This is a genomic window from Chitinophaga sp. Cy-1792, assembly GCF_011752935.1.
GTDB lineage: Bacteria > Bacteroidota > Bacteroidia > Chitinophagales > Chitinophagaceae > Chitinophaga.
This window is the reverse complement of the sequence record NZ_VWWO01000002.1, coordinates 922743-980413: the sequence shown is the minus strand read 5'-3', so window position 1 is coordinate 980413 and position 57671 is coordinate 922743. Positions and strand designations below refer to the sequence as shown.

Sequence of the window (57671 nt, the reverse complement as noted above, 5' to 3'; positions counted from 1 at the left end):
TTTATGCGGAAACCATTCCCACCTGAAGTCGTAGCTGGTGGCCTGCTGGTTCACTAATTTAGGATTCCCTACTACCAGCGCCTGCTGAAACGGATCAAACTCAAATACATTGGTCATCTCCCTGATCTCAGGGCGTGCCAGCGATGTACCATAGGCCAGTCGCAGGTTCATGGTTTCCTGCAATGTCCAGGTGAGGTTGGCAGAATAGTAAGGTTTATACTCTGTAATATATTTAGATACCGGGTTGGTATTGACCAGGTTGATACCAGCGTCAGACAGCGATGGATCGATGTAAACGCCTGCAGTATCGATTTTGCTCTGGATATTTGTTTTCTCCAGTCTCACGCCGCCGGCTAAACGAAGATTGCTTTGGAGGTGCAGGTCCAGCATACCATAGAAGGCGCTGGTTTCGTAGAACCCGGTGTAGTTGTTGGGAGATTTCCTGATGTTATACAGAAAACCATTTGTCAGTGGCATACCTTCCGGAGAAGATGCGGTGGGCAGATGTATACCTATCTGATCATATCCCACCAGCCTGTCGAGGTTACCGTATACCTGGTATAGCGGATATTGTTTTAGTGTAGAGAAGTTGGAACCTGGCAGCGACAATACGTTCTCAGTAAAATTCCTTTCGCGGTACAGGTAGTTCACACCCGTCTTAAAAGCCTGGTCCAGTCCACTGATCCCGAAAGGAAAGGTCACATCTGCCTTGTAGTTATAGTTGGTTTCCGTCATATTACGGAAGCGGCGTCCGTTGGGGTCGGCCTGTATCTTGCCATAGGGGCCGAAACCATTCACATAGCCGGATACCAGCGCATAATAATCCGTGACGCCCTGGTAATGATACCCGGTTCCATCAGGAATGGGTGCCGTTACATATCCTCCGCCAGCGGGGCGGTAATCTGCCAGGTTGATAAACCTGTAATCGGGATCATCCTGCGTAGCCCGCGATGAAGCAGCGTTGTAACTCAGTCGTGGTGCGCGTTTACCATCGCTTAATTTATGTTCTCCCTGCAGGTTATAGGTACGGAAAGTACGATAGGTTTGTTTCAGCGAATATATGTTGCTGTATACCGGCCCTGTGAGTCCTGTTACATAGGCATACTGTCCGGTAAGGCTGGTGGCCTGTGTTTCGCCGCCCCAGTTACCCATATACTGACAGCTGATTTCGTTGTTGGGGTTAAAGCGGTAGGCCAGTCCTCCCAGGAGGCCATAGTTCAGTGTTTGCGTACCTGTATTTTCTTTATAACCCACATACTTTCCCAGATTGGGTGTATTGGGTGTAATGTAGGCAGGGATTACCCGTGATTCATCAATCGCCGGGTTGCCGGTCATTACGCCCTGGTAGATGCTATACTGGTTCAGCTGTCCGTTGTTAACATCTGTGGAGCGGCTGTAGTAGCTGCCGCTGAGGATCAGCCCCAGCTGGTGATGTTTAAACAGCGAGTAGGCGTTACCGAAAGTAATATTGTAGATGCCATTCAGTGGCGCCTTTTTATAGCGGGTGGTCAGCACCGGATCGAAGTGGTGCATGATACCGTTGATTCTATCTATTTCAGATAAGATGGCAGGATCATTTTTTGCACCTGAAGCCAGTTGTTGTATTTGCGAGAGTCCGCCAGGGTATTGCTTATCCAGACTCAGGTAATTCTGCTGGAGGTCATGCGTTTTGATTTTCTCCCCTAAAAAACCCATATCGCTGTTATAGAAGCTGTTTACTTTACCTCCCGGGCCGATATTGGAGTTGGTGCCTGCTTCTGCGGTAATGGCCAGCGTTTTCCTGGTGGGGATGGACAGCGTTTTCAGTTCCACGATACCACCGGAAGCATCAGCAGGTTTGTCTGGTGTCATGGTTTTGAACACCACGATATTATCGAGCAGGTTGGCCGGCACGAGGTCCAGCGGGATGGTGCTTCTGTCGGGGTCTGAAGAAGCCAGGCGAATGCCGTTCAGCTCACCGATAACGCTACGGTCGCCGAGGCCGCGCACAGCTACATACTTATCATCGGTGATCGTTACGCCGGATACACGTTGCAGGGCCTGTGCAGTGGTAATACTGGCTGTTTTCTCGATGTTCTCTGCAGAAATACCATCGGAAACAGTTGCTGCATTCTTTCTTTCATCCAATACAGCAGCTTCGTTATTCATGCGCTTCCTGGAAGAAACGGTTACCCCCAGCAGTGTTCTGTTATCAGGTACGAGCGACACCGCATGCAACGTTTGTACGTTGCCGTTAATCACCTGGCTGGCATACCCTGCTTTGGTAAAGATGAACAGGTCGTGTGCAGCAGGCAGCTGTAGCTCAAAGTCGCCATTGAAGTTGGTAGTGGTACTGGCATGACTTTCCTGCGCAAAAACTTCTACCAGTGCAACTGGTTTACCGGTTTTTGCGTCGGTAATTTTTCCTTTAAACAGATGTCTTTTCAGCGAATCTGTTTTCGTAGGGGCGGCAACGGTAGTCACCTGTACGGATATATTATTTCCATTGACTTTAAAGTCGAGCGGTGCCTGCAACTTCAGTTGCTGCAATGCATTGCCCAGCGTGCCGTTGGCCCGGAATGCCGCTACTTTGACAACACCGAGTTCAGCGGCAGTGTAGAAGAAGGAGCATCCCGACTGTTTACTGAGCACGGTGATAATCGCCAGTGCATTGGAATTGTCCATCCTGACATCCACCTTTTGATGAAGGCTGTTAAGCTGCGCCTGTGCTGCCATTCCCAGTTGCAGGAAAAGTAAGCTCAATAGCATAGCCTTTAGGAACCGGTGTTGTACCAGTTTCCTGTTAATCTTATGGTCCATTTTTTTAGTTTGTTAAATAAGGGATGTAATTACCGCTTGCTTATATATACAATGCCGTTTTTGGTGGTATACCTGAGTTTATGTATAAATAGAATGTCGTCCAGTACTGTCTGCCATTTATCCGGACTTATATCTCCTGTTACTCTTTTGTTGGCGACGAGCGCCCTGTCGTATTGTATGGATATGCCAAAACGATAGGCAATACGGTCCAGGACATCAGCCAGTGGCAGCTCTTCGAATATCATATGCCCGTGTACCCAGTCACCCATTTTATTCGAGAAACCGACTACCCCTGATTGTCCGCTGGCCCGCACATAGCGCAGCATTTCGTTGGGATGCAGCACCGTATAGCTGTTGCTATGTATATCTTTTACTGCAACGGAGCCCTGCACCAGCGCAATACGGATCTCTGTTTCGCCGGGATAGGTTTCTATATTGAATGCAGTACCTAATACCTGCGTTTCTATATGATCGGAGGATACGATAAAAGGGCGTTCCTTATCAGGTGCGATGGAGAAAAACCCTTCCCCGGTCAGCTTTACACAGCGTTTATCTTTATTAAACTGATCGGGTATATATTCCAGCCTGGAGCCTGCGTTTAGCCATACCTGTGAGCCATCCGGCAGTTCAATAAGCTTGATATTTCTTTGGGTAGCAGCGATGGTAGTATATACCGGCTCCTTTGAAGATTTACCTTTATTAAACAGGAACCAGGATGCCAGTGCCAGCACAAATACGGCAGCAGCGGCTTTCCAGGTGCGCATTGCTTTCAGGAAACCATTACTACGTATAGTCGGTGGCGTTACAGCAGGTTCCTCTGCAAGGATACGTTGGAGCATATCCTGTTTTGCGGCCTGCAGCAAATCGGCAGAAGTGGCCGTATCACTGATATCCATCCCGACCATCCAGTTGCGGATAATTTCCCGCTCCTGTTCGTTTGCCGTACCGTTGTAGATGCGATCAAGTAATATATTCAGCTGATGTTGATTTGGCTCCATACATATAGTTAGATCGGGGAGCGAAAAAAATCCCGGGTAGGTCAGGTTAACGAATTGTTACCAAATGTGATTAATCTTCCAGGAACAGTAAGATAAGCGGCAGCAGGGCAGTTGCGGGGTATGAGTCTGCAAAATCCTTCAGTCGGCGCATGGCATCGCTGAGTTGATTTCTAACGGTTTTAGGGGCGATTTCATACAATTCCGCTATTTCTTCAATAGATTTATTTTCATAGCGGCTGAGGATAAATATATGTTTCATGCGTTCCGGCATACGGTCCAGCTCCGCCATAATGGCGATGTTAACGGCTTCCAGTTCCGCTTCAATCTCTCCTGCGGTATAATGGGGATCGACACTTTGCTCATTTTCGAGGTAAGCCTGGAAATGCAACAGGTGTTTCTCATTTACACCTTTGGCGCGCAAATGATTGAATATCCGGTAGTAGAGACAGGTAATCAGGAAAGGCTTTGCCTTTGCCGTTTCCAGTTGTAACGATGGAAACTGTTGCCATACATAGGTGAAGGTATCCTGGACAATGTCCATGGCGTCCTGTGTGTAACCTATTTTCTTATTGGCTATCCCGAAAAGCGTATCCCAGTAGGTCAGATAAATCTCCTTAAATAAATCGTGTGTTGCTGGCGATTTCATGAGTTGATAGTAGAACAAATGTATAATAGTTGGCGTAATGGGGGTAGTAAGGGTATGTTATTAATTTATTAAGTAGGATGAATGAAAAATGCACTTATATTAAGAAGAGGGTTAGTATCTTCATATATAATAATCTTCCTATCCCTATGCGTTTACGTTATATCACCCTGATACTGCTGCTGGCTGCCTGCAACCCAGGCCCCACCGACTGGCAACCACTTTCCTGTGGCCCCTTTCAGATTAAAACACCTGTGGGCTGGCGGACTTTCGAATATTCTTTTCATCAGGAGGAAAGAAAAGGGATTACCAATGGGCAAGATTCACTATTCTATGATTATGGTCCTTATAATTTAAATATTGGTGGCTACGAGGAAGATCATGTTTTAAATGCCAGCGATACTGTCAACGGACTGCCAGGCGTATTGATGATACCGGATGATCCTGCAGAAAATTATGTAAGATTGCACATTCCACAGGCTTTCGGGAAAAACAATTTTAAGATCCGGGGATGGAATCTTTCCAATAAAGAGCAGATCTTACGAATGTTAAAAACAATTACGTTTCCTAATAGTGATACCACAAAAAACCCTCCGCTCTCAACTGAAAAATTTGTGAAGTCACCTGTGCTTAGCGGGAGGTCTCTACTCCAAATGAACTGCGCTTCCTGTCATGCTGTCCAAAAAACATTGGATGGCCCTCCGTTGTTGGATGTATTTAAAAAAAGAGACGATACATGGGTGCTGAAATTCCTTACCGACAGCACCTTTATGGCACAAAATTCTACGACCAGCAAATTTGGCTATCATACGCTATATCCCCGGTTTACCTTACTGGAAGTGATATTGCTGGATGAGTATATTCATGGGAATTAGGCATCAATCCCCTACTCCCCTTTCCTGAACTTCAGCGGACTCACACCTGCCTGTTTCGTGAAAAACCGAGTAAAGTGACTGGAATCTGTAAACCCGAATTCCTGCGCTATTTCCGTGAGGGTGGCATCACTGTTACGCATACGTTCCTTGATGGCTTCCAGTTTCAGGGAACTGACATATGCACCCAAAGACATGCCCATATTGTTTTTGAACAAGGCTTTCAGGCTCGATACGGATATACTGAACGCGTGACTCAGCTGTTCCATGGTCAGTTTCTCCGGAAAATAGATATTGGCGTGAATATAGTGTTGTATCCGCTCGATTTTCGTAATGCCATAGCCCGTATGCGCGCTTTGTGCAGTATCCATTCCTCTGTCGAGCGTGAGCAGCAATGCCCGTAATAAATGTGTGTGCACCTCTGTTGCCTGGTGGTTGTTATCCAGCCATTCTGCTACCATTAGCTTTATCATTTTCTTGGCGCGGTTCAGGTGGCTGGGTTCACAGGCCGCGGCGCCACCGGCTTTCCATTTCCTTACCAGGTCGTGGAGGAGGTGGTCCCAGTAGTCGGAGGAGGAAGTATTGATACCACCTTTCAGTATGCCTGGCAGGAACTTGATTACATTAAACTCCGTTTCCGTTTCGATGAAATAGTCGTGGCTATCTTCTGGCAGGAGGAAAAATATGGTCTCTCCTTCGTACCTCGTTTTCACGGAATTCAGCTCATGTATCCCGCTCCCATAGCGAATAAACATCAATTCATAATGATTGTGGTTATGCAATGGGAATGGCCAGGTTAACGTGCTGAAATGCCGTATAAACAGTGGCTCAAACTGAACAAGTTTCATATCAATCTGACTTAAAATACAAAATATATACCCAAATATACAATTCTCCCCATTACCGGCCAGCTAAGTTTGCAGTATCAAGCGAATCATGTTTTATGTCCGATAGTAGAAGTAAGTATGCCATTCCGGTGATGTCCTTTTCCGCCGGTACCATTGTGGCCAATGTGTATTACAGTCAGCCTATTCTCAAACAGATTGCCGGCAGCATAGGCGCCACGGAAACGACTGTAGGTAAAATCCCTATGCTGGCGCAGATAGGCTATGGTGCAGGGATGTTCTTCCTGCTGCCGCTGGGCGATAAAGTCAACAGGCGCAAGCTGATACTCACGCTCGCAACACTGCTGGCGGTATTCCTGGTATTATTTGCCAATGTAAGCAGCCCGGCACTTTTGTACAGCCTGGCGCTCCTGACAGGTATCTGCTCCTCTCCCGCGCAGATCATCCTGCCCATGGCAGCCACACTGGGCACCGAAAACAGGGGTAAAAACGTTGGTATTGTATTCAGCGGTATCCTCTGTGGTATTATCGGCTCAAGAATACTCAGCGGCCTGCTCACCGACCTCTGGGGCTGGCGTAGTGTATTCATTGCCTCCGCAGTATTAGTGATCATCAGTATTATTTTACTATATCTTTTTTTACCGGCAGTAGCACCGAAGTTCAGCGGCAGCTATACTAACCTGATCGCCTCTACGCTGCAACTGATCAAACGTTACAAAACATTGCGGCAGGCAGCACTCTTGGGGGCCTTCTGTTTCGGTATCTTCTGCTCCTTCTGGACCACCCTCACCTTCCACCTGAGCGGGGCGCCGTATAATTATTCGTCCAGCACCATCGGCTCCTTCGGTATCATCGCCATTGGCGGCGCATTGGTAGCGCCGTATTTCGGAAGGCTGGCAGACCGCGGCCAGGTATTTAAAAACCTCTACATCACGGTAGGACTCCTGATCGGAAGTATTGTGTGTATGCTAATATTTCCCTTATCAGTGCCGGTACTGGTAGGCGCTGTATTCTTCCTGGACATAGGCGTACAGGCCACACAGATCACCAACTTCACCAGGATATATGCCCTCGACGAGGAAGCCCATAGTCGCCTCAATACCGTGTACATGACCACCTATTTCATCGGAGCGGGCACGGGCACCTTCTTTGGCCTCCTCAGCTGGACCATCGGCGGCTGGCATGGCGCACTGCTACAGATGCTGCTATGGAGCGGCATCGCATTGATGATCGTATACCTTTCCAAAAAAGAGAAATTATAACCCATGATACAGATCGCCGTCATCAGCGATATACACGCCAACATTATAGCGCTGGAAGCCGTACTCCAGGACATCGCCGCCAGAAACATCACGCAGATCTATTGCCTAGGCGACCTCGTGGATTTTGCCCCCTGGGGCAATGAGGTAATCGCTTTAATCCGTGACAGGAATATTCCCTGCCTGCTTGGCAACCATGATGAGCGCATCGCTTTCGACAAACCCGTCATCCCGCTGCCACACCACGATGTACACGAAACCGCTTGCAGACATACCGCCATCGCCTATAGCAAGCATACAATCACCGCTGCCAATAAAAGATGGCTAGCGCAATGCCCCTACCACTTACAGCTTACTTTTAAAACCGGTAACCGCTACAGGAAAATATTGCTGGTGCATGGGAGTCCGCGTAGCAACGAAGAATATATTTATGCGCCGGAATACGCTACTGCCGCAGCTATGCTGGAAGATAAAAGCGTTGATGCGTTACTGATGGGCCATATCCATCAGTCGTATATACAACGACACGATCAGCTACTGGTAGTTAACTGCGGATCAGTAGGCAGAAGCCGGGAGCCAGACCGACTGGCCACCTATAGCGTGTTGCAGATCAGCGAAGCAGGTGTGGACGCGGAAATCATCAAGCTGTCTTATGATAATAAATATGTAGCGCAAGCAATTTATAATAGTGAGATACCAGATTTTTATGGAGATTTTTTATTAGGCAGATGATCGAATAATATATTCGAAGTAGCAGCTGATGTTATCAGGATTTTTTCGAATATCATCACATGATAAATTTATAAACCTGTATGTTGTTCATTTTAGGGTAAAATACACTGTTATCGAAAATTTTCCATAATTTTCAGTAACCGTTATGTGAATCAACCACCCTGAATAACCATGAGATATATTCCTGATCTGATCCCCAGGGACTTTAGCATTAAGCAGGATTACTTTAAAAAAGCTGTCAGTACTGTAACTCCCTTTAACAAAACGAAAAGGGTGATAAGTATTGTCATTGCCTGCATTTTCTTTCTGTTTGCACTGGCAAATATTACCCATCCCCCGCTATTCATGCTCGCTGTAATACTGGGTCTGGGATTATTACCTGGTGTACACCGCTGGCTTGAAAAGAAGCTACGGTTTAAGTTTACCACCAAAATAAAAGGAGGCGCATATGCGATAGCATTCATTCCTTTCCTGGCGGCCGTCTCTCATTTTAGTGCCATAGACACCAACAGGAGGCAGGAACAATTGCAGCACGAAAAAGCGATTACGCAGCAACAAGCCCTTACCGCCCGGGAAGACAGCTTACGTAAAGTCACGTTTTATGCTGCCGTGTCGTCGCTCAAAGAGCACCAGGCAAAAAAAGACCTGAGCGACAACCAAATAAATCAACTGGTATCTCATCTTGATTCTATCGCTGTCCAACAAACGGAAAAAAGCGATATAGCAACAATAAAATTTACTGTTCAGCAGGAGCAGTCATTAAAACTGTTATCAGGAGGCAAATACCAACAGGCATTAGTCATATTAACTGATTTATTGTTCACCGCACCGAATGATGCCACGCTACTATATAACCGGGCATTATGTTACGATAAGCTGGGCAATCAGGAACTGGCTGTCAAAGATCTAAAGCTGGCCATGGAGGCAGGAAGTACTTCAGCAAAAACTTACCATAATAAAATTAATCCTGAACGAAAAAGAGTGACTGGCTATGTGACCAGATGTTGTGACGGCAGTACATCCTCCGCAACCGGCCGTGGCGCCTGCTCCTGGCACGGCGGTGTTTGTAACTGGAACGAACCGCAGTATGAAACCTATAGAAAATATGAATAGCATATGACTAGTTCCCCTTTCCAGACATATCCGCTAAGAAAACCCAGCACGCTCCAGAAATTTTTCAAACAGGCTGTTGAAGAAAATGCGGTAATCGAAATCAATAATCTTCTGGCAGAAAATGATATTAAAAAAATATCATCTACCCAAATACAAAACATCAACAGCAGATATGGTATTGATACATTGAAAGAGTTCTCACTGAATATGCTTGAATTCTATAGTGTATATCTTAATTTCGGTCTTCGCAGGAAGCTACCAGACCTGAAAGATCTCCTGCTGCACCTACAGGAAATATTACAACTGACGGAAGAGCAACTCCAGCCCTACTTTAAAGAAATGGGTGAACAGTATTACCGGCAGGCCGTTTCTGAAGCTATTAAAGATGGCACCTACAGCGAATCCGATGCTACCAGACTTGTATCTCTCGCTCAAATAGTAAAGCTGTCGCCATCAGTTGCCAAAACTATTAACGCTCATATAAGGGAAGAAGCACTCATGTCAATGGTAGAAGGCATATACAAACGTAAAAGGCTATCACCATACATTAAGTCAGAACTGTTCAGTAAAGCTCAACAATTAGGTATCGAGTTATCAAATTATCCGGATACTATAAAAAAGCTGGCAGAACTTGAGCATTGGTGGGAATTGGAAAACCACCCCTTAACTCCTGTGAATGTCAACATTGAATTAAGCCGCCAGGAAGAATGCTTTTTTGAGGCACAAAAAGTCAGCTGGTTCGAACATAGAGTGGTACGCAAAGGAGTTTCTGTACCGACTTTAATCAAATCAGGAGAACTTTATCTGACCAACAAACAACTTATTTTTATTAGCACAGAAGGCACCTCCAAAATACGGCTGGATAAAATAATGAAGCTATCACATGTCGACAAAGGCATTGAGGTGATCAAAGACAGCGGCAGGCACCCGACCTTCCATATCAATGCTACAAAAAATGAGGCCTTTTTTATTATATTGAAAAGACTGGTAGCAGACCACAGCAGCCATTCCTGATAATCTGAAATAGTGATGGCGGCTCCGGGGAGCCGCCATCACTATTATTACAATATCATCAGTTACTTACTTAGCCACGATATCTACTTTCCCTGCTTTCAATCCCTCACCGGTAACATTCAGCTGTATGCTTCCTGCTTTTTCAGCAGACTGCACCAGCACCACCAGTTTACCGTTGAAGGTTTTCATAGTAGGCAGCTGAAACTGTTCCAGCGAAGTTGCATCCCCATTGCAGGCAGCCTTGAACACGCCATTGCCACTCACGGAGAAACGCAGCTGTGCTGTAGCGGTAGGACAAAAATTACCATCTTTATCTACCACACTCACCGTCACAAAGGAGATATCACGACCATCAGCCTGGAGGGTATTTCTGTCTGGCTCCAGCAGCAGTTTATAAGGCTTACCGGCAGTAACAATGGTTTCTTCAGCGGCAGGTTTGCCATCTTTCCCGAAGGCTACCACTTTAACGGTGCCCGGCTCATATTTTACATCCATCCACATCAGGCGGTACCTGCTCTGATGGGTGGCATTATTTTTCTTTTGCACGCCCATGCTCTTCCCGTTGATAAACAACTCGGCACTATCGTAGCTGGTATATACGAAAACCGGTGTCACCTGTCCTTCTCTTCCCGGAAAATTCCAGTGTGGCAGTATATGTAAGGTAGGTTTATCCTGGTTCCATACACTCCTGTAAAGGTAGTAGCGGTCTTTGGGGATGCCCGCCAGGTCACATATACCGAAGTAGGAACTACGGGAAGGCCACTTATCATCGTATGGTGTTGGCTCTCCCAGGTAGTCGAAGCCTGTCCATACAAACTGTCCGATCACCCATGGTTTATCTTCCTGTAAAATAAAATCCTCTTCCGGCAAATTAGACCAGTTGCAATATTCCAGGTCGTAGGAAGACGATTGATGATCATCATACTGTTTATCCTTTGCTATTACTAACGGGAACTTATATACGCCGCGTGAACTCACGGTGGAAGCCGTTTCTGAGCCCAACAGGAGACCTTGCGGAAAGGCAGTATATGCTTCTTCGTACAGGTGTGTACGGTAGTTCAGTCCGGGTATATCCAGCAATGCGCCAAATCCCGACTGCATGGTAGCCTTTACCTGGTCCATGCCAACGGTAACGGGCCTGGTAGGGTCTTCGCGGTGAAAGATATCCTGCAGCCATTTTGCACGTTTTACGCCCTCAGCACCCCATTGGTCGGGCACTTCATTACCGGCAGACCACATCACGATACAAGGATGGTTACGGGTAGCATGTACCAGGTTCACTACGTCTTTCTCTGCATCCTGTTCAAAAAATCTGGCGTAACCATTTTTCACTTTGGGCTTCGCCCATTCATCAAAGCTCTCTGCCAGGAACATAAAACCCATTTCATCCGCCAGCTGTAGCTGCTCCAGCGATGGCATGTTATGTGAGCTGCGGATGGCATCACAGCCAAGGTCTTTCAGGATTTGCAGCTGCCTGCGTAGCGCAGCGATGTTGATAGCCGCACCCAGCGGGCCAAGGTCGTGGTGAAGGCATACGCCCTTGAATTTGCGCACCTTGCCATTTAAGGAAAAGCCCGTTGCCGGATCATATTTTATTTCCCTGATACCAAAAGGTGTGGTGACTTCATCCTTCAACACATCGCCGGCATAGAGCTTAGAAACTGCTTTATACAACACCGGTGTTTCCGGGCTCCAAAGCAAAGGCGCCGGCACCTGCAGGTTCTGGTCAAATTCACCGCCAAAGGCTTCCGTAGTGCTATTGGAAACCACTGTATTACCAGCAGCATCCAGGATCACGGTTTCCAGCCTGAGGCCTTTACCGCTGGTTTTTGTTTTGATATTTACCTTTGCAAAATCTTTTGTTATAATCGGCGTGGTAATATAAGTGCCCCACTGGTCAATGCTCTCTTTATTTTTTACGATAACACTTACTTTTCTATAGAGACCAGCACCGGGATACCAACGGGAGGACTCCGCCTCATTTTGCAGATGTACGGCCAGCTGGTTGCTGCCGCCCTGCTGCAACAGGCTGGTGATATCAAAATAGAAATAGTTGTAGCCGTAGTTCCAGTGGCCAGCCACCTGCCCGTTGACATACACCGTCGGTTCGCTCATCGCACCTTCAAATAGCAAAAGCACCTGCTGGCCTGCTTTATATTGGGGCAGCGAGAACGCCCTCCTGTACCAGCCTTCCCCGATATACGGCAAAGCCCCGGTACGCCCGGTCTTCTCCGAAGTTGTACGCTCATTGTTCTGCACAATAGCCACGTTCTGCTTATCTATTTCCTTATCAAAAGGACCATAGATTGCCCAGTCGTGCGGTACCGACACGGTTTGCCAGCCTGCATCATTAAACGATACCTGGTAGGCCTGGTCGTTCTTACCTTTGTAAAACTTCCAGTTATCAGATAGTTCGGTTACACTCCTCTCCTGCGCCGACAGGCTGTTTACAGCCAGCAAACACAGGAACATCAGCTTAGCGGTATGGGAAAAACGCTTCATATAATCAATTTTTAACGCGGAACTTTAAATGTCAGATTGACAAATTATAAAAAATCGCGGAGAAAGCGTAATATTTACATTTTAAGAATACTAATTTTTGCGTTAAATATTGCAGCCGATACCTTCGGTATCGGCTGGTTGGTTCCGCGCTGCGCGCGGTGGGCTATCTCCCGATAAAGTATATTTCGCATCCACTCACATCCTTAGCGTAATAATATCTTTATGTCATAATCATCCATCAATCCATAATCATACAAATCATACTCCCTGCCCGAAGGCTGAGATCTGACATTGTACCATTTTCCCGGATCTACCAAACCCGGAACAGGTTTGTTATAGAAAGGCCCTAAAACATTCTTCAGACTACCCGTTACTGTCACCTCAATTTTGTTGGCACCACGTTTTATGTACTTCCCGATCACTAATGTATTGGGTTCTCCCGTGATAATACCCGCCAGTGAATCATTTACCTTTACCGCAGCTACTGTGCCGTTCCATCTTCCTAAAACAATTTCATAATCCGTGACTGTATCCACCACAAACGTTTTCGTATACACTACACCGTTTCCATACAAGGGCATTCCCTGTTCCTTCCAGGAACCGAATCCCAGCGGCTGCGGCGGCACGATATCCCAGCCTTTTGCCGCTGCTGCCAGGTAGAAGTTGCCGAGGACATAAACGGGTTCTATCTCTGCATACACACTCATTGGTGACACAGTTACCGCAATTTCATTATCACCGGTTTGGACATACTTTCCAATAGCATATACACCATAGCTCCGGTCCAGCCACCATTGCCCCGGTTCATGCTGAATGACGGCACCATTGATTTTTACCTCCTTCCACAATCCCGGCTGTTCCACAACCGCTTTAAAATCTGTTGCGTTCACGCCGGGTTTCACGGTAAAGTGGTACACTGCCGTATAGCCGGTACCGGTAGCAAAGGTATCCCTGCGGGTAATGGCATCCCTGTACTGGGTGCGGTTATTCCATGGATTGCCCACGCCGTCGGTAAAGCCATGGTGCTTAAAGGCCGTATTGGAAGCCACGCCTACATGCAGGTTCGCATAGTTGGTGTCCGGATGCGGCAAATACAGGTCACAGAAATCGATGGTCAGTGAGTTAGCGGCGGCACGCTGAATGGTAGATACTGGCGTGCTGATAGTATTCCAGGCGCCTGGCTGTGGCATTGTCTTATATCCTGCTAATTTTTTATCTGCAATAAAAAACATACTGCTACCTGCCGGTGGAATGCTGCAACTGAATTGCACCCCATCTTTCTGTACCGTATAAGGGATGCGGGAAATATCGCCGGTATGGAGATCCAGCTGTAATACATCCTGTCCACGGGTAGTAATCCGCGCTTCGGATGCGGAAGTCATGCTGGCATTGGTGAGCAGCAACAGCTGACCATTACTTAACCTGCGCCGCTGGTGATATATATTTCCTCCAATGCTGTCGCCTTTTTCCGGGGAGATAGTAAAGCCATTATTTTTAAATAATGCAGATAGATTAATATTTGCTCCATATATTTTCCCTATATCGTGGAGCGCTTTATCAGCAGCGCCATCTACATATTGCAGCTGTTCAAAGCAAACTACTTTTCCGCCGGCAGCCTTGAATTGCTGCAACAGCTGAAACGTAGCGCGGTCAATATTTTCCATGCCCGGCGGCACCACTACTACCTTATAAGCTCTTTGCCCGATTACAAAACGCGCTCCCTGTACCTTACCATGATCTTTAATAATATTTTCCGATCCAAGATCATATTCCAGCAATGCACGCTGCATCCGTGTTACAAAGTCATTGAAGTTTTTGGTGATATCGAAGAAACGCTTGTTCTCTCCATCGCGCGCATAATACATCCAGGCAGACGTGGTGGGCTCAATGACCAGTATATCGTTGTATTGCTGCCCTTGCGACAACAAGTACGACAACCGTGTGTAATAGTGATTAATATAGCTGTAATACGTCCACCATGGCTCGTGATAGGAGAAACTAGGCGGATAGTCATATTTTCGTGCACCCGTCAGCGTCATAAAAGAAAGATGCTGGTTCAGGAAATTCACACCCAGTACAAATTCCCAGTCGGCCAGGCGTTTCATATCTTTAAATGTCAGCTCCCAGCCGCCGCCGCCATAGGTTTCAGAAAGCCGGCGCGTTTTGTTCAGCTGATTAGCCACACTTCCCAATTCCTTTACTGCACGGATGTTCCCAAACTGCACCGGTTTATCTTCATTGTACTGGTTAAACAACATATCTATACCGGGCATCTGATGCCAGGCATACATGGCCATGTTGTCAGGGCCATGATAGGGACTTGGCCAGCCATGTTCCCAGTAGTGGCCCGTCCAGGTAAGCTGATGACTGTTCATATAGGCAGCTACCGGCTTAGACCAGCGGTCTAAGAAGAGCTGCAGCAGTACCTGATAATAGTTATGGCGTATACGTTTCCAGTCGCCTACTTCCTTGAATAAGGAAGGCAATTGCAGCCGCAGGTCATAATGCCAGGTCTGGTAGAAGCGGTCAAACAAGTCGGGCGTCCAGCGTACGGAGTTACGCCCTTCATTGATGATGGTAGGCTCGTCAGAAAATACGCCTTTAATGGATTTACCAAACTCCTGTCCTATTACTTTTTCATAACTTTTATAGGCTACTTCAATAAATTTATCAGTAACACCTTTTGCCATCAGGTCTACATAAGATACGCCGATAGGGCCAGCCACAGAGCCTCTGTTGCCACGCTGATAGTTTACTTTCCTGAACAACAGGTAATGCCCTGTCTTCCCGTTTTCTGCTGATAAATTATTGGTGATATCCGCGTATCTGCCATTATCTTCTTTTAAAAAATAAAAATAGGGAGAAAGATCTGCGGGCAATCGCATGGTATCATCCATATACAACATCTGTCCCTGGTTATAGGCGGCAGGCATTTCATCTGCTACCAGTCCGCCGGCAAACCCCGTTGGATAAGAGTTTTCATCATATATCCAGATATTCAGTCCCAGCTTCTTCCCCTGCTGCACGGCGTACTCAAATAAATCGAACCAGTCTTTGGACAACCATTCTGTTATCAACCCCGGCCTGGCATGGATAATCACACCGCCAAAATCGTTTTTCCTATAGTCCTGCAACATGCTGTCAATCTGGTTCTTCGTCACCCGGGTATTCCATACCCAGAAAGGTACGGAGCCATAGTCGGCACCCGGGTTACGGAACCTGGCAGCCACGGTTTCAAAGCGTTGCAGGGGCTGTTGTGCGGCTGCGGCGGCACCTATCAATAACAGTACGAATAGTAAAGCATGGTAGCGAATCTTTTGCATAGGCTGATTTATTTTTCAGGTGCGGCACCGGTATTATCCAGTACGGTACGTGTAACAATACTCCGGCGGCCTGCCGGTGTGATAACGATGGTTTTTAGCGTGATCGCTTTTCCTTTGGGAACAATGATCGTCACAGGATTCGTATATACGTGGTCGTAGTCGCCCGGCGGCCGGTTATTCAGCGTGTAATAAACACGCGCTCCCGGTAGTGGCAACTGCGGCTCTTCAAATCTGAAAGTATCTGTTCTGAATGTTGTATCGGTATAATTAAACGCAGTGGGCACCCGGTAATTCATGCCTGCCTTATCGAAAGCCGCCAGGTGCACAGGTAACGCACGTTCTTCAAATCGCGTATAGTCTTTGGCGGTAGTATCCGTCCAGGCTGTTTCTGCCAGCGCCAGCATACGTGGTAGCAGCATGTACTGCAGTTTAGCTACAGCCGGTATGTTTTCTGTCCATACACAGGCTTCCACACCCATAATAAATTTACGTTCTTCTGCCGACAAACCTGCATATTCCGGATTATACTGATACGCTTTCCAGGCGGGCGCATCGCCGCCATGACTCGATGGCTCCTGATCAGAAGTACTCTGGGCATAGTCAAAATAAAGCCCGTTGCCGCCCGGCGCCAGTATGATATGCATTCCTTTCCTGATCTGTTCCGCGGCGCCTTTTTCACCAAAACGGTTCATGATGGTGATGCTGTCGTTCATATCTCCCGCTGCCACCTCATCCCAGGCGATCATCTTTTTATGTTTAGACAAGACAATCTTATTCAACTTTCTAATAAAATACGATTGCAATGCGTGCGCATCCTTTATCTGATGTGCCTTCATAAAAGCCTGTACGCGCGGATCTTTCTCCCAGAATGCCTTATAACATTCGTCTCCCCCGATATGAATATAGGGGTAGGGAAATAATGCCGCCACTTCTCCCATCGCCTTATCCAGGAAAGTATAAACCTTATCTTCCGTAGGGTCCAGGGAGTTATCTACGTACATTTCAAAACTACCGTTGGGGAACCATTTGGCGAAGCTGCTACCCGGACTCACTTTAATACTGGTATCCTTCGTTACGCATAGCTCCGGATAGGCCGCGATGGCAGCCATAGAATGGCCGGGCACATCTATCTCCGGCAGTATTTCGATGTGTCGTGCTGCGGCATAGCGGATAATATCCCGTACCTGCTCCTGTGTGTAGAAGCCGCCATCCGTGGGTACTTCACCAGGTTGCGGCGGCAGGGTATTGCCACTGAATTCTATCCGCGGCACGCGCCAGGCACCTACACTGGTGAGTTTAGGATAACTTTTAATTTCCAGTCGCCAGCCCTGGTCATCCGTCAGGTGCCAGTGAAAACGGTTCAACTTATAATAAGCCATCAGGTCCAGCAGGTCTTTTATCTGTGCTACGGTGAAAAAGTGGCGGGAAACATCCAGCATCAGGCCACGGTAGCCAAAGCGGGGCGCATCTTCTATGATCATTCCAGCAACCGAACCTTTTTCCGGGGCGGTGTTCAGCAGCTGCAGCAAGGTTTGCAGGCCATAAAACTGCCCTGCGTTTTTAGCGACAAGCGTAATACGTGCAGGCGTTACCGTTAATCTGTAGCCCTCTTCCGGCAACAATTCCGCTCCGGTACTGGTAATAAGCAGTTCCGGCTTAGTGGCAGCAGCTTTGCCGGTGATAATTTTATGCGGGCTGTTTAACTGTTTCACGAAATAAGCCACTGCCGGCGATTTCGCATCGTCTGCACGGATAACCGTCTTGGCGGTAAAGAGAAAATGACCTGCTGTCATCGTTATTTGCTGCGGCATCGGAATCAATGCCGGCGAGGCCTGCTGTGCTGCGACGTTATAGCTGCTACTGTACAGCAAGATTAAACAGCAGGTCCACATCTTTATAAATCTACTCCAAATCATTACTGGTAATTATCGTACACTACTTTTACTTTATAGAAACAGGCACCGCTAACGATGCGGGAGCCTTGCCATTGTCCGCCGGAGGTATAAAAATCCACGGTGCTGGTAGACCAGTTGTTCAAGGAGCAACTCACTGCCGGGCGTGGGTTTTTATTGGCATCCGGCCGCGTCAGCACAATCTGGCCGCTGGGCTGGTTGCCGATACCCTTTACGAAAGTCAGGTTGGTGGTAGGCGCTGTGGAGAAGGTTTTGGTGGTCTTATTAAAAATATATTCGCCACCGTTAGTGGTCACCCATAACAGATTGTTATTACCGTAATACGGACTCACTTCATGCCCCCATACGCTGGGCAAGGTAACACGGTACTGCGTCAGCTCCGTCAGCACAGGGTTTGCCGTGGTGCCACCTACAGCCAGTGCCGTAAGTATATGTGCGTTGGTGGCTACATCCTGCCCTATTACCCAGATACCATTGATACCGGGGTCCCACAGTACGGCATGTGCCTGCGACAACGGGAACTCAGCATAGGTGCCATTATCCGCACCCTGAGAAGCGGCGTATACCCGTACCCAGTTGCCATCAGAGGCTGCCAGTGCTATATTGCCATCCGGCAGCAGTTCTGCGGAATGCACATTGGCGTTGATAATCTTTGACCAGAGGCGTTGTCCGGAAGGAAAGCCGACCAGTGCCGCCATACTGTTATCGCAAAGTGCCGCCACCGCTGTATCCTGGCCGGAGGCCTTCTTTCTTAACTTAAAATCTGTTCCGCCGCCCCATATTTTTATTTCGCTGGCAGAAAAGCCCAGGCCTGTAGTGGGTACCCATTTCCATTTTTTTGCGGCATCGGTATTCCAGTCGGTCACCATCGGATCATAGAGCACGAGCTCTTTGGTAGCGTCGTTGGTGAGGGCAAGCAGCTGCCCCGGATAGGGCTGTGGTGTCTCAGTTACCGGAGGGGTGGTAGTACCGGGAGATGTAGCATCTCCCGATTTACCACTGCAGGCCATCTGACATATCATCAGACAACAGGCAGCCCCTGTCAGAAATATTTTTTTCATATATCAATAATAGTTAGGATCGAATGTTTTCCCTTTGTAGATGGCGGCCCCGCTGACAGTGCGGGAACCGGTAGCAGCGCCGGTGGCGGCATTATAGAAATTCACGACGGAAGTACACCAGGTGTTGGCCGGGTAAGCCGGACACCCCGTACTGGGGATGGTTTCCACGAGGGTATTCTGTCCGGGCTGACTACTTACCGCCTTTACGAAAGTTTGCTGAGCCGCGCCAGGCATACTGCTGAAGGTACCGGTGGAGATATGAAAAATATATACGCCACCGTTAGTAGACAGCAACAGCTGATCGGAGTTATTTACATCTGCCGAAAGATCGTGTCCCCAGGCTGATGGCAGCACATTATACGTCACCAGTAGCTGTAACTTCGGATTGGTAATAGTGCCGCCACTTGCAGCAGTATTATAGCCATACTTACGCAGTTCATTTCCCAGTGCCCACAGCACCTGGTGGGTATTATCCCAGAGCAGTGCATGTGCCGAAGCGAAATAGTACTGCGTATTTACACCATGATTCGGCGATGGTTGTGAGGAGGAGTAAACGCGGATATATCCCTGCGGCCAGGCTGCACCCGCGCTGGCCACCACACAGTTACCATCAGGCAGTATTTCCATGGCATGTAAACTGGTGGTGTCGTTGAAGCCCATCACCCATAGCTTCTGGCCACGTGTACCCGTTCCCGTATACCTGGCGATAGTAGCCAGCCGGTAAGAGGTAGCCGTGATCACCTGTGCCGTATTCGCAAATACGGTGTTGTTACGGACCTTAATATCCGTAGGGGTTTCCCAGAGTGAGATCTCACTGCTCTGGATATACGACAACGCCGTGGTGGGCTTCCAGGTCCACTTAGGGGTTGTCCACGAGGCATCCGCAGGATCATAGACCTCTATCTGCTGATTGGTCTGATTGGTAATGGCAACCCAGCAGCAGGTGGCTTCTGTTTTGGCACCGGTGCCTTCCGCCGGCTTATTGTTGAGCGATAGCTGCTCCTCATGGCGACTACACGACGTCGCCGATACAACCCAGACAAATGCTGTCAAACAGGCAATAGCAGCCCGTAAGCAGGCATTACCTGCTTTTCTTTTGAACGTTTTCATCATGGTGAGTTTTTAGTTAATATCCCGGATTGGGGGTTAGCTTGTCGTTCAGCAACATTTCTGCATTCGGAATAGGAAACAGCAAACGGTTCTCTGTCACATTATAACTTCCCGGCTGCAAATAACTGTACATGGCTTTCTGTTTAACACCGAAGGCCGTCATCACCGTAATGGCATTGCCGGTACGCACGAGGTCCAGCCAGCGTTTATTTTCAAAAGCCAGTTCTACTCTTCTCTCTTTTAAAATAACTGATTGTAATGTTGCCTGGTCTGTGGTAGTAATATTATGCGTAGCATCGCCGAATGCACGCGTTCTTACCTGGTTGATATAACCGATAGCTTCACCAGCTTTTCCTTGCTGGTTCAGACTTTCAGCGAGTAACAACAACACCTCGGCATAGCGGTATACCGGCCAGTCGTCGTTGGACTGGTTGCCAATCGTATGTGCGTGCAGGAACTTTTTAGGAAATGGCCTGCCTGTTTTGCCGGCCGGCGCTACGTAGTTCACCACAGATTTAACGGCAGTTGCCGTAAAATCATCGGTGCCATTAAACGTTCCTTCTGCAATGGCTATAGATGCATCGAGGCGAAGGTCGCCGGGCTCATAGGCACTGATCAGGTCCTGTGTAGGCGTATTGTAGCCGCCCACCGTGGTGATATTATTGTAGTTCACCCCTGTCACCACCGTCGTATTGGCCATGCGTGGCAGGAAGTTATAGATAGATGCATCTGTATTGGCCTGCGGCACAGATAAGCCCGTGTTGAACTGAATTTCAAAAACAGACTCACGGCCATTCTTGTTAGCTAACGCGAACGCATCACCGTAATTTGGAAACAGGGAATATCCCATAGCCGTCACCTGCTTCAAGGCATTTTCTGCCAGATCATATTTTTTTAAGGTGAGATAAACATCTCCCAACAGGGTCAGTGCTGCCCCTTTGGTAGCACGCCCTGTCTGTGGAAATGCCGGTGCATCTAACATGGTAGCTGCATCGGTGGCATCGGCTATGATAAGGTCATAGACTTCCTGTGCGGAAGAACGTGGAATATAGGTTTCATCGCGGGTAAGCGGCGCACGCTTATAGATCGGCAATCCACCGTAAAAACGCACCAGGTCAAAATACGCCAGCGCGCGGATGAACTTCGCCTGTCCTACAATGACATTGCGACTGGCATCCGTTAACTTGATATCATTAATATGATCCAGGATAACGTTTGCTGCGGATATCACATTGAAACCAGCATTCCATTTGGCAGGTGTCTGGTTGTTGTATTTATCATCCAGGAAATCGGCCACCGCACAGCGGTTGGTGGTAGCTACCGCCTGATCGGAAGATTTATAATCATAGTGCGTATTATCCGAACGCATCTCCCCCATCGTCCAGGCCGACTTATTATTATACAACCCACGAAGCTGGTTGTAGGCGCCATTCACCGCCAGATCAAAATCATTTTGTGATTTGAAATAGCTATCCAGGTTGATGTAATTGGGATCATTTTCTGTCAGAAATTTCTTGCAGGAAATTTCAGTCAGACTGATGATCAATAATATAAAACAGAAAATCTTTTTCATTTTTTGCTGATTTTTAAAGACCAAGGTTAAAGCCAAACGTAAAGGTTCTTTGCAGCGGATATGCGCCGAGGTCCTGCCCCTGCGCCGTTACGATATTCAATCCGCCGGCACTCACTTCAGGATTACCAGGATAGCTGGTGAAGATGTATACGTTCTGCGCAGCAGCATATACTCTCAGGCTTTTAATAAATGGTGTTTTAAATTTCCTGATACTATAACCCAGGGCAATATTGTTGATCGTAAGATGTGATGCATCATGGATAAACAACGTATTATCCGTGCGGTATGCCACCGTTGTTCCTGCCAGCGTACGTGCTACCCTTCCGTTGCCCGGATTCTCCGGAGAACGCCAGCGGTCCAGCAGCTCAGGAGGTCCGTTAAACACACCGTCCAGGTTGTAGGTACTTTCCTGCATACCATTTTTCAGCTTGTTGCCATAGGTACCGGACATGGCTATACTAAGATCAAAATTTCTGTACGCGAAAGTGTTGGTGAAACCGAAAATGAATTTAGGATTAGGGTCGCCAATCACCGTCTGATCTTCAGGGAAAGTAATTTTACCATCGCCGTTGATATCTTTAAATCTTACCGTACCTATCTGTGAAGTAGTAGTGGTACCGGTTCCGTAGTATTTAGGGCCTGCGTCTACCTCTGCCTGTGTTTTGAAGATACCATCGAACACATAACCGTAGAACTGCCCTACAGGCTTACCTACCAATGTGCGATAGTCAGTAAATTCGGATAAAGTAGTTGTTGGATTATCAGAGAAAGAAATATTATTCAGGCCGATACGTTCTACGATATTTCTGTTAAAGGCGATATTAAAATCAGTATTCCATTTCAGTTCCCCCACGAGATTTTTGGTGCTCAATGTAATTTCATGTCCCCATTGGCGGATATCACCAAGATTGTCCTGCATAGTGGAGAAGCCGGAAGATTGTGGCACCGGCACTACGAACAGCAGGCCACTGGTCAGTTTGTTGTAATAGTCATAGGAGATATTCACCCTGCCATCAAATAGACCGATGTCGATACCGGCATCCAGTTGTTTATTACGTTCCCAGGCGAGATTCTTGTTACCCAGCGTGGATTGCACCTTTCCGCCTGCGAGGCCGGTAGAAAAAGTATAGTTGGCATTATCAATGCGGGCAGTGGTCGTGTAATTACCTATTTCGGCCATACCTGTTAAACCATAGGAGCCACGTACTTTCAGCAGACTCAGATATGGAATATCCTTCATAAAAGGTTCATCACTTACGATCCAGCCGGCACCGATACTTGGGAAGGTTCCCCATTTATTGTTGGCACCAAACCTGGAAGACCCGTCTCTGCGCAACGTTGCCTGGATCATGTAGCGGTCTTTATACGTATAGTTGGCACGGGCCAGGAACGACGCCATCGACCAGGCGTTGAAGCTGGAAGTATTGGTAGTGATACGCGTAGCAGCACTCAGGTTAGAGATACGATTATCCGGGTAATCGCGGCCTACCATATCGCTGGCAAAACCAGTAGAACGCTGCATGGTAAAGCCTCCCAGCAGGTTCAATGAATGATCTTTACCTATCTGCGGATTATAGGTCAGCGTATTTTCATTCAACCAGGAGAAATCATTATTCTGTAATACTTCACCGTAGGCGGAGTTATTTCCCGGCGGCGGATTCTCCATAGGCACCGCGTTGAAACCTCCCATAGAAGTAGATGGAATGAACCTGTTACGGCTCATGCTGCCGAGGTCTGTGCTACCGGATGTGCGGAAGGTGAGATGATCAAGGATTTTGATTTCGGTAAACACATTCGCCAGTACGCGTAAGCGGTTGGCATCATCTTTCACTTCGAGCAGCTGCCGTAACGGGTTCGCCCATACGAATTGATTGGCAAAGCCAGTAATACCTAATGCCAGCGTACCATCGGGATTATAGGGAGAGCCCATGGTAGGGATCATGGCTGCAGAGGCGAAGATGGCGCGTTGTCCGTCTACATTGAAGCCATTACCCTGCCTGTTGTTATGTTCCAGCTGCAGCGATGGCGCGATGCCCACGCCTATCTTCACCCGCTTACCCGGATTGAAATCTCCGTTCATGCGCAGTGAAAAGCGTTTGTAGCCGGTGTTCACCAGGATGCCCTGCTGGTCGAAATAGCCGCCTACAATGCTGTACGCTGCCTTATCATTGCCGGCATTCACGGCGATGCTGTAATTCTGTACCGGTGCGGTTCTGGTGAGCACGCTGTACCAGTCGGTCCCTTCGCCGTATTGGTCCGGGTTCTGGTATACGGCAGGGATGCCGCCGGTATATCCTTCGTATTTGATTTTGTCTTCATAAAAACCTTTCATGTAAGTAGCCAGCTGGTGGGCATTCATGACAGGAGGTATGAGCTCGCGCATCAGCGAAGCACTGCCGTAGTAAGAGTTGAAATCAATTCTTGTAGCGCCGGCCTTTCCTCTTTTAGTGGTGATCAGCACAACACCGTTGGCGGCGCGGGAACCATACAGCGCAGTAGCTGCGGCATCTTTCAGGACCGTAAAAGTTTCAATTTCATCCGGGTTGATGTTATTGAGATTGTCAGGCGTACCTACCATCGGTTGTCCGTCTACCACCACCAGTGGCCTGATGCTGGAAGTCAGTGAAGAGGCGCCACGGATGCGTATATCCATGCCTTGTCCGGGCCTGCCGGTCGTTTGAACCACCTGGGCGCCGGGGAGCTTACCGGGGAGTCTTTCCAGGAAAGTACCCGTGGGCTGGTCTTTCACACCAGCAGCGGAAACGGTAGACAGGGAGCCTACCACGTCACGTGTTTTTTGTTTACCATAGGCCACCACCACTTCTGTCAGCTGGGAAGATGTTTGTTCCAGCTGTATGTTGATGAGTGTTTGTCCGCCGATGGCCACTTCCTTAGGTGTATAGCCCATATAGGTAAAGGTGAGTATGCCACTGGCTTCGGGGACATTCAGCGCATAGGAACCATCCGGCTGCGTATTGGTACCCAGCTGGGAGTTTTTGAGTCGTACTGCCACGCCAGGCAGGGGTTGTCCGTTGGTATCAGTTACGCGTCCTTTGATGGTAACGGTAACCACGGCCGGCTCCGGGAGTCGTGTCACTACGATGGTGTTCTGGCGGATAGTATAGGTAAATGGCTGGTTGGCAAATGTTTTGCCCAGTACTTCTTCCACGGAGGCGTTGGTAACCTCGAGGGCCACTGGTCGGGCGCTTTTTAAAATATCGACATCCCACAACACATTATAACCGGTTTGTTTGCGTATCTGGCGAAAAACTTCTTCTAAAGTGATTTGTCTGGCAGATAAAGTTACCTTCTGAGCATAGCTGGAGGCGCTGACTTCCATTAACGCTGCGATCATTAAAACAACAGTTAGTTTCATAATCAACAGGATTTTTTTGCGCGTAGTGCCGGTCATTACCTGGCACACGTCAGGTATGTAAAATTTCATTACATTTGGTTGTTAGAGTTTATTAATGTGGATGATAGCTCAAAGTAGATTTCACAGGGTAAGCGCTAACAGTACCGGCAGTGTTCCCGCATTGCCGGTTTGTTTTTTTACGTACCACTGTTTTGCTGATTTGTTTATGGCATAACGGTGATCCTCCTTCCTTCTATTTTAAAGTGAACAGTTCCGGTTAGTTCCAGCATACTTAATACTGCTGTTACATCTTTGGTACGCGAGAGGCTTCCGGCAATTGCTTTTCCCGAAACATTGCCTTCGTAGCGGACATCCACATCGTACCAGCGGCTGATCTGCCGCATGACGCCTGCTATATTTTCATTATCAAAAACGAAGTAGCCGTTTTTCCAGGCGATGGCTGCTTCCGTGTCGGCATTTTTAGTTTGAATAGATCCGGAGGCTTTGTTCAGCATAGCGACCTTGCCGGGTACCAGCAAAGCGTTGGCCTGATCATACGCTACCTTTACGGAGCCTTCCAGTAATGTGACGAGGTTCTGTTTTTCTTCCGGATATGCGTTAATATTAAAATGGGTACCTAATACCCTTACGTTCATGGTTTTTTCAGCAGTAGTAGCTACCGCCACCGTGAATGGCCGCGATGCATCGGGTGCCACTTCAAAATACGCTTCACCGGAAAGCGTTACACTCCTTTCTCCTTCCGGAAAGGACGTAGGATAGTGTAACGACGAACCGGCGTTTAACCATACTTTGGTGCCATCCTGCAGGATAATGCGATACTGGCCACCATAGGGCGTATTCAGCGTATTATATACAGTGCCTGCCGCCTGACGGGTGCCGTTATATTGTAAACTTCCACTATCCGTTTTATTGACGGCGACGCTGCCTTCCTGCGACAGCAGCCCATTGCCGGCATCTTCCAGCACAATCTTCTCTCCATTACCTAATATTAATACCGCTTTATTACCACCAGGTGTAATGGCTTTTGGTGCCTGCGCCAAAGGGGCCTGCTTCGGAGAATGCTGTAACGGCGGCATATACAGCCAGGTAGCGAGTCCGGCTACCAGCAGCACGGCAGCTGCAGCGGCCCAATAATGCCAGCGTTGTTTATGCACCACCGTTACCGGTGCCGGTGTGGAGATATGTTGTTGTATCTGTCCCAGCATGCGTAAGCGTACCCGCTCTTCTTCGTCTATATGCTCCGAAAACCATTCCACGTCGGCCTCGCTATGCTCCTGGTACCAGGCCATCAGGCGTGCTTCTTCTGCCGGCGAGATAGTGCCATCCAGGTATTTGTCGATCAGCTGATATATGTTATCCTTCAACGTATAGATTTTATGCTTTATACTGATATGTACCACAACTTTATGGCTACCCTTAGTGGTAACAATTATTTTTTACAGGAAAATATTTCACATGGCATAGTCGTCCTGACATTTGTTGGTCAGGTTCATAACATGGACACTATGGCTACATTTATATGTACCACAGGAACTGTTTTACCCTTAGTGCAGGTAATATTTTTTTGGGAGAGAAATATTAAGGACGGAAGATTTCTGCCAGCACCACTGCCCATATGTAGGGGCGGTTCAGGCGGAGTCGTAATACTTTGAGGGCTTTGGTGAGATGTGCTTCGGCGGTTTTTTCCGCGATGCCCATGCGCTGGGCTATTTCAGGGATACTGAGGCCTTCTTCCCTGCTCAGTTTGAATACCAGCCTGCATTTTTCGGGCAGCTCTTCTATGATGCCCTGGATATACTGCTGCTGGAACCGGGTATAAATCTTTTCTTCATCCCAGCTGCTGATAACAGGATCGGTAATCTGCTCTTTGATGGCAGTCCTTCTCTTTTCGCGGGCATATTGCTTGAATACAGACAGTCGGACTGCGGTGGCGAGATATGCAGCCACATTATCGATAAACAGCTCATTACGGCGGTTCCAGAGGCCAATAAAGACCTCCTGTACGATCTCTTCTGCAATGATCTTATCACCGCTATGGTGAAAGGCAATGGCCAGCAACTGCTTCCAGTAACGGTTGTAAATTTCAGTAAAAGCGATATTATCGCCCTCTCGCAAGGACATTATTAACTGTGTGTCAGGATGTTGCGAATACCGATTCATTGCATGGAAACTTCACAAGGATATAAAAATAATCCGAAGTTTTAGATTAGAATTGGAAAAGATAACAAAAAAGAAATGCGGGAGGATATCCCTACAGGAATATTATTTTTATCTATTATAATAAATGATACTATCCATCCTTTATACAGGCCGCAGATATGGTTAATACTTAGAAGTAACATACATGCGATGTCTTACATTTATTTAATCAGCGCCGAAGTACCCATCAGGGTTCTCAATAAAGTAATCTCTTAAAGCGTTTAAAATAACCGATTTTATTTCAGCCTCCGGCTTACCTTCATTAACATGAAGTATCTGGTTAATCCAATGCATATCAGATTGAAGATTAATTTTTTGCTGATACCAAAAAGTAATGGAAAGTCTAAGTTTTGGCACCTTTAAAGCCATCCCCAAACCATCAACAAATCCATCCATGTAACTTTTCAATGATACAACAGTACTATCAGACAAAACCATTAACGGACGTCTTTCTATCAGATCAATCCATTCCAGTATTTCAGCAATTTTCATTGATACAATTTTTCAAGCCAGTGGTGAGAACCGGAAACATAAGCCAATGCTAAGTTTTCAGGTCTGGTTTAAAAACATTATTGATCCTGGACAACATAAAATCGAAGTAATTATTTCTTTTCATTAGGTAAAACATCACTTATTCCGGTACCAGATCTATCAGCTTAAATTTAAAATCATCCTCCTCCTTGACAATCAATTGCACCAGGTCGGCAGCGTACCAATCAACTTTTTCACGCAGAAACAAGAGAAAGGCAGCCAGATCGAGGCCGTTATAAGCTCCGATAAGGATATTACATTCCAATCGTTTTGTTCCCCCATACCAATCCTTTTGCAACTTATTATCCTCCACGGAAACGATATAAAAGCCCGGTTCATATTGTGATATTTCTGGTATGATTTCGTTCACATCTTCCAATGTACTAAAAGTGAGAATGAGGTTGGTAACACGGCTCATAGCGTATTTATTTGGATTGTTGCATTTCACTAAATAACCGACGGATATTCTCCACATTATAAAAAGCATCCAGCTTTGCTTCTTCCATATTTCGTTTATAGGTAGCAACCTCGTATGGCACAAATTCCTGTCGCTCTTTCTGCTGATAACCATCAGGCACAAAAAGATCAAAACTTTTGCACTGAATCCTCCATTCTGTCCCCACCTGGTGCTGCCAGCAACCAATCATAATGTGCTCATCAACAGTCAGGTTGTCTGCACGATTATCTTCATTGATGAAAATTTGCTTCCATCTGTCACCTGCGGCAATCTCAAAAATGTCTTTAAACACCACGTAGCTATAATCAATAAAGCAGATCTTCTTTGATATGGGACTGTCTGGCAATAATTGTATACCAATATAGGGAATGATCAACCAATCGGACATCCAATATCCCATCCTGGAATAGGCTTCGCAAGTATTAATGAATTCCGGGTTATTTAAACATAGCATAGTGTAATTATTCAAAAAATTTCAAAGGATCATCATTACCTGTTTTATGGCCTTTCAAAACATACTAATCTATAAATAAATCCATCACTTCAATTTCAGATTTAAGCACCTGATCAGCCAGAATATCTATGCCATTAAAATACATGTAATAATCATAGCCAAATCGAAAAATACAATCTGCGCTGCAAACAAGTTCCGCCCATAAATATTCCCGCAGAATCAGTTGTACAATCGTCGGCCATACATCTAACCCCATAATTTCACCATCAACTACTGAATTATACCTGATAAGAAGATCTCCATTCAACCGTGTATCAACAGCTGTTTTTTCAAGGCTCCTGACTCTAACCTCGGAATATCCAGCCCGTTGCATGATTAACAGTATAGATGCAATATAATGTGCTTCGGTCCTGAAATATTCAGCTGGTGTTAATTCAACCCCATCAAATGATTTCCCTATATCACAAAACGAGGTCCATTCATTTTTAGTATATGCTCCATTAGCATTCCGGTATCTGGGATTATATTTTGTGATCCGCTGGGCTGTAAATCTCCAGTCATCATTCATCAGTAGCAAATTAGTCAAGTTATTCTATTAAAATTTTTATCATAATACCATCTAAAAAAATTGATAAGCTTGCATGTGTTCATCTATACACTTTGATAAGTTCATTTTACTTTTCTGAACGAATACGTAAATAATACAGGAACAGATTCCAGCAAACGATTTCTTCCAAAATTGAACTGCAAAATATCATTCTCCCAAAACTCAAAATGGTATATAGTTCTCACCTGTTTATTTTGCATCATAATGGCACTATCGTTCAGGAATTTGAATTTATAAACTTTCTTATGAATGATAGTATTATTTTTCGAATTCTTCAAAATCTGGCAAAAAGTATTATTCTCCATTGAAATGAAGAGTTCCATATATTCATTATCAATTTTTTGAACTGATCTCCAATTACCCATTATCCGTGATTTTGACTGAGCACTACAGATATTAGCAATCAGAAATAAAATTAAAAGAAATTTTAGTTTTACGAATCTTCGCATCATTATCTACTTTAAAGCTTTTGACATTCTTTTCTTTCTTCCACATTTATTTGTACTTCGGACACTTAATTCTTCTCCATAATAAGCTTAGCAATCATATCTCACTGTATTCAACCCAATCCACACTTCAAAGCTTAGCGATATAAGCCGCTAATTGATCTATTTCTTTTAAAGCAGGAGTTGTCCTGGAATCATCAAGTAGTTTTTCTGTAATGCGTTCCCAATCCAACAAATTTATCCCAACCAGTTTGGAATGTGTCCAGTATAATTCCTCTTCATGTCTAATTTAGTTAGGGTACATGCTTGCTAAAAAAGTACGTATATCTCTTTTAATGTCTTCTGCTATGACATTATCATTCAAAATTTCTTGAATAAAATCAACCTCCAGATAAGCATTTGTAAAAATGATAAAATTTAAAAATTCAAAAATAGTATCAAAACGCCTATATAAGGCTATCATTTTATCATAATCAAATTTCGACCACACTTCCGGAAGACATAGCATCAACCGTATTGAATAATTAAAACTAGATGTTTCAAAATTATATTTAACAAATTCAATCTCATTCAATGCCAGTATTTCTGGTACAAATGGCTCCAAAAAAAATCTATCTACGGGATAAATTTCCGCTTCAGACATGGCATGAAATGATATATAGTCTGAAAACTCCTTTATATTTCTTTTCATATTTCCTTGTTAAAGGCCTTTTTGATAAAATAAACTGGTACATGAGTGCAAGGAAAATGTATCAACAACTTAGTTAGCTTTAGAAAATATTGTTATCAGTTTCCCTTCATGATGAATCAATAAAATATTACCCGATTCTCTGGATAACAGTAAATAATCACTCGGCTGAAAGAACTCCATATTAAATTGCTTCTCATACCATAGAGCGAATGCATTAAAAGTTTTCAACCTGAATCCAAGGCACTGATCAATCTTCAATAATTCATCAGAAACGAAGAGAATTTCATCATCAGGCATAAAACACCGGGATTCTTCCATTAATTCTCCAAAATCACTAATAGAATAATCATGAGTCCCCATCTCAAAATCCTCCCAGTCTCTAATATCTATTATGCTTGTTTTTAGTCCACTATCCAGCGCAAAGGAGTATATGGCAGATGGCAACAACTTTCTCTTCTCTATTAAAGTAGATAATTGAAACTCTTGTTGAATTAGCTTACAGAAATAAGAGAGTGTATATCTATTTGGGGCATATTCTTCGGGGTTAATTTGTTTCATTTTCCTATGCTTTACTTCTATACGAACTACTGTAATCAATTTCAGATAGCCGTTTTATATAAATAATCCCATCATGTCTTTTACCCTATTTTCCTTACCTGTTACCGGATAATACGCTAAATATTCAAGGGATTGATTTATCCATTCCATTTCCAATGACATTTCATACATATGCCTGTATTTAAGCAAAATACTAATTGATTGATCCCTTGGCACTAAAACAAGTATGCACAACAGATAACCTTTAATCTGTTTTCCAGTAACATCACGGAAAATAAATTCAACAATTTCATCCATCAAATCAAGTCGCCTTTTGTATGCTATACAGAAGGAGGCGAGTAATTTTTGCCTCCAACCACTATTTAAATATTCAAGAATTTCCCTGTCGGTCACTAAATCTGCATACTTATCTGCATTAGCTAAAAACTCCTGACGATCCCTCAGATTAAAATTCGTCAGGCACTTAAGAAGTGTTCGTTCTATTTCATTCATCTTATAATTTACAGTTTAGCTTTCTAATATAGAACCTTAGGCGCAGTAATAAAACTAAATTATAGTCCTAAAAGCATGGCATAAAAATCATAATAAGCTTCCCCTCCGGCTATATAGGCACATTGCTCCACTGTAGCAGACCTCCTGACGTCATCGTTATAAACAACATCATCTAAAAGACATTCCCAAAAATACCCTTTGCAGATCAGTAATGCTTCCAAAAATGCGGGACAATTATGGGCACAATCCCATAAAGTATGCTTAGGCTGATCATATTCTAATACCTGGATAATACCAGAATATTTATTAATCACCAATAAATCAACTTCCACACTTCCAATATAATAAAATGATTCATCTTCAGTTACCGCTTTACTAAATCCGACCATTCCTATTTCTACTTTAGATAAATCGTATTTACTCAATAACTCAATTACAACATTACCTGTCAATACTATCCCGGATTGAGTATTTAAATTCTTTACAGGGTCAATACTACGCTCTACAGTTGACGCAGAAATCTTCTTTTTTACCAAAATATCATTTGAGGGAATTTGAGATTTCAACTCTTCTATAAATTTGCTCGCAGTCATTTACTTATTTTAATTCATTAATTTATCTAGAGTAGTTCTATTACCATGCTCATTATAATGCCTGGCATCCTTTTCAGTAAGTGCAGGAAGATTAAAGTTATCTTCTAAATTCTATATATAGATTCAATTAGCCCACATTAATCGTAAGTTTTAACCAACTATCGGTTATTAACCTGGTATTTTGATAAATCCATCCAAGTGAAGCTCAGATTTAAAAAACTCGAACAAGGTACTAAATTCAATTATTCTCCCGGATTCATAAAACACAGTAACCGGAGGATTTTCACATTCCGCCACAAAATAAGCATAGATATAACCTTGATGCATCCAAAATACAAATGCATCGGCTGGCAGTGGACTTAAATTATACTCACTTATCGTTTCTTCAGCATAAGATTTCAGTAAAAATAAATCTTTGAAAAATGCATCTGTTCCACGCATATAAGAACCTGCCCCTTTACCCATACGCAGCAAAAAATTTTTATAAACCTGCGGGAAAGTAATATTAAAATGAATCTCTAATGAGATTACCTCATCTTCACTGCATGGCTCAAGATCAAAACCCTTATCCTTTAGGTAATTCGCTATATCAAAAACATTCTCAATCTGTAACATACTATTGACTTAGTTCTGTAAGTTTTAGGTTAACATTTGGATACCCGTTCATAAACTGTTCTATTTTTGCCTTACAAGTTTTGCTCATGAACTTTTTTCTCTTAAGCTAAAGGGTTTAGATTTGAACTGCAAGATGTACTTGGCCGGATGGATACTCAATAATCAAGTTCTCTTAATTCACCAACAATTTCAAATCTATATTTTAGACAAAATTTGCTAAAAATACTTTTTCTACTTTATTTCTATTAGTACTACAATTACTACTCGGGCCTCAACTCTCCAAAGGGGATTAGGTAAAATAAAGGTTCGAGCTCTAGTTCTTTAAAATTATTAAAACTATTATCCGTTTTGACGATGGAAGCAGGCTCATATCCAGTAAAAACAAATCTGACTGAATGGGGTGAATATCTTATGAATTTAAGATCACATTGCTCCATAAATTTAATAAGAAACATCCGTTCATCATTTGTAATAAATTTCTCAGGAATATTTGGATCCGGTTTAGCCGAGTCACACTCTTGCCAAAGTTCCTTACCTGTATAAGTTATTTTAAATGAAAAACATGAGGGTACTCTTTTTACTAATGAGTCTCTAAATTCTGCCACCTTTATAAATCCATCTTTATTTTTTGTAAAAATATCAGATTCATGGTTTCTACCTTTACAGGAGGTAAGAAGAATTACAACAGATAATGTAACCCTCCATATAGTATCAAATTTCATAAATTTATTATTATTCATTAAATGCGAATTTAAAATCTAATACTCCGAATCGCCGGCTTCAAGATAACTCGTTGACTTTAAGGTAAAGGGATTTCTTTTTATAAATCAAATAGCGATAACCTCACAATTTTTAAGACAGTTTGCTCCGTTTAATATTTCTAATACCCTCGCTGATACATTCAGATATTTTTCTTGATCTAATTTGATGTCATCTTCTGCCGTACCTATAACCTCAATCCACTTAAAATCAGGTACATCTTTCCCTTCAGGATTCAAATCAAAAAAAAGCTCAGAAAAAGAAAATTCTACATTATCATTTACAATAAAACCACCTATATTATTAGCATATAATATATTCAATAATCTTTCAGTAATCAAAAAAGAAGGAAAACTCGTAATCAAATCCCCCCCCAGCCAATCATCAAACTCAAAATGTAAATGTTTAATAGTTGGCGGATGAACTTCCTTATTCAGAATTGTTCTTATAGCTTGCCCTCCAGGAACTTCTGGCTTTAATCTGTAGTATGTTTTATTCATTATCTAGTTTGTTTGATTGTCTCCTAATTCGGGTGCTACTGGTATGGAAATTTTTATTCTCACGGCATCCTGCACAGGTGCAGTATTTAACGATGGCAAAAACTGATTCCCCACAGAATGATCAATTGAAGTTGCATGATCTAATTACAATTCTCTAGTCATATTAGCTTGATTCGCTTGGTAAAATTCATTCCAAGCTATTCTAATTTGGCTTAAATGCAGGGTATTATTCACCGCGATCAGATACCGTTGCCTGGACGTTGCCTAAATGGTTACTTAATTCAACGAACTCGAATTAATAAAAATAGTAATAAATATTATTAATATTTAGATAAATGAAGTGAGAGAGCCTTCTTTACTTGCCGTAGTAAAGATTGCGTAGCTATTCGGCGTAACTCTAGATGAGCTGATTAACCTGGAGGGCAAGGTTCCAACCGAAGTAAAAGTAGAAGATAAAACTGTAGCGGAGAAGCCGCGTTTAATCGAGCAGCTCGAAGAAGAAGACAAGCAAGCACTGTACCGGATTATCGACACAATGCTTACCAAGTCTAAGTTTAAGGATTTCTTTCAGAAAAATATGTTGGATTAAAACCCACACCAATTCCCTCATAAAATCCTTTATAATAATCTTCTAAAGAAGAATGTCGTAACTATTGAGTTTTGATTATTATTAAATTTTATTCCACACTCATTATATACCTCTCCAAAATCTAACATGATTATACATTCATTCTTCTGAAACTTAGGCTTATTTGCTGTTATTTTATTCTTCAACTCTTGCACCTCTTTTGGCGTAAATCCCAGAACTGTAGCCATATAATCTAATCTTTTGAACAAATAGTTATAATTCTGCCCTTTCGAAATTTTCTCAAATGCCTCAATACTCAAAGGAAGAGAAACAAAAGTATAATCACCATCAACCTCTGTATCTGTAATCACATCATACTTTACCCATAAATAACTATTATCGTTCAAAATAGCCGAATACGATTTATTTTTCACATCCACATTTTGAAATTTGATATTGGTCAGTTTTTTAAACCTCATTTCGTCCGAATAGAGCTGAGCAACACAAACATGCATTGTTAAAACAAAAAATGTAACAGAGGCAAACGCTTTTTTCATATTTTTTATGTTATATTAACCTGTACATTAGAAGCATTCCTCGAAGGTAATAGAGGATGTAGCATTATATACCGTTGGCATATTACCGGTACGACTATTAACTGTCAGGCCGGCAGGAACCATGCCCCCACGCGGTGATACCCAGGTAACTGTTATCCAGACTACCTCCACGGCCAGGCATCAGCATACCGAAAGGATAATAGTCGTGTGCGCTGAAAATGATCAGGTCGTCATGATCAATGCTGCTGCCATTGAGCGAGACAGCACGCTTACGATTAGATACCGTTGCCTGGACGTTGCCTAAATGGTTACTTCATTCAAAGAACTGGTAAAACTAAGAATCCTCTAACCTGCTGCCTGCCGATTACTAACAATCCAATGACATATTCCAATTACAAAAACTACTTCCAAACGCTAGAAAATTTCTGTCTTAACTCACCATTCCGGATAATATGAGGGGAATCAATCCCATTAAAAATAATTTCACCCCAATCTGCTTTAAGATCATCCCTACGAATAGTATAAATACGATTTAATGCTCTAAAATAAAAAGTCCTCTTCACATCAGCAATCTGATATACCTTAAGAGAATCCAGATACTGAGTATCCTCAGCTGCAATATTTGAATTATCAAATATAATTTCGTCAAAATTACTATCCCCATACTTCTTTCTCAGGAAATCAACCTCATTACTATCTGAATTATAGAAAACGACTACTTTATAATCGATAGTATCAGCGTTTCTAATGTCCAACTTCTGTTTTTCAAATTTAGTACTGTATGAAATTTTCTCGTCGACCTGATGCAAATCGACATTTGACTTTGTATCATCCTCGTTTTTGCCTGTTTCAACCTCATTACATGAAAAAATCAAAAAGGAAAGAATTGACAAAGTGGCAATAATTATTCTCATCTTATTTTATATTATTTATAATCCAGTTTTCTCAAATCTGTATCCTAAAATATTAAGGATGATCGGATCGTAATGATCAATGCTGCTGCCATTGAGCGAGCGATCAGATACCGTTGCCAGTACGTTGCCTAAATGGTTACTTAATTCAATGAACCCGAATTAATAAAAATAGTAATAAATATTATTAATATTTAGATAAATGAAGTGAGAGAGCCTTCTTTACTTGCCGTAGTAAAGATTGCGCAGCTATTCGGCGTAATTCTAGATGAGCTGATTAACCTGGAAGGTAAGGTTCCAACCGAAGTAAAAGTAGAAGATAAAACTATAGCGGAGAAGCTGCGTTTAATTGAGCAGCTCGAAGAAGAAGACAAGCAAGCACTGTACCGGATTATCGACACAATGCTTACCAAGTCTAAGTTTAAGGATTTCTTTCAGAAAAATATGTTGGATTAAAATTATGGAAAAGATGGATACCCATTAGGTATTATACAGATCATGAAGAAATTCATCATCAAAGTCATTTAAAAGAATATCCTCTTGTTTTACCTCATTCTTATAACGCAATTCCAAGGTTCCTTTATCGGGACCGTTTTCAACAGACCTAACCCCATCAAGCGCGCAGAAAAAACCAAAGACAGCACTCTGTACTGATTCTTTTATTATTTCTTCAATTAGTTTCTGTCCTTTATCGTCCAGAGAATTATAGAACGCGGACAATCTTCTAACGGTATCATTTGGAACCTTATTCTCCCGAAGCAATTCAAGCATCCCTGAAATAGATGCTCCTTCAACAGCTATCTTAATTGCATTAACAAATTCAATATTATTCATTATATCATTTTTTAAAAGAATCAGGATAACGTTGCTTATTTATGTCAACCAGTTTAAGTAAGATACCAACCGGTATAAACGAATTCCTTCGCAAATGTAATATTTCCATAGCTAGTAATTCCCGCGCTGACTTAGCGTTAGCGAATCTTACAGATCGAATATTTCTATGCGCATTGGGTGATAAAGCTATTACAATACCAGTATCGACTATAAAGTTTTTTATTAATCTCTTGGCGTCTTTTATATTTGGAATATGATGTAAATCTACCATTTTATGGTTTTTTAACTCTTGGCGGCTTTGCATATGAAATAGGAAATTGTGCTTTTGCAGCTTCAATTAATCTCAGCATATAACCACTAGGTATACCCGCTTCTCTTAGATCCTTTGCGTCTTTGAGAAGCAACTCTCTGTCTGTTCCTTTATAATTCCCAGTTATTTTTGGTATCATTCTATGGATATAATCCTTAATTGCTATTGCGGCCCCATTCATCTTATCATACCCGGGAATTACTTGCGAGGCCGGATGCTTCTGAGGCACTTTAGATACCATTACTTTATTACGATTATTAGGGTCCTTTTGCAAAGTAACGGTTAAATAACGCCAACACCTATACGAACTATGATTATATCGGGTATATAAGCTAAGTCAGAGAACTGAATTCTGCTATACCGCTGACGAATGTGGGGGCAAACGTACATTTATTTATCATCCTCCCACACCACCGCTGCAATCTTCCAGCTTCCCTCCTTCCAGATGAATTGAAATAGCTTGGTTCCTTTCCCAAAGAAAGGCTTACCATTTAAAACGCCTTTCTTTTCGTACCGAGAAAAACGTTGTGCAATATGGGTTTCTATCACAGTAGTTTCGGATATCCCATATTCTTCAAAATCTACCAGGGTACCATTGGTCAGCACCTCTTTACGTGGCTCAACAAAGGTGGTGAAATTGTAAATCTCGCTATTGCCCTGGGTATTTTTGATGATCACGATTTCATCGATACAACAGGCAGCCAGGTTATCTAATGGCGCCGGGCCATATTTATTGCAAAAAGCGCTGAAGAATGCTTTCGTGACAGTATCTATACGTGATTTATCAGAATCCATCGGTTAACAATTTTAGTATTTCATCCACACGAAATTAATAGATTCTTACTATAATAAAACAAAACTTTTACAGATAGCACCAGGGACGTAACACCCACTGCAGGTTGTCACGGATAACCCTGTCGTCCCATAGGATTGCATCAGGAACTGCATTATATTTGTGGATAGAAACTTATGGCTGCGCATTCAACTTTTAGCTTAATTGAATGTTGTCTATATAAATTACTGGAAAATGTCCGTTAAAAATGCATTAACCGCAATACAGGAACTTAGGAAAAGGGAAACCATCGATTTGAAAGCAGTGACTACACTGGGTGACCTGTTTACAATATTAGAAAAGAGTAATCCCCCGTTTTCCATGGAGGAATTAAAAAAAGCATTGGAAATCGACTGGAATCTCCGTTGGATTAAACATGCTGCACAACAAATATAACTGCACATGCTGCGTATTGATGCATTAAAAGCTATTTATTCAAATGAGGAGGTACTGGTCATCGCTTTAACCAGGTTATACTTTGGCACTCAATCCGACGGGGAAGTAATCCAATTTATTAAAGCAACAGCTATTGACTGGGAATCGTTTTATAAAATCATTTCAATAAATCATATCAGGGGATTTATTTACGATGTCATTACAACATGGCAAATTGAAACAGATCAACAGGTATATGATAATCTGAAAAAAGAGGTAATGAAGATCGGACTGCTTCAGTCCCATCACATAGCCATCAGGAACCAGTTAAAGACTGAATTTGACCTGAGGGGCGTTACAGTTATACCTTACAAAGGGACCACCCTCGCAGCAAGATATTACAAAACACCCCAGCTGAGAGAGAACCTGGATCTCGATTTCCTTGTAAGCAAACATGATTTGCCCCAAATAAAAGCATGTCTTTTATCGAATGGTTACAAATTAAAACACCCTATCCAGGAACACCTGATGCCCCTTTATGTGCGGTGGTACAGAGAACTTGGCTTCACATCATACAAGCATAAACTTGGTTATACCTGTTCCGTTGAATTCCACTGGAAGCTGCTGGATAATTATACAGGAAAATTTCATCAATATGATTTCTTTGTACAGCACCTGGAATCATATGCAGATATTGATGGTACTTTACACCAGGGATTGTCGCCTACTTATGATTTCCTATGCGTTTCTTCCCATCACCTGGTAAGAGAATCATTGAATAAATTTAAATATTTAATTGACCTGGCCTGTATCATTCAAAGTTCTTCCGTGCGGCTTAACTGGGAGGAAATTGACAAACATTACAAACAGTTTGGATTTTCTCCTGTCCTTCATGCAGGAATATGTACAATAGAAGAGATAATAGGGCTGCCCATACCTGTTTCTCCTGCTCACGGTGTTTCCTATCGTTTATTTACGACAACAGAAATTACCCAAAACCTGAGAGGCGCATACAAACTGGTTCACTTTTCAGGCCTTAAGCTTCAGATGGGGCAAAAAATCAGGCTAAAGATGAGGTATATGCTGTTTTCAATACTACCTGATCATAGAGAATTCAGCCGTAATATCCCCCTCTGGGCCATCCCATTAACAATACCGGTAAAAGGAATAAGGTTCATTTATAAACGGGTGACAGGAAGATATTGATACGCATTATATTTATGCAGTGCATCGAGAATAGTAATAGTCGAAAAATTTTTTCTCTCATCTTTGAAAAATTTTATATTTTCATCTGCTTCATGTTTGGTATTATCTGGGTCAGGCATCCTCATTTCTGCAGATGCAGGCCAGCTTCCTGAAGCCTCCTGTGTGTGGAGCAGATGGCAGACCATTGCGGATAGTAATTCCTTCTTTTCTATTTTAGCTGGAGAACATAAAATTGTTTTTAGTAAAAGTGCCAATTTAAACGGGTTTGGAAGATGGCTATTTAATGCTAACTGTGCATGGTTCATTGCCCAGTTAACAGCCGCAATTATTATTTCCCTGTATTTTTCGGCGTTTTTATTATACAACGCTTCCGTACTGATAGCGGTGGCATATTCAGGGCCCTTCCACCAATAGCTATACCAGTACCCTTCCGGTTTCTGGTGTTTTAACAAATATTCAATGGCCAGTTGCTCCCCTGCCAGCGCATAGGCTGCAGTTACGCAGAAATGCGGAATCTGCCATCCGTTAAAGTAGTTATGATTCTGTTCTCTGGTGATTCTGCCAACACGGCCGTTCAATGAATAAGAAATAACGCCTCCTTCCTCATCCTGATAGGCATGCATTATACTAAATCCGGCTGTCGGGAATTCATGTGAAAACTGAGCTGTAACTGCGAATAGCCAGGTCCAGATTGTACTATCTGCATCGGTAGGTATTAGCGCATTAAAACCCCATCCTTCATTTTCCCTGTACCTGGTTTTTAGTATTTTCCAGGCCCTGTGTAAAGCCCGCTGAGATTTGGCATCATTCAACCTTGCCAGATGACAGGCAACATAAGCAGTTACCCATTCATCACTGGTGCCTATGGATACGTAATAATCTTTCCACCAGCCAGACTGTTGCTGATTAGAAAGGATAAAATCTGTTCCCTTGCTTATGGCCTGCACAATAGCGGTATGGGTACAATGCTGCATAACATCAGCATCCTCAGCTACTGTGCTTTTAAAGGTTTTCCATTTGCTTTCATACCCCAGGTAGGCCTTCAGATCTATATTTTTCCCTGGTGAATAAGAGACTTTTAAATGGGAGATCCATTGTTTTAAGAACACAAATTCATACTCCTTTCGCTGCAATGATTCCAGCCATAAGTGCTCGGGCCACTCTTTGATTTGTCCGGGAAATATTTCTTTATCCCACTGCAGTACCGCATCAATTTTCGAGTGATCAAATGCCTGCAAAGCATTCAGCTGCTCTATGAGATAGCGCCAATACCCATCTTTTTGTGGGGGCGCATTCCAGAAACATTCAAAACCGATTCCTGGTAAAACATTATCGCTGATATCAATACATAAGGTTACCTTGTCTGCATAGTTGTAAATAAGGGAAATATAGCTGTCCAGCTCAGGACCGGTTCCAGGATATCCAATTTCTTTTAAAAATGGGTTTATCTCGTCAACCATCAGATTTTTTACATTTACCCGCAACGCAGCAACATCCCTTGAAAACTGGATACCTAAATAGGCAACATATGCAGTACCGGAACAATGCTCTATAATTTTATTCAGCATATTGGAAAACGGAAGATTGTCTCCCAATATGTCATTTAAAACAGCGCTGCAGGTATCTTTTGCCTGGCTACCCGACAGATGAGATGGTAGCTCAAAAAATAGCAGGGGTGTTTTAATGCCGGCAGGCAGCACATCTGCTTCCAGAAAAATCTCCGGTATATACTGGTGGTAGCAGGAGGATGTATCCATCCATTTTTCCAGGAAACGGAGTAACCTATGATAATCTCCGTCTGCTGTGGATTGCGCCTGAAACCAGTTGTAGATAGCAGGCAGATTGTCCTCATCTCTGCGGATGCAAAATTGTAAATCTACCTGCTGCTCATGGTTCATTCTGCATTCTAAGGCAAATCGAATAACAGGAGGAAAGAAATCCGCAGTACGTTGCAGTATATCCGATTGTTTGTTGGTTACAAGACAATCAGGCAGCCCTTTAAAGAAATTTCCAGTTGCTTTTAAGAGAGAATAGTTACCAGGGAAATTATTCATTTTCAACTAACGGTTTCTAAAATTGATTCATAAACTTCATGAATGCGTGAAATATCATCAGGGGAGTTTACATGGTAAGAGGGAACTATCTCCAGCAGCTGAAGCGCCGACTGGAAATAAGTATTCAAATAGTTCCTGGAATTAATTCCGGGGAGTAATATTTCATCCATCAGAATAGAAAATGCATTCACCTTACTTATAGGAGTAATAATTTTTTGTGGCGCCGGCATTCTTTCATGTAGAAAAAAGATGGCCGCTACCTTTCGCGGTCTTATATCATTATCTGTAGCAGGGCGCTTAAAATAATATTTGCTGCTGATCAAAGCCGACAGACTTGTTTGATCCCAATGATCAGGCAATTCGAATACACTTTTGATCTGTCCGGCAGGAATGTTAAATGCAGTTACAATTTCCGGATTAATTTTTAATGCAGTTTCCCCCTGAGATACAAAAAATGAATTTTCCTGTAGTTGAAGCACGGAATAATCATCGCACCATACCGCGTGTTGTTGCAGATGCAAATAGGCCGACAGTGTTGATTTTCCAGCACCTTTCCGGCCAATAAACAAAATGGCTTTATCACCCATGCACATAGCAGCGGCATGCAGGCAAAAATTCCCCTGTTCCTGCAGGCAACATTTGGTAATATTTCCTTTAATCAATGACTGCACCGTTTGCAGACTTACACTATCTGCATATTGATAGTAAACCTTTCTGCCAGCAGGAAGTATGATAAAACTTACTACGGGCACATGGTTATCGTGATACTCAAAAAGGAAGCACCTGCTGTTTTCAGCGATGCTTCCTGTAAAAATATTTTCACCAAATGCAGCTGAATCCGGGGTGAGTCTCAAAGCTGTAAAAGCAATTTTCTCTTTCAGCGCTGCAAACTCATCATACCCCAGATTACAGAACTCAATAGTCGAAGGCATCGGACTAAGAAGTATAGCCTGGTGATGAACCTCCATCAGATACTGCGCCAGAGCCAGCAGTATTTGTTACTTCCCCAATTTTCCCCAGATCTTTCAATTCCGGAGATTGATAGACTTTTTTTTCAGTAGGTGTGTTTTGTTCGTTCATCCTGGTAAATTTTAAAGTAATGGATTATTGTAACGATAATTATTCCACGATAGTAACTGCAGTAAATTCACTACTGCAGGAGAAGGAGAAATAGTTGTATTATTTATTTCATTCAACAATAGGTCTGTATTAATCTTCCCTTTTAGAAAATCTCCTGATTCAGCTATGCTTTGTTTTAGGATATTTTGTATTTCAGTTGCTTTTATAGTTTGCATATGAGGATTTCCAAATAAAGGCGTTTTAGGCCGCTGTACTACAGCTTCCGGCAGCAAAGGAATCATCGCCATACGGAGCAAAGTCTTTTTGTAAAGCAGGTCTTGCGGCACTGCAGCAACATACAGGAAAAGATCCAGTGAAAAAAATGGTTGTCTTATCTTTATTTTATTGCCGGTGAACCCAGGATGAGACGACTCGAAAACCCATGCCCAATAAGGATTTTCCAGCATCGCAACAATCGAATGGGGACAGACGCTATTCTCTTTATAATTATGTAAATCTTCCTCATACCAGGCCGGCAGAGCAGCCTTTTTATCCTTTATTATTAAGTCTTTTGCTTTTTTCCTGATTTTTAGTAAGCTACTGGTATATATTTTTAAGAGGCGTGACAGGAAATGCGTACGCTTAAAATGTTGCTGGCTTCCAAACATGGGATCTCCGCCAAACCCATTTAATAATACGCGTGAAAATCCTTCAGCATCTGAAATTATGCTGGATTCAGCAGTAGCATCAGGGACACCCGCCGGTTCCGGGAGCCAGGATGTTAGCGGCGCCGCAATGTTACTGATAAAATCATCGCCTATATAGTGCCTGACAGGAATATTAAGATGAGTAGCCGTAAGCTTACTGAAAAATCCTTCATTTTCAGTAACCAGCTGTTGATAGCTGATATTATAAGCTATGAGCGTATGGTTATCGCCATATTTTTCAGCGAGTATTTTTTTTGCCGTAGCGGTAATAGCAGAACTATCCATCCCTCCACTTAAAGTACAGGCTACTTTATCGGTACGGGTACGATCTTTAACTGATTGCTGAAACAATTCAAAGAACTGACTGGTATATTCACTGGCAGATGCATATCTGATCGGTTCAAACGCAGCAGGCACTTCCCAGTACCGACGGATGCTTACGGACCCTTTGTTGTAACTCAGCTGATGCGCCGGAGGCAGTTTTTTTATTTTTTTATAAATAGTTTGATCAAAACTTCTGTTTACCCCCTTCACCAGGTAATCATTCAGGACATTGTCATCCAGTTCCGAAACCAGTTGAGGAATGTATTTTAATGAAAGGTAAAAGTTGGTGAAAAGAAATTTTTCATCGAATTGAGTATAATAAAAAGGAATAAGACCAAAATGATCGCGGGCTGCAAACAGGTACTCTGTTTGTTCATTCCAGATCGCAAAGGCAAAATCACCCGAAATATGTTGCAGACAGTCTTCCCCCCATAGCTGAAATGCATGTAAAACTAGATATGCATCAGGTGTGGAAGTGCTGACAGTAGCGCCATGCAAGGCTAGTTGCTGTATCAGCGCCGCACGATTATCTAATCTTACATCTCCAATAATCCGGAGATTTCCGTCTAAAGTAAAAGGAAGATATTCGTTTTCGGTATCAGCGGTAGTTTTAAGCCAGCCAAAGCGCAAACCAGCCCTTTCACTGCACCATGCACCCGAATAATCGTTGCAGGTGGCAGTAAAAGCGGAAGCAGCAACATCTAACAGTGAAACGTCTTTATCGTCCAGCTGATGCGTCAATATACCGATAAATCCACTCATTTTTAATTTATGCGAATGTGTTTTCTGTTTTCTGGTAAAACTAAATAATTGGCTATGACAGATGGATGATCGTTTATCAGTACACCGCCTTTTTCCAGCCAGGCATGTGCATCAAATTTCCCGTTGACCTGGGTAATACCAATTTTTAAATCGGTGTAAATCCCTTTTCGCTTTAATAGCAGCCGCATAACAAGCGACTGTGACAAACAGCGCCCTTTTAAGCCATCAGATTGCTTTAGCAGGTTAAACGCAGTTTGGTATCTATCCAGGATAATGAAGGCTTCTTTTGCATCAGGTGTTGGGGTCTTCCCTGAAAAACGTGACAATAACTTTTCAGTCGTTTTTAAACTTGTAACTATTAAACACATCTCCGTAAGCATAACAAGCATACGGGATCTGAAAACCATACGATCGTAAGATTTTAGAGATTTTGTCAGATGGAGCAATGTCTGTTCATCGTACTTCAACTAACGCAGCTTTACTGAGGTCATCAATTAAACGGGTGAGATCATCCTGGAGCCTTTCTGTACTCACCTCATATTCGTTCTGCAATATTTCTACCGCAGCCATATACCCATTATTTTCAGCTATTAACTCCCAAAAGCGCTTACCTATTTCATTGAGCTCATAAAAGCGCTCTGTGTTTAAATTTAAAATAACAACGCCAGTGCCCATCTCCCGAACGATTGTGTTCTCGGAAATATGTATTTTTTTATCAGTGTAGCCCACAATGATTAAATTATGAATATTAATTTTGGTTCCCTGTCAATAATGGAATTATTTCGAAATTGTTCAAATATATAGAATATTCAGGTATTTACATTAAATGACTATACAAAATACATGTTACAACAGGAAAAGTCCCGCCGTTTTTACCATTCTGGCGTACATTATAAAGTAAAAAGAGAATGGTTGCCACAGGCAACCATTCTCCATGGCTATTGAGACAACCATTTCAAAAATCAGGATTTCTTAGGATAGATTTTGTAGATACTAACACCATTTGTATAATCACCGATTCCTTTACAGAAATAAACAGCACCTGTTTTATCCTGCCCGATGAGGGATGCATTTGTAAAATCGATCCATTTAGCCAGGCCCAGCGTCTGGTTCTGTTCTGCGGGTGGATAACCCTCCATTCCTTTTTCTGTACCTGCATAGCAATAGGCGGATCCGTTCAGCAAATCATAGTTTACCAATGAAGCTGAACTGGTCAATACGGAACCATCCGTCAGTTGCATGTTCGGGTGGAACAGATAGGTAGGATCACAGGCTACCAGCCCGATGATTCCCGTAACTTTATATTTAGGATCCCATTCATAGGATTGTAGCAGAAATTTCGATAACGGATTTCCTGCACCAGGCACCTCCTTAATCATATTCCCTTCGTTTGCATCGATTACCGCCAGTTGAAAATTGTAATTCTGTGAAAGCGTATAGGCATACAGGTATTTATCATTAGGGTCAATGAAATACTGACTACTGCCTATTCTCGGGCCAGGATGGTTAGGTCCGAACTGAAAAGAAGCCATCATGGTTACCTGTCCGGCTTCCGACTTCCCGATGTAAAACTCATTATTCGACCAGGGCTCGGCAGTATTATCTCCCATGATGATTGTCTGGTACCAGTAGCTCTGATCATCGGTTGTAGATGCCGGTGCATAGAAGTTTACAAAGTAGAGATTGCCGTTCAGGGCCACTTCCAGGTTGCGTGCTGCCAGCTTCACTTTCGATAGTAGCCCTTCCAGTCTTACCCCCGATTCGTTTGTACCCGCCCTGGAACGCGTCACCAGTGTACGGTTCAGCGTAGTCACTTTCTTTGAGGCAATATCCATGGTACACAAACGGAAAATATAGTTGGCCACCGTATCCGCAGAAGGTTCTACTACGGCACTGGAGAAATACAAAGTATTCCCGTCAAAGGAAATGGTGGCGCCGACAATATTCCTTAATGTAAAGTTGCCGCTGCCATCATTTAACTGGTCACCATTCTTCAGCAGCTCCTTCACGCCGCCGCCGGCATATTGATAGATGCCATGCGCATTACCGAAAAGCACATTTCCATTACCATCTACATGGACCTCGTTTACCATGAGATCATAATTCCGCGTATAGTCGGCAGGGTTAGCCGGCAGCCAGGTGAACAGCTTGTCTACCCATAATGTAGAGTCGGTACGGTTTGCCCCGGCTTTGATATATTGTATGGTGAGGTCTGGTCCGGTCACAGTAACGCCGTGTGCTGTAACGGTAACGGGCCTACGCGTTCCAAGGCCCATCTCTTTTGTAACCACAAAGCGGACTACATCCAGCTCCGGCTGGGAAGAATAGGTGGTATATACTGCGGCCAGCTTCATCGTATCAACAATAGTAACCGGCACTCCCCCCACGGTGATCGTAGTACCAGGTTCTTTAGGAAATAACCTGCCCACAAGGGAAACCGTATCCCCCACTGTAACCATGGACGGATACGTCCAGGTAAACTTATTGCTGCTGAAATTATTGGCCAGCCAGGGCTGTGCCGATACCATGGCTGCATGATCATCTACCTTTTTACAGGAACTTCCCAGCAGCTGGAATATAACAATACTTATAATTATGATGGAACAATACTTCTTCATGTTAGTAATTTTTGATTGGGGTGATACTGAAAGCACTGTTAATACCAACAGTTATACCGGTCCGGGGATCCTTATAGGAAGGAGGCGCATCGTTATCATAGCCGGTAATCACCAGCGTATAGGCATGACCGGGCAGCACCTCTACTGAGTTGCGTGTCATCACACTACCGTCATCACCCTGGGCATACACCTTTATTTTCAGGGTATCCAGTCCCGTTACAGGCACCGGAAGGAAAGCTGTATGGTCACCGAAATAGGTGTCTTTAGGAAAAGAAGCAGGGACATCACCATTAACGGTGAGGTATACACGCTTATCCGAAGGACTGAGGTTTACTATCCGTACGCCTGCCGCATCTGCCGAAGGCGTAAAAATATCATCGAGCAAAAGGGTCTTCATCTGCCCATATTTATCTCCATAAAAAACATCTACCGGACGCTGGTCCCGCAGGGTTACCTGGGAACTATCCAGCACAAACCTGGCAGTATCCAGCAGATACAGCTGATGATTACCAGCCGGCAGCCGCATATGTTGTATCCACTGCGTACGGTTCAGTATTGGAAAAGCATAGCCATACTGTTCGCTGTTATAGAAATAGGGGTATTTTACATAGGAAAGATCGGAAATCGGCTTGTAGGTAGTGTCTTTACTATCTATCAGGATAAAATTGATTCCTATATTCGTTTCCTTACGAACCGCATAGGAGGCATTGTAAAAACTGATACCAGCGTTATTACTCACAGCTGGCTCCGGTGTCACCTCTTTACTACAACTGGTTATTACGACAGCCATTATTAAGATCACCCATAACAGGCAGGGAATATTTTTCTTCATAAGAGTTAATGATTAAAACGCGTAAGTAAATTGCAATAGCACATATCTGCCAGGACTGAATTTCGTATAGATATTATCACCCACGTAGTAGGTTCGTCCATTCGCATCTGTCACTGGTTGCTCTTTATCGTAACGCTGGTTGAAATTATGATCTTCCACTATTCTGTAATCCTGGTTGAGCAGGTTCTGTATACTGAGCTTTAATGTCAGCGACCGGACGATGCGCTGTGTCAGCGAGATATCTAACAGGTGCATGGGCAGCTGCAACAAATCGGGCCTGTCGAAAGTATTGACCTGTAAGGTATCTGTGGCCGTACGGATACTTTTGGCGTATATGCGTGGTCCGCTGACGTTATACACCAGGCCCAGCTTTGTACCTGTAGCGGCATTTTCGTAGAAAATACCGGTATTGAGAATATAGGGAGATTGTCCCTGCAGCTGACCACCGCGCTTCCAGGCGGTATCGGAAGCATAATTGTTGTTCACCTTTCTACGACGTGTATCACTGGCAATCCAGGAGCCGTTGATCACCAGCGACAAATGGCGGAAAACATTTCCCGGTATAAACGACAGGCTTTTCTTAATCTCTGCCTCCAGGCCATAAAGATTGGCGCTAACAGAGTTATCGTAGGTAATCGTAGTAAAATCATATACATCACCCGCTTCGCTGCTGGTCAGTTCTGTACGCAAACGCTCGATAGGATGTTGTATATGCTTGTAAAAAGCACCCAGATTGAATACTTCATTGCCATTGCGCGGATAGATCTCTGCCCTTACATCATAGTTGTCAATAACAGCAGTTACGATATGGGAAGTACCAACGGTGACTTCATTATTCTGAAAGTCAAAATCCTGGTACGGTGTGATCTCTCTGAAATCGGGCCTGTTGACGGTTCTGCCGTAACTTGTTCTGAGCACTACTTTTTCCTGTGGCCGGTAGCTGAAGTTCAATGATGGCAACAGGATGGCTTTTTTATGGTCTACGTTGACTTCCTCAATGGAACCGGGCCCTTCTGCGCCTACTTTGGCACCTGAAAGTCGCTGGCGGTCATACTCCCACCGCAGGCCTGCGTTCAGCGTCAGTTTTTCATGCGCCGCCTTCCAGTCGCCCATCAGGTAAAAAGCGTTGTATTGCTCACTGGCCGTATAGGCGTCCATAGGTGTAGTAACATCATACAGGGCCAGTCCTGTCATGTCCTGCGGAAAATATTTTGTACTCCATAAACCGGAAAGCTCCTGTGGGCGGAAACGGATCAGGTCCATGTTGCTGTAGCCGTAGTTGGTCGTCCAGTCCAGGTCGCCATAGGGAGGAACGGTTTCATCGTTTCTTAATCCGGCCCTGTTCACGCGAAATGTTCTGCGCCCTACTTCCCTGGTTTTGAACAGCTCATAACCACCTGTTTTCAGGTAAAAGGCCGGTGTAATATGGAAAGTATAATCCAGTGAAACGTTATATACGTTTTCAATATTTTTGATAAATAACCTGGAGATCATACCTGCCTGGGTATTGGAAGCGTTTCCATTGGAGCCCAAAGCCTTCCAGGCGGCTGAATCTATCGTGGAAAAAGGTGCGGAAAAATGACTGATACGCTGGTCTGGCACGCTTTGCAGATCGTAGCTATATCCAATATTCCACACCAGTTCATGTTTGCCGGAAGTATCTGTCAGATGCCGGCCGCTAAGGTTGGCGGAATACAGCATACGTTGCTGAAAGGAGAGTATTTTGTCCAGCTTGAAGGTTTCCAGCCGGTAATACTCCGGTATAGTATTGGGCGTCGTATAGTCGATCCCGGTAAATCTTTTACCATCGTTTACAAAAAAGTTTTGCAGGGAGACGGAGTTGTTGTTGTTTAATTTTAATTGCAGATTTTCAAGGACATTAATTTTCCCGGTTTCAATCGTTTGCTGACTGTTGATGATACGGTTTTTGTCGCCATAGGATTGCCCGTAGTCGCCGGAAGCCAGGCGGTTCATATTGGTATTGCCCCGCTGGCGGTATACGCCGCTTGCCATGGTTTCTTTGGTATAGGTAACGGAGGTAAGGTCATAGAGTCTTGCCTGTCCTATTTTCCAGCTGTTGTAATAGTTGGCAAAGAACTGCATATCCGGTGTACTGTAGCGGGTACCGGGAGATAATGTACTGTTGAATCCTTTTAGCATGGCTTCCTGGGAAAGGCCGGTCACCTGCTTATTACTCTGGAAGATACCGGGAGAAAACCCAGGCAGCTTCCTGGTTCCATCGTCTATACCGATGAAGTCCAGCTTACCACCGTTATAGCTGTTGACATTCCGCATGCTGGTCCCTTCTCTGTAGGCCAGCTGCAGCCCCATATCGAAGTGCTTTACCGGCACGGCATTCTTGGTAAAAACCTTGATGGCAGCGCCGGCATAGTCACCTACCAGGTCTGCTACCGGCGATTTATATACGAGTATTTTATCTATCACACTACTAGGCAGCAGGTCGTAGGCAAATGCTTTCGACATCAGCTCTGTTGACGGCGCGATATTACCGTTGAGGTAAGTGAGGTTATAACGTTCATTCATACCGCGTACCACAATAAATCTGTCATCTACCACCGATACACCGGCAATACGTTTTACAATTTCGGCAGCATTACGGTCGGCTGTTTTGGCGATCAGTTCGTTGGAGATACCGGAAACCACACCGGTAGACCCGCGAATCTCCTGCAACAGCTGTTGCTCGGTGCTATGTGTTACAGATTTCACCTTACGGATGCCGCTTCCCACTACTACTTCCTTTAGAGCGCCACCGGTCTGCATTTTCACGTCATATACCGCCGTCCGGTCCTTTTCAATTTTAACACCGTCGATCTTACCGTACTGATAACCAATAAAAGTAATTACGACATTATAGGAAGATACCGGGATATTATCCAGCTGGTAATAGCCTTTATTGTCGGTGATGGTACCGAGTCCGGTACCTTCCAGGTGGATAGTGGCTCCCGGAAGTGGTGTGGCGGTTTCAAAATCCACTACACGGCCTCTTATACTGCCGTGGTTTGGATTTCCTTTTGGGCCACTCAGGCGCACTGCGATGGTATTGGCATTCACCTGGTAAGCCAGTCCATAGGTGGCATTCAGTTCTTCCAGCAGTTGTTGCAGCGGAACGCCTGTCTTATGGATAGTGGCCACTTTGATAGCGGCCAGTGAGTTTTTGTCGTAGGAAAAAGAGAATTCACTTTGCCGGTCTATTTCCGCGATCACTGCTGCCAGCGAGGTGTTGTTCAGCGACACGGAAATGGGCCTGCTCAGCGAAGGCTGTTGGGCCATCACCCGAAAGCTGGCCAACAGCAGAAAAATAGTCAGTACCTGCCACCATTTTTTTTGGGGCAGAATTGATCTTGATTGTCTAATTTTGTTCATAAGTAATCTTTAAAAACACATGTTTTTGATGCTCCGCCTGCCAGCGGAGCATTTTTTATTAATGGTACTGTTGTATGTATATGGTATCTTTCCTGATCTTGTACTGGAAACCGTGAATGAAGGCCATGTTGCGTAATACAACCTCCAGCGGGGCCGCTTCATAAACACCGGTAAACCTCGCGCCATTGAATGCTCCTGGTGTATAACGGAAGGTGGTGCCGTAGCGACCTTCCAGCCGGCTGAAAGCCGTTTCCAATGGCAGGTCATCCAGTACGAGGGCACCGCGTTTCCAGTTACTTTCATTTTCCACAGCAAATTTCCTGGTGACAAACTCATCGGATGCCTTCCTGTAAATGAGTCTGGTACCCGGTTTCAGCTGCAGGGTACTATCAGCCCCATGTACCGCTACCTTACCAGCAGTCAGCGATATACTGATATTCTTTTCTTTCGGATAGGCTTCCACGTTAAAGTGTGTTCCCAGTACAGTAGTGGTGATCCTCCCGGTATTAACAATAAACGGATGGCTGCCGGGGCTCACTTCGAAATACCCCTCCCCTGCAAGACTTACGATCCTGTTCTTTTCATCGAATGCGGGGTCTATGACAACGTGGGTGCCGGGAGTTATCCATAGCTGGGTATTATCCGGCAGGGTGATTTTGCGCACATGACTGGAATTATTTACAAGCTCTCTGGCCGGCGGCACTACTGGTGAAAGTTTTGCCGGTGGATATATGTTGTGAATCAGTATGCCTATCAGTATGGCGGCAGCGGCCCACCACAGCAGCGGGCGGTAGTTTCTTTTCTGCGGGGGCAGCAGGTATTGCAGACTGTTGTCCAGCTGCATAGCCAGGGCTTTCGGCATAGGCGGTACATCCGCTTCCGGCCAGCCCTGGAGCAGCTGCTCAGCCAGCATCTCGTCATCGGTATGTTGCAGCTTTTCCGTCAGGGAAATACGTTCCGCTTCGGTTAGCTGGTTATCTATATATCGTTGCCAGTTTGGATGATCCTCCATGATAAACTTTTGCGCGTTCAATCATTACACGTAACAACGATCCCTTACCTCAACAAAAAAATCGTGTATCCGGGGGAGTTAACAATTTGGTAATATCCTGGTAACGAAAACGGTCACCTATCTTTGCATGACTATGGTGGTAAACATGCAGGATAGGGAAGCAATTTTCGGAAGGTTCTATCATGCCTCCCGCGACCACCTGTACCGCTACCTCAGCCACTACTCTAAAGACCAGCATCTTGTACAGGACCTGATGCAGCAGTGTTACCTGCGGGTATGGGAGCGGCTGGATAGCATCAGCGAGCTGGATAAAGCCCTGCCATTATTAAAAACAATTGCCAGAAATCTGCTGATTGATGTGATCAGGAAAAGAATGAAACACGATATGGTGTGGCTGGAAAATATGCAGGAAGAAGCAAACGCCTTATTGACGACAACACAGGAAAATTCTATTTCCTCTCTGCAGGCGCTGGATGTCGCGATCGATCATCTACCGGAAAGCTGCAGAACAGTATATATGATGCACCGGGAACAGGGATTGAGTTATAAAGAGATATCCCTGCGTTTATCCATTAGTGTTAGTATGGTAGAGAAACATATGAGCAAGGCCATACGGCTGCTGACGCAGCAGCTGGTGACTAACCCGGAGTTGTTACTGGTACTGGTGGCGGTGAAGCGGTTGTTGTAGTTTTTTTATACTAATACATGTCTCTGGCATACAATACTGACTTTGCAAAATCACGGTCACTACGTCTGAAATCCTGCAGCACGGTACACATGAATGGACGCTTTGGATAATTACTACTATATAATACGCAGGTAAAAAGACAAATAGGTTCTAAAGGGAAACCAAAGTAATTGCGAAAGTACAGGCTATCACGTACCAGGCCATTGAGTATATTTCTCTCAAAAAAATCCGTAATGCAAAGTTCTTTTCCTGTTTTCATGTTATACCGATAAAAATCATAGGAACCAGCAGGCTCTCTTACAATAAAAAGGCAAACATTAATCTGGCCATTAAAAATCCATAATAATGTCGATTTAGCATCCCCCTTCCGGTACTTAACAGACAAACTATCTATTATCCGCAACCCATCCTTATATTCCATCCAATCAAGGAATCTGGGCGACATTTCCATTCCCTGATCCGTAAGATCCCAGATATACCGGCGCCCTGGCAACTGTGCATCACAAACCTGACACAAGATAATTAAGCAGCATATCGTAAGCAGCGATTTCATGTGGGAATTCTTTTATAGGTAGAGATAGCTGATTAAACGCGAGACATGGATTTTCTATTGCTTTACTGTCATGGTTTAATTGGGTAATCTGGTTCTACCCAGAATCCCTGCCAGCATTTTCTGTCAAAAGGGTAACAATAATAAACTACCACTTCTTTCCAGTGGTGAATAACCGCGTCATTTAGCTTAATAGTCTGAAGCGCTTCCAGTTCCGGAATACCTCTGTTTAGTTCCTTATAAACATAGGTATAATCCGATTCTTCATCATAATCATGTACCACATGCATCAACCCAAGCTCATCTCCAAACTCCCTTAACAAATAATGCCGGAGGCTCCACCCCTGGATTGCAGTATCAAATCCCCATACAGACAACACCGGCTTCAGACCATATCCGGCATCAGCCATCAGGAATGTATGTGCAGTAAGCGGCAAAAAGCGGGGAGCTTTTTCATACCAGGCTTTAAAAATGCTTATTTTTTCCTCATCAGCATCCGGGCACGGCCCCCAGGACTTCAACCACGACCCGTTAACACCAAGTATATCAGTAATAAAACGATCTTCAATCCAGGCAAGGCGGCTTGCAATCCACTCCGGTTCTGTGATCCAATTATAAAACAGAGAAGGACGATAAGGTGGATGCCAGAAATCGCACTTAGCCTGTTCTTCCGGCGTCAATACCCTTTCCTCTTCCCACGTCTCCTCCTCATATTTCTCTTCCTCATAATTCTTATCCAGTGTATGCAATACCTTTAGAAACGCCCTGTGTTCCACATCAAAATGTATGGCATACTTTTCTTCCAGCCCATCGATCTGTATGTCTGTTAATGGCAGCCATTTTGCGCCATGCATGGCTGCTTCAGGAGGCAGGTTACTGTAGTAGGTTTCTGTGGTTACTTTTATCCATTCCAGAAATGCGGTTAAATCCTGCGGAAAGGTGATCTCATGATTCATAGGCATGAATAAAGTTAATAAATATTCATCAATCTCATTTCTTCAAAGCATAATTATACATCTAGAAAAGATGAATATAAAAAACAGCAATCGCTATCTGAACAAAATCATTTTACAAAGAACATAAAACAACAAATCATAGCAAAACGCAATAGCATCAATAGTTTCAACGAAAATAACACTCATCTTTTATTCTAAAAAAACACCCATAAAATCATCTTATACTATTCTATTTATACATTTCAGATAAATATATTTATCGAGCAGGATCACATGATCATGGGATTTTAATAACCCCGTGCTGCGCGTGATAAAAATAATATTTCCTTTGCGCAGCACTGTTAAAAAAGAGCAACCTATGACGAGCAAATCCAATTATTATAATCACTAAATCCTAACAACTTGAAAAAATTTATTCTGTTAGCCGCCGCCTGTGTACTGGGCTATACCTCCTATGGCCAGAGCTTTATGCACGGTGCCGGTGCTGTGGTATTCGTAGCAAAACCTACTGGCGGCGATGCCTCTGCTGTTGGTGGCCTGACCTACTCTCCACGCTTCAATTTCGTTGAGAAAGATAACATGTCTGTTTCTGTAGGCGTTCCGCTGAGCCTTGGACTGGGTGGCAGTTATAGCAGCGACCGTGGCTCTTACAGCGGTGAAAGCAATAACCTGAAATTTATGTTTAATGTGCCGGTAATGTTCAACCTCAACATCGGCTGTGGCGCTACCCCTGATGTAGAGAGCCGCTTCGGTTTCTTTGTGGGTGCCGGCTATGGCTACCATTACCAGAGCATCAACGAAAACTACAGCGACAGCTTCGAGAACTCTTACAGCTACAGCGGTAAATCCAGCACCACCGGCCCTGTTGGTAACGCAGGTATTCGCTTTGGTGTAGGTGAAGATCATAACATAGAAGTGAAATTCAGCTACATGAAAGGTATCACCAACGATAAACCTAGTATCATGGGCATCGGCGCACTGTTCAACTTCTAATAGCAGTCAATAAAATAGGAAAAGGTTGCCTCTACCAGGTAGAGACAACCTTTCCATTTATTATCAGCATTGATCAATTAACAATGGCAGCTATGCAAGTCTTTCCCGCACCTACTTCCACGTCCGCATAAGAAATAACATGGCCTCTATTATCCTGCCAATGGCTGGCTGTTGTTTGCTTACCATTTATCAGCAGCTTACCATAGGCGCCTGCAAATGAAGCTCTCCAGACAATTGCCCTATTTCCTTTATTACCTAAACTACTGCGTTTATCCGTTTCCGTTACAGCAATGGTACTATTCAATACCTGTAATTTATCAACGGCTGCATCACCTCCTGGCTTACCGCGATACAAAGTAGTAATACGATTATGTTCAGCGTCAGGCGAAATACCCATAAGGCCGCGAATAAAGCCTTCCAGCACGCCAAATGAAACTTCAGGATATGTTCTTCTTAGTGTATGCTTATCCGTTAATTTCAGGAGGTAATTACGCCCCTCCTGCCAGTAACCGTTTTGCCAGAGTACTACCGGCAGGTACGACATATTCTCCACGTTCCAGTTGCCCGCCAGCAGGTGCTCAATGGTTTTATTGCTTCTTGTGGTATCTGTCAGCGCATCAAACCATAGCAGGAAAACCTCGCCTTCTCCCACCCCAAATTTACCGGCATGCGTATACCAGGTGTAATAACCGGTAGCCTGCGGATTCCACCAGTATTGGTCGATATGTTGCTGATATAAACCAGCCTGTTGCCGGTATATTGCAGCTCTTACAGTATCTCCCTTTATAGTTAAAATGGATGAATAGGTTAGCAGCCCGCGATAGATGGCTGCGATAAGATCAACTCCCACACTGAGGTCTCTTACATTTTCTACGTAAGAGGGTAAGCCCCTGCAAGTATGGAAGTTGTCCTGGTTATTGAATGGTGAAGGAGCATGCAGCTTTGGCGGCCTTACCAGCAGTGAATCTGGCTGCAGACGCCAGTGCCGGATATATTTATCTACAGTATTATCAAAAAAATTCACGAATACAGGATCATTGATATAGGATGGATCCCCTGTCCATTTATACAATTTCCAGCAGGCAAACATGATATCAAAATTTGCATTCAGGTTGTACCAGAAGGCGGTATCGTTGCGGTAATCTTCCGGCGCCGGCTTCCCATATTTATTGATTTCCCAGTACGAGCACCAGTCTTTACCTTCAGAAATATTGGCGGCGAAGGCATGCAGCATATTACTATTGGCTTTACCCATACCACTGATGGCAGCACCAATGGTCTGATGCGCCACATCCCGCATACAGAATGCATTGCGGGAAGGCAGTGCGGCTTCATACCATGGCCCAACCGGATCATGTGGATTCCCCTGGTAACCCAATGCTGTTTGTAATGCCCAGTCGTAGGCCTTTTGCAACGCTGCATCGGAGGTTTTAAACACTGCCGGCGTTTGTGCGTCCACGTTAGTTTCACTACAAAAGCATATCAGCAGTAACAATAACCGTATTTTCATTTAATGTCTTTTATGTACCAGTCAGACAGGTTCTTGCCGTAGCAGGTCACCTGTCCGACTGGCAGATGATTGCTTATTCGTACCCGTCGTTCTGTGTCAGGTTGGTTCTCCTGATTTCTTCTCTTGGTATAGGCAGTAAATAATGCTGTTTTTTAAACTTCCTGTCCTGCACCTTGATGTAGGTATACGTTTTGGAGCCATCTGTATTTTTGATGATCTTCACACCACCTAAAGGAGTATTCTCTGTTACGTCTGCTATCTTCCAGCGACGCACATCATAATAACGGTGGCCTTCCAGGCAAAGCTCCACCCGACGTTCGTTCTGTATTTTCGCCAGCAATGCGGTACCGGTCAGGCCTGCCGGCAGGTCATTCACGATACCAGCCCTGTGCCTGATCAGGTTAAGGTATTGACGGGTTACGCCTTCCTGGCCAAGGTTATAGGCCGCTTCAGCATAGTTGAGGTAAATCTCTCCCAACCTTGCTACTACCCAAATTTTATTCGTTTGTGTTTCTACGTTATAATTGAAGGTAGTATCCTGGTATTTCCTGAAGCTGTAGCGGGTCATGCTTGCATTCCAGGTATCCCATCCCT

At 44.0% G+C, this 57671-nt stretch carries 53 protein-coding genes (2 of these 53 cut by a window edge); 11 read left to right on the top strand and 42 right to left on the bottom strand.

Features of this window, described 5'->3' with window-relative positions; translation table 11 throughout:
- The 3 genes from F3J22_RS18180 to F3J22_RS18170 all read right to left on the bottom strand — a co-directional run.
- A protein-coding gene (locus tag F3J22_RS18180; protein WP_167019367.1) for a TonB-dependent receptor domain-containing protein crosses the window boundary here: on the bottom strand, window positions 1–2799 show its 5' portion. 672 nt of this gene lie to the left of the window's left edge; only the first 2799 of its 3471 coding nucleotides appear in the window; it begins with the start codon at window positions 2797–2799; its stop codon lies beyond the left edge, outside the window.
- 29 nt (window positions 2800–2828) lie between these two features.
- On the bottom strand, window positions 2829–3797 hold the full coding sequence (locus F3J22_RS18175; protein WP_167019366.1) for a FecR family protein: 969 nt from the start codon (window positions 3795–3797) through the stop codon (window positions 2829–2831).
- Window positions 3798–3867: 70 nt separating this feature from the next.
- Window positions 3868–4443, bottom strand: a complete 576-nt coding sequence (locus tag F3J22_RS18170; RefSeq protein ID WP_167019365.1) for a sigma-70 family RNA polymerase sigma factor — start codon at window positions 4441–4443, stop codon at window positions 3868–3870.
- Window positions 4444–4589: 146 nt separating this feature from the next.
- Between F3J22_RS18170 and F3J22_RS18165 the strand changes: the two genes are divergently transcribed.
- Window positions 4590–5315 carry a cytochrome c gene (locus F3J22_RS18165; protein ID WP_167019364.1) on the top strand — a complete coding sequence of 242 codons (726 nt, stop codon included), beginning with the start codon at window positions 4590–4592 and terminating at the stop codon, window positions 5313–5315.
- 11 nt (window positions 5316–5326) lie between these two features.
- Here F3J22_RS18165 and F3J22_RS18160 read toward each other — a convergent pair whose 3' ends face one another.
- Complete coding sequence (locus tag F3J22_RS18160; protein WP_167019363.1) at window positions 5327–6160, bottom strand: AraC family transcriptional regulator; 834 nt, start codon at window positions 6158–6160, stop codon at window positions 5327–5329.
- Between the two features lie 95 nt (window positions 6161–6255).
- Between F3J22_RS18160 and F3J22_RS18155 the strand changes: the two genes are divergently transcribed.
- The 4 genes from F3J22_RS18155 (at window position 6256) to F3J22_RS18140 (ending at window position 10275) form a co-directional block, all read left to right on the top strand.
- A complete protein-coding gene (locus tag F3J22_RS18155) occupies window positions 6256–7419 on the top strand; it encodes an MFS transporter (RefSeq protein WP_167019362.1) in 1164 nt (387 codons plus the stop codon).
- Window positions 7420–7422: 3 nt separating this feature from the next.
- Window positions 7423–8148 (top strand): metallophosphoesterase, encoded by a 726-nt coding sequence (locus F3J22_RS18150; RefSeq protein WP_167019361.1) that lies wholly within the window; start codon window positions 7423–7425, stop codon window positions 8146–8148.
- Window positions 8149–8319: 171 nt separating this feature from the next.
- Window positions 8320–9261, top strand: a complete 942-nt coding sequence (locus F3J22_RS18145; protein WP_167019360.1) for a tetratricopeptide repeat protein — start codon at window positions 8320–8322, stop codon at window positions 9259–9261.
- A gap of 3 nt (window positions 9262–9264) precedes the next feature.
- Window positions 9265–10275, top strand: a complete 1011-nt coding sequence (locus tag F3J22_RS18140) for a hypothetical protein (protein WP_167019359.1) — start codon at window positions 9265–9267, stop codon at window positions 10273–10275.
- A gap of 66 nt (window positions 10276–10341) precedes the next feature.
- On the opposite strand, the gene F3J22_RS18135 is transcribed toward F3J22_RS18140, so the two are convergent.
- From F3J22_RS18135 to F3J22_RS18035, 21 genes are all read right to left on the bottom strand, one after another.
- The gene (locus tag F3J22_RS18135) at window positions 10342–12777 is read right to left on the bottom strand and encodes a DUF4982 domain-containing protein (protein ID WP_167019358.1); all 2436 of its coding nucleotides are present in this window, start codon (window positions 12775–12777) and stop codon (window positions 10342–10344) included.
- A gap of 203 nt (window positions 12778–12980) precedes the next feature.
- Complete coding sequence (locus F3J22_RS18130) at window positions 12981–16100, bottom strand: glycosyl hydrolase (RefSeq protein WP_167019357.1); 3120 nt, start codon at window positions 16098–16100, stop codon at window positions 12981–12983.
- A gap of 8 nt (window positions 16101–16108) precedes the next feature.
- A complete protein-coding gene (locus F3J22_RS18125) occupies window positions 16109–17971 on the bottom strand; it encodes a family 20 glycosylhydrolase (RefSeq protein WP_167019356.1) in 1863 nt (620 codons plus the stop codon).
- 44 nt (window positions 17972–18015) lie between these two features.
- Complete coding sequence (locus F3J22_RS18120) at window positions 18016–19074, bottom strand: DUF6528 family protein (protein ID WP_167019355.1); 1059 nt, start codon at window positions 19072–19074, stop codon at window positions 18016–18018.
- A gap of 3 nt (window positions 19075–19077) precedes the next feature.
- Complete coding sequence (locus F3J22_RS18115; RefSeq protein WP_167019354.1) at window positions 19078–20187, bottom strand: DUF6528 family protein; 1110 nt, start codon at window positions 20185–20187, stop codon at window positions 19078–19080.
- Window positions 20188–20200: 13 nt separating this feature from the next.
- The gene (locus F3J22_RS18110; protein ID WP_167019353.1) at window positions 20201–21757 is read right to left on the bottom strand and encodes a RagB/SusD family nutrient uptake outer membrane protein; all 1557 of its coding nucleotides are present in this window, start codon (window positions 21755–21757) and stop codon (window positions 20201–20203) included.
- 13 nt (window positions 21758–21770) lie between these two features.
- Window positions 21771–25202 (bottom strand): TonB-dependent receptor, encoded by a 3432-nt coding sequence (locus tag F3J22_RS18105; protein ID WP_167019352.1) that lies wholly within the window; start codon window positions 25200–25202, stop codon window positions 21771–21773.
- A 134-nt stretch (window positions 25203–25336) separates the two neighbouring features.
- On the bottom strand, window positions 25337–26497 hold the full coding sequence (locus F3J22_RS18100) for a FecR family protein (RefSeq protein ID WP_167019351.1): 1161 nt from the start codon (window positions 26495–26497) through the stop codon (window positions 25337–25339).
- Window positions 26498–26711: 214 nt separating this feature from the next.
- A complete protein-coding gene (locus F3J22_RS18095; protein WP_167019350.1) occupies window positions 26712–27254 on the bottom strand; it encodes an RNA polymerase sigma-70 factor in 543 nt (180 codons plus the stop codon).
- 243 nt (window positions 27255–27497) lie between these two features.
- Window positions 27498–27824 carry a hypothetical protein gene (locus F3J22_RS18090; RefSeq protein WP_167019349.1) on the bottom strand — a complete coding sequence of 109 codons (327 nt, stop codon included), beginning with the start codon at window positions 27822–27824 and terminating at the stop codon, window positions 27498–27500.
- A gap of 139 nt (window positions 27825–27963) precedes the next feature.
- Window positions 27964–28281: a hypothetical protein gene (locus F3J22_RS18085; RefSeq protein ID WP_167019348.1), complete on the bottom strand. Its 318-nt coding sequence runs from the start codon at window positions 28279–28281 to the stop codon at window positions 27964–27966.
- 7 nt (window positions 28282–28288) lie between these two features.
- Window positions 28289–28774: a hypothetical protein gene (locus tag F3J22_RS18080; RefSeq protein WP_167019347.1), complete on the bottom strand. Its 486-nt coding sequence runs from the start codon at window positions 28772–28774 to the stop codon at window positions 28289–28291.
- Window positions 28775–28838: 64 nt separating this feature from the next.
- Window positions 28839–29342 carry a hypothetical protein gene (locus tag F3J22_RS18075; protein ID WP_167019346.1) on the bottom strand — a complete coding sequence of 168 codons (504 nt, stop codon included), beginning with the start codon at window positions 29340–29342 and terminating at the stop codon, window positions 28839–28841.
- 774 nt (window positions 29343–30116) lie between these two features.
- Entirely contained in the window at window positions 30117–30518 is a 402-nt protein-coding gene (locus F3J22_RS18070) for a hypothetical protein (protein ID WP_167019345.1), read from the bottom strand.
- Between the two features lie 69 nt (window positions 30519–30587).
- A complete protein-coding gene (locus F3J22_RS18065) occupies window positions 30588–31076 on the bottom strand; it encodes a hypothetical protein (protein WP_167019344.1) in 489 nt (162 codons plus the stop codon).
- Between the two features lie 54 nt (window positions 31077–31130).
- Window positions 31131–31568 carry a DUF6000 family protein gene (locus tag F3J22_RS18060; protein WP_167019343.1) on the bottom strand — a complete coding sequence of 146 codons (438 nt, stop codon included), beginning with the start codon at window positions 31566–31568 and terminating at the stop codon, window positions 31131–31133.
- A gap of 59 nt (window positions 31569–31627) precedes the next feature.
- Window positions 31628–32161: a hypothetical protein gene (locus tag F3J22_RS18055; RefSeq protein WP_167019342.1), complete on the bottom strand. Its 534-nt coding sequence runs from the start codon at window positions 32159–32161 to the stop codon at window positions 31628–31630.
- A gap of 168 nt (window positions 32162–32329) precedes the next feature.
- On the bottom strand, window positions 32330–32776 hold the full coding sequence (locus F3J22_RS18050) for an SMI1/KNR4 family protein (protein WP_167019341.1): 447 nt from the start codon (window positions 32774–32776) through the stop codon (window positions 32330–32332).
- A 260-nt stretch (window positions 32777–33036) separates the two neighbouring features.
- On the bottom strand, window positions 33037–33516 hold the full coding sequence (locus F3J22_RS18045) for a hypothetical protein (RefSeq protein ID WP_167019340.1): 480 nt from the start codon (window positions 33514–33516) through the stop codon (window positions 33037–33039).
- 87 nt (window positions 33517–33603) lie between these two features.
- Window positions 33604–34035 (bottom strand): hypothetical protein, encoded by a 432-nt coding sequence (locus F3J22_RS18040; RefSeq protein WP_167019339.1) that lies wholly within the window; start codon window positions 34033–34035, stop codon window positions 33604–33606.
- Between the two features lie 618 nt (window positions 34036–34653).
- Window positions 34654–35160, bottom strand: a complete 507-nt coding sequence (locus F3J22_RS18035) for a hypothetical protein (RefSeq protein ID WP_167019338.1) — start codon at window positions 35158–35160, stop codon at window positions 34654–34656.
- A 121-nt stretch (window positions 35161–35281) separates the two neighbouring features.
- Between F3J22_RS18035 and F3J22_RS18030 the strand changes: the two genes are divergently transcribed.
- Complete coding sequence (locus F3J22_RS18030; protein ID WP_167019337.1) at window positions 35282–35464, top strand: hypothetical protein; 183 nt, start codon at window positions 35282–35284, stop codon at window positions 35462–35464.
- A 97-nt stretch (window positions 35465–35561) separates the two neighbouring features.
- Here the strand turns inward: F3J22_RS18030 and F3J22_RS18025 are convergent, their stop codons facing one another.
- Window positions 35562–36074 (bottom strand): hypothetical protein, encoded by a 513-nt coding sequence (locus tag F3J22_RS18025; RefSeq protein ID WP_167019336.1) that lies wholly within the window; start codon window positions 36072–36074, stop codon window positions 35562–35564.
- 204 nt (window positions 36075–36278) lie between these two features.
- Here F3J22_RS18025 and F3J22_RS18020 point away from each other — a divergent pair, with 204 nt between their 5' ends.
- The gene (locus F3J22_RS18020) at window positions 36279–36527 is read left to right on the top strand and encodes a hypothetical protein (protein ID WP_205195405.1); all 249 of its coding nucleotides are present in this window, start codon (window positions 36279–36281) and stop codon (window positions 36525–36527) included.
- A 24-nt stretch (window positions 36528–36551) separates the two neighbouring features.
- Here F3J22_RS18020 and F3J22_RS18015 read toward each other — a convergent pair whose 3' ends face one another.
- From F3J22_RS18015 to F3J22_RS18000, 3 genes are all read right to left on the bottom strand, one after another.
- Entirely contained in the window at window positions 36552–36905 is a 354-nt protein-coding gene (locus F3J22_RS18015) for a hypothetical protein (protein WP_167019335.1), read from the bottom strand.
- Between the two features lie 272 nt (window positions 36906–37177).
- A complete protein-coding gene (locus tag F3J22_RS18010) occupies window positions 37178–37489 on the bottom strand; it encodes a hypothetical protein (protein ID WP_167019334.1) in 312 nt (103 codons plus the stop codon).
- Window positions 37490–37605: 116 nt separating this feature from the next.
- Complete coding sequence (locus F3J22_RS18000) at window positions 37606–38010, bottom strand: DUF4440 domain-containing protein (RefSeq protein WP_167019332.1); 405 nt, start codon at window positions 38008–38010, stop codon at window positions 37606–37608.
- Window positions 38011–38242: 232 nt separating this feature from the next.
- Here F3J22_RS18000 and F3J22_RS17995 point away from each other — a divergent pair, with 232 nt between their 5' ends.
- On the top strand, window positions 38243–38443 hold the full coding sequence (locus F3J22_RS17995; RefSeq protein WP_167019331.1) for a hypothetical protein: 201 nt from the start codon (window positions 38243–38245) through the stop codon (window positions 38441–38443).
- 6 nt (window positions 38444–38449) lie between these two features.
- The gene (locus tag F3J22_RS17990; protein WP_167019330.1) at window positions 38450–39628 is read left to right on the top strand and encodes a nucleotidyltransferase family protein; all 1179 of its coding nucleotides are present in this window, start codon (window positions 38450–38452) and stop codon (window positions 39626–39628) included.
- On the opposite strand, the gene F3J22_RS17985 is transcribed toward F3J22_RS17990, so the two are convergent.
- The 10 genes from F3J22_RS17985 to F3J22_RS17940 all read right to left on the bottom strand — a co-directional run bounded on the left by F3J22_RS17985 (window position 39601) and on the right by F3J22_RS17940 (window position 52380).
- On the bottom strand, window positions 39601–41682 hold the full coding sequence (locus F3J22_RS17985; protein WP_167019329.1) for a prenyltransferase/squalene oxidase repeat-containing protein: 2082 nt from the start codon (window positions 41680–41682) through the stop codon (window positions 39601–39603). The two genes, F3J22_RS17990 and F3J22_RS17985, sit on opposite strands and share 28 nt — an antisense overlap.
- A 2-nt stretch (window positions 41683–41684) precedes the next feature.
- Complete coding sequence (locus tag F3J22_RS17980) at window positions 41685–42614, bottom strand: hypothetical protein (RefSeq protein WP_167019328.1); 930 nt, start codon at window positions 42612–42614, stop codon at window positions 41685–41687.
- A 4-nt stretch (window positions 42615–42618) separates the two neighbouring features.
- Window positions 42619–42762 (bottom strand): hypothetical protein, encoded by a 144-nt coding sequence (locus F3J22_RS17975; protein ID WP_167019327.1) that lies wholly within the window; start codon window positions 42760–42762, stop codon window positions 42619–42621.
- 11 nt (window positions 42763–42773) lie between these two features.
- Window positions 42774–44534, bottom strand: a complete 1761-nt coding sequence (locus F3J22_RS17970) for an asparagine synthetase B (RefSeq protein WP_167019326.1) — start codon at window positions 44532–44534, stop codon at window positions 42774–42776.
- A 2-nt stretch (window positions 44535–44536) separates the two neighbouring features.
- Entirely contained in the window at window positions 44537–45001 is a 465-nt protein-coding gene (locus F3J22_RS17965) for a lasso peptide biosynthesis B2 protein (protein ID WP_167019325.1), read from the bottom strand.
- Window positions 44988–45263, bottom strand: a complete 276-nt coding sequence (locus tag F3J22_RS17960; RefSeq protein ID WP_167019324.1) for a PqqD family protein — start codon at window positions 45261–45263, stop codon at window positions 44988–44990. Before F3J22_RS17960 ends, F3J22_RS17965 begins: the two co-directional genes overlap by 14 nt.
- A 233-nt stretch (window positions 45264–45496) precedes the next feature.
- Window positions 45497–47152 (bottom strand): hypothetical protein, encoded by a 1656-nt coding sequence (locus F3J22_RS17955; protein WP_167019323.1) that lies wholly within the window; start codon window positions 47150–47152, stop codon window positions 45497–45499.
- A 1-nt stretch (window position 47153) separates the two neighbouring features.
- Window positions 47154–47984, bottom strand: a complete 831-nt coding sequence (locus F3J22_RS17950; protein ID WP_167019322.1) for a DUF4397 domain-containing protein — start codon at window positions 47982–47984, stop codon at window positions 47154–47156.
- 12 nt (window positions 47985–47996) lie between these two features.
- A complete protein-coding gene (locus F3J22_RS17945; RefSeq protein ID WP_167019321.1) occupies window positions 47997–51368 on the bottom strand; it encodes a TonB-dependent receptor in 3372 nt (1123 codons plus the stop codon).
- 58 nt (window positions 51369–51426) lie between these two features.
- Complete coding sequence (locus F3J22_RS17940; RefSeq protein ID WP_167019320.1) at window positions 51427–52380, bottom strand: FecR domain-containing protein; 954 nt, start codon at window positions 52378–52380, stop codon at window positions 51427–51429.
- Window positions 52381–52507: 127 nt separating this feature from the next.
- On the opposite strand from F3J22_RS17940, the gene F3J22_RS17935 reads away from it, so the two are divergent.
- Entirely contained in the window at window positions 52508–53068 is a 561-nt protein-coding gene (locus F3J22_RS17935) for an RNA polymerase sigma factor (protein ID WP_167019319.1), read from the top strand.
- 621 nt (window positions 53069–53689) lie between these two features.
- On the opposite strand, the gene F3J22_RS17930 is transcribed toward F3J22_RS17935, so the two are convergent.
- Window positions 53690–54580 (bottom strand): hypothetical protein, encoded by an 891-nt coding sequence (locus tag F3J22_RS17930; RefSeq protein ID WP_167019318.1) that lies wholly within the window; start codon window positions 54578–54580, stop codon window positions 53690–53692.
- Between the two features lie 396 nt (window positions 54581–54976).
- Here F3J22_RS17930 and F3J22_RS17925 point away from each other — a divergent pair, with 396 nt between their 5' ends.
- Window positions 54977–55567 (top strand): hypothetical protein, encoded by a 591-nt coding sequence (locus F3J22_RS17925; protein WP_167019317.1) that lies wholly within the window; start codon window positions 54977–54979, stop codon window positions 55565–55567.
- Between the two features lie 73 nt (window positions 55568–55640).
- Here the strand turns inward: F3J22_RS17925 and F3J22_RS17920 are convergent, their stop codons facing one another.
- Both F3J22_RS17920 and F3J22_RS17915 read right to left on the bottom strand, forming a co-directional pair.
- Window positions 55641–57077, bottom strand: coding sequence for a hypothetical protein (locus tag F3J22_RS17920; protein WP_167019316.1), 1437 nt, complete (start codon window positions 57075–57077; stop codon window positions 55641–55643).
- Window positions 57078–57150: 73 nt separating this feature from the next.
- Window positions 57151–57671: the end of a RagB/SusD family nutrient uptake outer membrane protein gene (locus F3J22_RS17915; protein WP_167019315.1), read on the bottom strand. 1165 nt of this gene lie beyond the right edge of the window; 521 of the gene's 1686 nt are visible here — the last part of the coding sequence; the start codon falls outside the window, past its right edge; it ends in the stop codon at window positions 57151–57153.

Coding starts and splice junctions, on each gene's coding strand:
- F3J22_RS17980 (WP_167019328.1), bottom strand. CDS start 42,614: ATGCCTTCGACTATTGAGTTCTGTAATCTGGGGTATGATGAGTTTGCA.
- F3J22_RS17955 (WP_167019323.1), bottom strand. CDS start 47,152: ATGAAGAAGTATTGTTCCATCATAATTATAAGTATTGTTATATTCCAG.
- F3J22_RS18145 (WP_167019360.1), top strand. CDS start 8,320: ATGAGATATATTCCTGATCTGATCCCCAGGGACTTTAGCATTAAGCAG.
- F3J22_RS17940 (WP_167019320.1), bottom strand. CDS start 52,380: ATGGAGGATCATCCAAACTGGCAACGATATATAGATAACCAGCTAACC.
- F3J22_RS17995 (WP_167019331.1), top strand. CDS start 38,243: ATGTCCGTTAAAAATGCATTAACCGCAATACAGGAACTTAGGAAAAGG.
- F3J22_RS18105 (WP_167019352.1), bottom strand. CDS start 25,202: ATGAAATTTTACATACCTGACGTGTGCCAGGTAATGACCGGCACTACG.
- F3J22_RS18130 (WP_167019357.1), bottom strand. CDS start 16,100: ATGCAAAAGATTCGCTACCATGCTTTACTATTCGTACTGTTATTGATA.
- F3J22_RS18095 (WP_167019350.1), bottom strand. CDS start 27,254: ATGTCCTTGCGAGAGGGCGATAATATCGCTTTTACTGAAATTTACAAC.
- F3J22_RS17950 (WP_167019322.1), bottom strand. CDS start 47,984: ATGAAGAAAAATATTCCCTGCCTGTTATGGGTGATCTTAATAATGGCT.
- F3J22_RS18090 (WP_167019349.1), bottom strand. CDS start 27,824: ATGAAAATTGCTGAAATACTGGAATGGATTGATCTGATAGAAAGACGT.
- F3J22_RS18115 (WP_167019354.1), bottom strand. CDS start 20,187: ATGATGAAAACGTTCAAAAGAAAAGCAGGTAATGCCTGCTTACGGGCT.
- F3J22_RS18065 (WP_167019344.1), bottom strand. CDS start 31,076: ATGAAACAAATTAACCCCGAAGAATATGCCCCAAATAGATATACACTC.
- F3J22_RS18055 (WP_167019342.1), bottom strand. CDS start 32,161: ATGACTGCGAGCAAATTTATAGAAGAGTTGAAATCTCAAATTCCCTCA.
- F3J22_RS18000 (WP_167019332.1), bottom strand. CDS start 38,010: ATGGATTCTGATAAATCACGTATAGATACTGTCACGAAAGCATTCTTC.
- F3J22_RS18110 (WP_167019353.1), bottom strand. CDS start 21,757: ATGAAAAAGATTTTCTGTTTTATATTATTGATCATCAGTCTGACTGAA.
- F3J22_RS18080 (WP_167019347.1), bottom strand. CDS start 28,774: ATGCTATGTTTAAATAACCCGGAATTCATTAATACTTGCGAAGCCTAT.
- F3J22_RS18175 (WP_167019366.1), bottom strand. CDS start 3,797: ATGGAGCCAAATCAACATCAGCTGAATATATTACTTGATCGCATCTAC.
- F3J22_RS18060 (WP_167019343.1), bottom strand. CDS start 31,568: ATGAATGAAATAGAACGAACACTTCTTAAGTGCCTGACGAATTTTAAT.
- F3J22_RS17970 (WP_167019326.1), bottom strand. CDS start 44,534: ATGAGTGGATTTATCGGTATATTGACGCATCAGCTGGACGATAAAGAC.
- F3J22_RS18135 (WP_167019358.1), bottom strand. CDS start 12,777: ATGAAGCGTTTTTCCCATACCGCTAAGCTGATGTTCCTGTGTTTGCTG.
- F3J22_RS18030 (WP_167019337.1), top strand. CDS start 35,282: ATGCCCCCACGCGGTGATACCCAGGTAACTGTTATCCAGACTACCTCC.
- F3J22_RS17935 (WP_167019319.1), top strand. CDS start 52,508: ATGACTATGGTGGTAAACATGCAGGATAGGGAAGCAATTTTCGGAAGG.
- F3J22_RS18150 (WP_167019361.1), top strand. CDS start 7,423: ATGATACAGATCGCCGTCATCAGCGATATACACGCCAACATTATAGCG.
- F3J22_RS17985 (WP_167019329.1), bottom strand. CDS start 41,682: ATGAATAATTTCCCTGGTAACTATTCTCTCTTAAAAGCAACTGGAAAT.
- F3J22_RS18035 (WP_167019338.1), bottom strand. CDS start 35,160: ATGAAAAAAGCGTTTGCCTCTGTTACATTTTTTGTTTTAACAATGCAT.
- F3J22_RS18120 (WP_167019355.1), bottom strand. CDS start 19,074: ATGAAAAAAATATTTCTGACAGGGGCTGCCTGTTGTCTGATGATATGT.
- F3J22_RS18075 (WP_167019346.1), bottom strand. CDS start 29,342: ATGAATGATGACTGGAGATTTACAGCCCAGCGGATCACAAAATATAAT.
- F3J22_RS18070 (WP_167019345.1), bottom strand. CDS start 30,518: ATGAAAAGAAATATAAAGGAGTTTTCAGACTATATATCATTTCATGCC.
- F3J22_RS18140 (WP_167019359.1), top strand. CDS start 9,265: ATGACTAGTTCCCCTTTCCAGACATATCCGCTAAGAAAACCCAGCACG.
- F3J22_RS18170 (WP_167019365.1), bottom strand. CDS start 4,443: ATGAAATCGCCAGCAACACACGATTTATTTAAGGAGATTTATCTGACC.
- F3J22_RS18050 (WP_167019341.1), bottom strand. CDS start 32,776: ATGTTACAGATTGAGAATGTTTTTGATATAGCGAATTACCTAAAGGAT.
- F3J22_RS17990 (WP_167019330.1), top strand. CDS start 38,450: ATGCTGCGTATTGATGCATTAAAAGCTATTTATTCAAATGAGGAGGTA.
- F3J22_RS18160 (WP_167019363.1), bottom strand. CDS start 6,160: ATGAAACTTGTTCAGTTTGAGCCACTGTTTATACGGCATTTCAGCACG.
- F3J22_RS17975 (WP_167019327.1), bottom strand. CDS start 42,762: ATGAACGAACAAAACACACCTACTGAAAAAAAAGTCTATCAATCTCCG.
- F3J22_RS18045 (WP_167019340.1), bottom strand. CDS start 33,516: ATGAATAATAATAAATTTATGAAATTTGATACTATATGGAGGGTTACA.
- F3J22_RS17930 (WP_167019318.1), bottom strand. CDS start 54,580: ATGCCTATGAATCATGAGATCACCTTTCCGCAGGATTTAACCGCATTT.
- F3J22_RS18085 (WP_167019348.1), bottom strand. CDS start 28,281: ATGAGCCGTGTTACCAACCTCATTCTCACTTTTAGTACATTGGAAGAT.
- F3J22_RS18155 (WP_167019362.1), top strand. CDS start 6,256: ATGTCCGATAGTAGAAGTAAGTATGCCATTCCGGTGATGTCCTTTTCC.
- F3J22_RS17945 (WP_167019321.1), bottom strand. CDS start 51,368: ATGAACAAAATTAGACAATCAAGATCAATTCTGCCCCAAAAAAAATGG.
- F3J22_RS18040 (WP_167019339.1), bottom strand. CDS start 34,035: ATGAATAAAACATACTACAGATTAAAGCCAGAAGTTCCTGGAGGGCAA.
- F3J22_RS18015 (WP_167019335.1), bottom strand. CDS start 36,905: ATGAATAATATTGAATTTGTTAATGCAATTAAGATAGCTGTTGAAGGA.
- F3J22_RS18165 (WP_167019364.1), top strand. CDS start 4,590: ATGCGTTTACGTTATATCACCCTGATACTGCTGCTGGCTGCCTGCAAC.
- F3J22_RS18025 (WP_167019336.1), bottom strand. CDS start 36,074: ATGAGAATAATTATTGCCACTTTGTCAATTCTTTCCTTTTTGATTTTT.
- F3J22_RS17920 (WP_167019316.1), bottom strand. CDS start 57,077: ATGAAAATACGGTTATTGTTACTGCTGATATGCTTTTGTAGTGAAACT.